We start from the raw sequence: 56,679 nt of genomic DNA, 5'->3' as shown, positions 1-56,679 counted from the left end.
GCCGAGGGCCGCGACCGGCTCTCGCAGTGGGGGCGGGTCTTCGGCGGCGCCGCGCGGGCGCCCGGCCGGCCCCAGCAGAGCGTGTTCGAGAACAACGCGCCGCTGGCCCCGGTCCGTACCGGGCGGCGCATCGGGGTGCTCGCGCTCGGCATCGCGCTGGTGATCCCGGCGATGCTGCCCGCGCTGGACAGCGGGCTGCTCGGCGGGGCCGGCGGCGGTGGGGGCGGGGACGGAGCCGGAGGGACCATCTCCGCGGTCAACCCGCTGGTGTCGCTGCAGAACAGCCTGAACCAGCCCGAGGACCGCGAGGTGATGCGGTACAACACCAACGCCCAGGACACCAAGGAGATGTACCTGCGGATCGTCGCGCTCGACGAGTTCGACGGAGCCTCCTGGAAGTCCTCGGAGCGCCACATCAAGGACGTACCGGATCCGCTGCCGAGGCCGGACGGGCTGAGCCCGGCGGTCGCGACCACCGAGGTGCAGACCAGCATTTCGGCGGCCGGCTGGTACGCGCAGAGCTGGCTGCCGATGCCGTTCCCCGCGACCCGGGTGAACATCAAGGGCGACTGGCGGTTCGAGCCGGTCGGGCGGACCCTGGTCGGCGACCGCAAGCAGACGACCCGCGGCGCGCAGTACACGGTCTCCAGCCTCCTGGTGCGGCCGACGGCGGCCCAGTTGGCGGATGCCCCGCGCCCGTCCGCGGACCTCCTGAAGGAGTACACCCGGGTCCCCGACTCGCTGCCTTCCGTGGTGAGCGCGACCGCGCGGGAGGTCACCAGCGGCGCCGCGAACTACTACGAGAAGGCCGTCAAGCTCCAGGACTGGTTCTCCACCAGCGGCGGCTTCACGTACAACACCCATGTCCAGTCGGGCAGCGGCACCGAGGCGATCGCCAACTTCCTCAAGGAAAAAGAGGGCTTCTGCGTCCACTTCTCCTTCTCGATGGCCGCGATGGCCCGCACGCTGGGCATCCCGGCCCGGGTCGCGGTGGGCTTCACGCCCGGCGCGGCGCGCCCGGACGGCACCATGTCGGTGGGCCTGCGCGACGCGCACGCCTGGCCCGAGCTGTACTTCGAGGGCGTGGGCTGGACCCGCTTCGAACCGACGCCGACGCGGGGCTCCGTCCCCGACTACACCCGGCAGCAGGCCCCGGCGGGCGGCCCGAGCAGCCCGGCCGCGCCGTCCACGAGAGCCTCGGCCCAGCCCTCGGCGGCGCCGTCCGCCCCGGACTCCTGCCCGCCCAGCGCACGGCGCCTGGGCGACTGCGGCCCCTCGGCCGCGGCGGGCGTCGCGGGCCCGACGGACAGCGGCCCCTCGGCCTCGGCCCTGGTCGGTACGGCCCTGGGAGTGGCCGCGCTGCTGGTGCTTCCGCTGCTGCCCCTGCTGTGGCGCAGGCGGGTCCGGGCCCGGCGGCTCGGCTCCGGCGGGCGCACCCCGGCCGACGCGGTGGCCCGTACGCTCGCGGCCTGGCAGGAGATCACCGACACGGCCTGGGACTACGGCATCCCGCCCGACGACTCGCAGACGCCCCGCAAGGCGGCGGCCCGGGTGGTCCGCCTCGGCCGCTTGGACGGCCCGGCGGCCGAGTCCGTCCACCGCGCGGCGGGCGCGGTGGAACAGGTCCTGTACGCACCCGAGCCCCGGCCCACGCCGGGTCTCGCGGACGATGTGACCCGGGTGGCAGCCGGCCTACGAGCGGCGGCGGGCCGCTGGCTGTCCCTGCGAGCGATTCTCGCCCCGCGCTCAGCCGTCAGGGTGATCTGGTCACTTTCGCAGCGCTGGGAACGGACGAGGGCGGGGGTGGCGGTACGCACGCGAGCCCTGGCCGAACGCCTGCGACCCGGCCGCCGCAAGGAGGCCCCGCCGGAACCCGCGCCCGGCACCTGAGCACCCCCTGGGGCTCCGCCTGAAACGCCGGACGGGCTGGGGATGCACCCTGTCAGGGTGCATCCCGCTAGGGGCGCGGGGAACTGCGCGACCGGCCACGCACGGTCCGCAGACGAAAGCGGGTTCGCGGCGCGACCGGGGTCTGGGGCGGAACCCCAGAAAGCGGGAGCACGCCAAAGGGGCGGCCACCTCAAGAAGGTGACCGCCCCTCGGTACAGGTCAGAACAGGGCGGGGCTAGCGCCCCTCATCGCGGCGCCGCTGCCAGCGCTGCTCGATCCGGTCCATCATCGAGCGCCGCTGCCGGGCCTGCCGCGGCGCGGCGGAACCGCCCGCACGTGCCTGTTCACCGGGACGCGGCGCCTTGCGCCAGCCGGTGACCGCGAGCACCGCACATCCGAGCATGACGAGGAATCCCACCACACTGATCCAGATCTGCTGCGCGACCATTCCTGCCATGAGGAGCGCGATACCCACCAGGAAGCCGGCGACCGCCTGGTAGACCCGTCGCCGGGTGTACGTACGCAGCCCGCTTCCCTCAAGCGCTGTCGCGAACTTGGGATCTTCGGCGTACAGCGCTCGCTCCATCTGCTCGAGCATGCGCTGCTCGTGCTCCGAGAGCGGCACGGAGTCCTCCTACTCGTCGGTCGCGGGGGGCGACCGGATGCGGCCCCTTCAGGATAGGCAGGGAATCGCCCCCGTGAAACCCGCCCTCTACGCCAAATCGCCAGCCGGGCCGCCACGGCGGCTCGGCTGTGGAGATTCAATTCCCCAAGAGCCGATCCGTCATGCCGGACGGTGTCCCCCGATCATACGGGGCGAAGCCGCCGATCGGGGGGCCTGTGGCGTACTCCATGCGGCACAGCGTCGCTGATCAGCCCGCCCGGGACGGCCGGAGCGGAGTCAGCCGTGCTTCTCGCCCAGTACGTGCAGCTGGGTGGCGACGGCGTGGAAGGCGGGCAGTTCGGCAGCCGCGGCCTCCAGCTTGAGGAGCGCGTCCAGGGCGCCCGGCTCGGTGTCCACCAGGACGCCGGGGACGAGGTCGGCGAAGACCCGCACGCCGTGCACCGACCCGGCCGTGGCCCCGGCGCCGCCGACGAGCTCGACGAGCTGCTCGGCGGTGAACCGGTGCGGGACCGGGTCGCCCGCGCCCCAGCGGCCCGCCGGGTCGGAGAGCGCGTGGCGAGCCTCGGTGAAGTGCCCGGCGAGCGCGCGGGAGAGCACGGCGCCGCCGACGCCCGCGGCGAGCAGGCTCAGCGCGCCTTCGGGACGCAGCGCGCCCACCGCGTTGCGCACGCCTTCCGCCGGGTCCTCGACGTACTCCAGGACCCCGTGGCACAGCACCGCGTCGTAGCCGCCGCGCTCGACCACGTCGAAGAGGCCGAGCACGTCGCCCTGGACGCCCTGGACCCGCTCGGCCACCCCGGCCTCGGCGGCCCTGCGCTCCAGTGCGAAGAGCGCGTTGGGGCTGGGGTCGACCACGGTGACCCGGTGCCCGAGGGCGGCCAGCGGCACCGCGAAGTTGCCGGAGCCGCCACCGGTGTCGAGCACGTCCAGGGCCTCGCGACCGGTCGCCTTGACCCGGCGGTCGAGCGCTTCCTTGAGGACCTCCCAGACCACGGCGGTACGGAGGGAGGCGCGGGGGCGCATGGGGTCCGACACGGCAGTTGACTCCTCGGCGCGGTGCCGCCGCGGACGCGGCGTGGGAAGGGGTTGCGACGCGTCCACCCTAATGGGAGGTGAAGCGGCGGCCCGTCATCCCTCGTTGCGTCCCCGGGCCGCTCCGGGCCGGCCGCGGGCCGACCGTGGCGGGGGCGGGCCGGGCGCCGTCAGCCGGCCCCCCGTTCCGGCTCCGCCTCCGGCTCGCGGGTCCTGGGCTGGGGCAGCACGGGCTGGAGGACGAGGAGCCGCTCGACCAGGCGCAGGAACATCGCCGCGTCGCGGAGCAGGTCGTCGGCGTCCCGGGTGGTGGCGGCGCCCTGGATACCGGCCTCGGCGCGAGCCCGCCGGTCCGCCCCCGAGGCGAACAGGGCGCTCCACTCGGTCAGTTCGGGCGCTATTTCCGGCAGCACTTCCCAGGCACTGCGGATCCGCTGCCTGCGGCGCGGGTTGGTCTCGGGCCGGCCGCGCGCGGCGAGGACGGCGGCCGCGGTGCGCAGGGCGGCCAGATGGGCCGTCGCGTACCGCTCGTTGGGGGCGTCGAGGACGGCCGCCTCGTCCAGGCCGCCGCGGGCCTGGGCGAGCAGGTCGAGCGCGGCGGGTGGCGCGCCGGCCCGGCGCAGTACGGGGTGGACGTCGTTCGGGGCGCCGTTCAGTGAGGGGGCAGGGCTGCTGGCGCGGCGCCGGGGTGCGGCTGCTGCGGGCGAGCTGGCCATGACGAACCTCCTGTCGTCGTGTGACGGCACAGTGGCCGTATGTGTCCATCGTGAGGCCCACCACTGACAATCGACCCGAATCACCCCCCGACCTGCCACTTTGCCTCGCATACAGGTTCGGGCTATCTTTTGTACTGACCAGTCAGTTCAAAGAATGCGGCCGGAGTTCCGGCCCGGGGGACGCGCAGAGCAGGGGGGAATGTGGACAGCCCGCACTCGGAAGTGACCGGCGCGGCGATCCGCGCCGAGGGCTTCGGGCTCAAGGGACCGCGCGGCTGGGCCTTCAGAGGGGTCGCCATCGACGCGGCCCCCGGCTCGCTCGTCGCGGTCGCGGGGCCCTCCGGTTCCGGCCGGACCTGCCTGCTGCTCGCCCTCACCGGCCGGATGAAGCCGGCCGAGGGCTGGGCGCGGGTGGCCGGCCATCAGCTGCCGCGCAAGATGGCCGCCGTGCGGCGGATCAGCGCGCTCGGCCATGTGCCCGGGGTCAGCGAGCTCGACCCGGCGTTCACCGTCGCCGAGCACCTGCGCGAGCGCGTGATGCTGCAGCGCCGCTACGACGGTTCGGTGCGGGCGCTGCTGCGCTCCCCCGCCCAGCGCAGGGCCGAGTCCCGCGCCCGGATCGACGAGGCGCTGGCTGCCGCGGGCCTCGACCTCGCCTCGCTGCCCAAGCGCGACCACACCTCCGTACGCGATCTCGAACGCCTTGAGGCGCTGCGGCTCACGGTCGCGCTCGCGCTGATCCAGCGGCCCCGGCTGCTCGCGGTCGACGACACCGACCTGAAGCTGTCGGACGCCGAACGGGCCGCCGCCTGGGCGCTGCTGCGCTCGGTCGCGGACGCCGGCACCACCGTGCTCGCGGTCTGCAGCGAGGCGCCCGCCGGGGCCGACATCACCGTAGTGACGACCGAAGCCGGCGCCGAGGACGGGGCCACGAGCGAGGAGGGGGCGGCGGATGCGTTCGCCACGACTGGCAGCGCTTGAGCTGAAGCGGTTCGGCAGGGGGAAGCTGCCGCGGGCCGCGCTGGTCGCGCTGCTCCTGCTGCCGCTGCTCTACGGCGCGCTCTACCTGTGCTCGTTCTGGGACCCCTACAGCCGCCTCGACCGGATTCCGGTGGCGCTCGTCAACGACGACGAGGGAGCCGACGCCGCCGGGCAGAAGCTCCACGTGGGTGACGACCTCAGCAAGAAGCTGCTCGACAGCAAGACCTTCGAGTGGCACGAGGTCAGCGGCGCGGAGGCGCGCAAGGGCCTGGAGAAGGGCACCTACTACCTGTCGCTGACGATGCCGGCCGACTTCAGCAAGAGGATCGCGTCCAGCTCCGGGGACACCCCCGAGACGGGCGCGCTCCAGGTGCGGACCAACGACGCGAACAACTACATCGTGGGGTCGATCTCCAAGACGGTGTTCTCCGAGGTCCGCGCCGCCGCCTCCAGCAAGGCCTCGCGGTCCTTCCTCGACAAGATCTTCATCTCGTTCGGCGATCTCCACGACGCCACCGAGAAGGCCGCCAAGGGCGCGGGCGACCTCAAGGACGGGCTCGGCAAGGCCAAGGACGGCTCCAAGAATCTGGCCGACGGGCTCGACGACGCCAAGGACGGCAGCGGCAAGCTGGCCGGCGGCATCACCAAGCTCGACACGGCCGCGGGCACCCTGGCGAGCGGCGCCCAGCAGGTCGCCGACGGCACCCAGCGGATCGCGGACGAGGCCAACGGAGCGGCCGGCAAGGCGCGGCCGTACCTCAAGGACAACGGCAAGACCGTCGGGGACTCCGCCAAGCTCCTCGCCGACTCGATCCCGCCGGTGCGCGACAACCTCAAGAAGATCATCGACCTCGCCCCCGAGGCGGCGACCGGCACCCGCAAGGCCTCCCAGGACGTCAACGCGGTCTACCAGCAGCTCTGCGTGGACAAGTCCACCGAGGGACAGGTGTGCCCGACGCTGGACAGGGCCAAGAAGGCGACGGCCACCGCCGCGACCCTTACCGCGGACGTCAACAACCTCGTCAAGGACCAGGGCGGCGACTTCAAGAAGCTCGACAAGAGCCTCGAAGACCTCCAGACCAAGGCCAAGGACCTGGCCGCGAAGGCGCCGCAGCTCTCCACCGACCTGGAGACGAAGGTCGCCGACATCAACAAGCTCAACAAGGGCGCGCACGACGTCGCCAAGGGCGCGGCCGGCATCCACGCCGGTCTGGGCAGCGCCAAGACGGGTTCCACCGACCTCGACACGGGCGTCGGCAAGCTGAAGAAGGGCGCGAGCGCCCTGGACGGCGGGATCGTCAAGCTCTCCGACGGCTCCGTGCAGTTGGCGACCGGCCTGCACGACGGCGTCGGCAAGATCCCCGACTACGACAAGCAGCAGCGCGACCAGCGCACCGACGTGATGGCCGACCCGGTCAAGCTGGCCTCGCAGGCGATGCACAAGGCGCCCAACTACGGCACCGGGTTCGCCCCGTACTTCATCCCGCTCTCCCTGTGGGTGGGCGCGATGGTCGCGTACATGCTGATCCAGCCGCTCAACCGGCGCGCCCTGGCCGCCGGGGCCTCGGCCTGGCGGATCGCGTTCGCGGGCTGGCTGCCGGTGGCGGCCGTCGGGGTGCTCCAGATCGCCGCGCTGATGTCGGTGCTGCACTTCGGGCTCGGGCTCGAAATGCAGCGGACGGCCGGCACGCTGGGCTATCTGGCTCTGACCTCCTGCTGCTTCGCCGCGATCGTGCAGTGGCTCAACGCCAAGTTCGGGGCGGCCGGGCGCATCCTGGTGCTCGCCGTCCTGATGCTCCAGCTGACCTCGGCGGGCGGCACCTACCCCGTCCAGACGAGCCCGGCGTTCTTCAACGCCGTCCACCCCTACCTGCCCATGAGTTACGTCGTGGACGGGCTGCGCAGGCTGATCACCGGCGGCGACCTGGGCGTGGTGTGGCAGGGCTGTGCGGTCCTGGCGGCCTTCACCGTGGGCGCCCTCGCGCTGACGGCACTGTCCGCCCGGCAGAAGCAGGTGTGGTCGCTCGACCGGCTGCACCCCGAGCTGAGCCTGTGAGAATCGACGCCATGGACAGCAGCAGCACCAGACGGCAGGCGACCCGGCAGAAGCTCTACGAGGCCGCCGTGACGCTCATCGCCGAACAGGGGTTCTCGGCCACCACGGTCGACGAGATCGCCGAGCGGGCCGGCGTCGCCAAGGGCACGGTCTACTACAACTTCAAGAGCAAGACCGAGCTGTTCGAGGAGCTGCTGCGGCACGGCGTGGGCCTGCTGACCGCGTCTTTGCAGGCGGCCGCGGACGAAACCGCCGGGCGGGGTGGAACCAAGGTCGAGGCGCTTGACGCGATGATCCGGGCCGGCCTGGACTTCATCCACCGCTACCCGGCCTTCACCCAGCTGTACGTCGCCGAGCTGTGGCGCACCAACCGTGCCTGGCAGTCGACGCTCCTGGTGGTGCGCCGGGAGGCGGTGGCCGTCGTCGAGACGGTGCTTCGGGACGCGGTGGCGGCGGGCGAGCTGAGCGAGGAGATCGACATCCCGCTCACGGCGGCGGCCCTGGTCGGCATGGTGCTCGTGGCCGCGCTGGACTGGCAGGCCTTCCAGAGCGAGCGCTCCCTGGACGACGTCCACGCGGCGCTGTCAAGGCTGTTGCACGGCAGAGTCAGCGGCCGTTAGCCCCTGACCCCGGACACGGAAATACGCCGGGCCGGTGCGGTTCAATCCCCCATGAACCGCACCGGCCCGGCGTTTCCCCCGAACGTCCCCCCGGGTCTCCCCCGTACCCCGTTGCGTCCAGGGAGCCGCGCCGGTTCCGCCGCCCCGTGTCGGCGGTGCCGGCGCCGCGCCCCTTCCGTGGTCTCCACCTTCCCGTCCGCGCAGGTGGGAGCCCATCCGTGCAGGTACTCATCTCACCTCCTAGGTACGGATACTCAGACGTCCGTGCTCAACCCCAGTCGTGAACGGCCGGATCTGGTTAACATCGCGACCGTGTCCGTACTCCCCCTCGTGTTCACCAGCGGCTGGGCGAGCGGGGTCAACGCGTACGCGGTGGTCCTGCTGCTCGGCATCTTCGGCGCCACCGGCCTCACCGACGACGTGCCCGACGCGCTCCAGCGTCCCGACGTCCTGATCGCCGCCGGCGTCCTGTTCCTCTGCGAGGCGGTCGCGGACAAGATCCCGTACGTCGACTCGGTCTGGGACTCCGTGCACACGGTGATCCGGCCGATCGCGGGCGCGGTCGTCGGGGCGCTCCTTGCCGGGCAGAACGGTTCGCTGCCGGATCTCGCGGCGGGCGCGGTGGGCGGTTCGACGGCGCTGATGAGCCATCTGGTCAAGGCCGGAACGCGGATGGCGGTGAACACCTCGCCCGAGCCGTTCAGCAACATCGCGCTGAGCACGGCGGAGGACCTGGGCGTCGCCGGGATCATAAGTTTCGCGATCTTCCATCCGCTCGCGGCGGCCGTGATCGCGGGCACGCTGCTGGTGCTCGGCATCGTGATACTGGTCGTGCTGTGGCGCAAGATCCGCCGTTTCCGGCGGCGCAGGGCGCAGCGCCGGGAGGAGAAGCGGCTGGCCGCGGCGGGGGTCCACGAGCCGCCGGACTGAGTTGTCAGTGGCGGCGGATACAGTCGCAGACATGGCACGGATTGCGGTGATCGGCGCTGGTGTGGGCGCCATGGCGGCTGCTGCCCGGCTGGCCGTGGCAGGCCACCGGGTGACGGTGTACGAGCGCTCGTCGACGTACGGCGGCGCACTGGGGCGGTTCGAGCGGGACGGGTTCGTCTTCGACACCGGCCCCGGTCTGCTGCGGCTGCCCGCCGTCTACCGCGACCTGTTCGTGAAGACCGGCAAGGAGCCCCTGGAGAGCCGCGTGGAGCTCGCCCCGGTCGACCCCGCCTCGCGCCATCTCTTCGCCGACGGTACGCAGGTGTCGCTGCCCAACGCCTCGCGCGCGGGCGTGATGTCGGCCCTCGACGCGGCTCTGGGGGCGGGCGCGGGCGAGCGCTGGGGCGCGTTTCTGATCCGGGCCAGGGAGGCCTGGGACCGCACGCGCCGACCGCTGTTGGAGGAGCCCTTGTGGCCCAACTGGCAGGTCCTCGCCCGCGAGCCGTACCCCGCGCCGAAGCAGCGCCGGCTGCTCCGCGCACCCCGGCAGGCGGCCACCCTGGGCGAGGTCGCCGCGTGGGAGCTGGGCGGCGGGCACCTGGGCGCGCTCCTGGAGAACTACGCCCTGGAGTACGGCCTGGACCCGAGCACGGCCCCCGCCTCGGCGGCGGTGCTGCCGTACATGGAGCAGACCTTCGGCAGTTGGTACGTCCGCGGTGGCATGCGGGAGCTGGCGCGCGCGGTGTACGAGCGCTGTCTGGCGAGGAAGGTCGAGTTCGTCTTCGACGCCGAGGTGACGCGGGTCAACGAGAAGGACGGCAGGGCGGCCGGCGTCGAGCTGGCCGACGGCACGGCCGTGGAGGCGGACCACGTGGTGTGCGGCGCGGACCCGCGCGGTCTCGAACGGATGCTGCCCGGCCGGGAGTTGTGGGCGCCCGGCACGGTCCGGCCCGCCGCCACGGCCCGGCCGAGCCGCTTCACGGTGCTGCTCGCACTGCGCGGCGCCCGCCCCTCGGACGCCGCGCACCGCACGGTGGTGCACTCCCCCAGTGCCACGGCCGAGGCGCGCACGGCCTTCGCGGGAACGCACAACGCACCGCCTACGGTCACGGTGCTGCGGCCCGACGATCCGGCGGTGCGGCCCGACGACGGCCACGAGGCGGTGACGCTGACGGCGACGGTCGCGCCCGACGGCCCGGTCGACTGGACGGACGAGGCGCTGGTCCAGCGGTACGCCGACGAGCTGATCACGGCCGCCGCGCGGGCCGTGCCCGAGCTGCGGGAGCGGCTGCTGTGGCACGAGTCCCGCACCCCGGTCCACATAGCGGAGGCAACCGGCGCCGGGGGCGGTTCGGTGCCCGCGCCCTCACTGGCCGCGGCCGAGGCCGCGCTCCTGCACCCGTCCAACACCACCGCTCTGCCGGGCCTCTATCTGGCGGGCGGTTGGGCGCACCCCGGCGGCGGGCTCGCGCACGCCGGGATGTCGGGCGCGCTGGTGACCGGGCTGATCGTGGAGGGGGACGACTTCCGGGGCTCGCAGTGAGCCCCGGCCGGGGACCCGGCCCGGGGATCGGTCAGTAGCGGTAGGGCTGCTGCTCGGGGTGGTGCGGCTGGTCCGGGTGGTTCGGGTCGTACGGCTGCTGCGGCTGCTGGACCTGCTGCTGCTCGTACGGGATGTACTCGCCGTCGCGCTGTTGCGGCACCCAGACACCGCCGGGCGGGGTGTCCGTCGCGTACTGGGCGGTGAGCGGGTCGGGGTAGGACTGCTGGCCGCCGAAGCTGTCGTAGCCGCTGTACGTGCCGTATGCCTGGCCGCCGTTGCCGATGTACGGGTCCGAGTAGGCGGCGTACTGCTGCTGCCCGGCGCCCGCGTCGTCGTACTGCGGGGCGTAGGGGTCGGCGTAGGGCTGCTGCGGGTCGTACGCGCCGTACTGGGGCTGTGCCTCGGGCTGCTGGGCGGGGGTGTAGATGCCGTACTGGCCGGTCTCGTCGGGCATCGGCTGCGGCTCGTAGACCGAGTCGGCGTGGGCCGAATCGGCGTGCGGCGGCTCGCCGTTCGCGTCCGGGGAGCCGACGGCGGCCGCGTCCTCGTACTGGAGGTCGGAGACTTCGAGTACGGGTTCCGCGGCGGGGGCGCTCTTGCCGCGGCTCGCCCTGCGGCGGCGGCTCGCGCCCGGCCTGCCGCCGAGCGCCCAGCCGGTGGAGAAGCCGCGCCGGAAGGAGAGCGTGACGTACACCTGGCCAACGGCGAAGGCGATCGCGCCCAGGATGATCACGAAGACGGACGGGATGAGGACGCCGAGGACCACGCCCACGAATCCGGTGAAGGCGAGCAACCGCCAGCGCAGCCGCGCCTTGTACTGCAGCAGCACCTCGCCGAGCAGCCACAGTGCGACGATTCCGAACGCGATGTAGAGGACCGTCCAGCCCATGTACGCCCCTCATTCTCCTGTCCCGGGTGCAGCTGTCCCCTGACCCGGGCCGGTTTTCGGCTACGCCTGCTGGTGCAGGCCGAGATTCTCGTAGATTTCGAGCGTCGCCGTGGAGTTGTTGAGGGTAATGAAGTGCAACCCGGGTACGCCATCGGCGAGCAGCCGTGAGCAGAACTCCGTGGCGAACTCGATGCCAATGGAGCGTACAGCGGCCGGATCGTCCTTGACGGCAAGCATCCGGTCCCGCAGGTCCTCCGGGAAGGCCGCGGTGCTGAGTTGGGGCAGTCGTTCCAGCTGCTTCACGCTGGTCACGGGCATGACCTCGGGGATGATCGGGGTCTCGCAGCCAGCCGCCGAGACCCGGTCGCGCAGCCGCGAATAGTTCTCGGGCTCGAAGAACATCTGGGTGATGGCATAGTCGGCGCCCGCGCGGCACTTGTCCACGAAGTGCCGGATGTCGGAATCCCAGTCCACGGAGCGGGGGTGCATCTCCGGGAAGGCCGCGACGCCGACGCAGAAGTCGCCCGACTCCCGGATGAGCGCGACGAGTTCGGCCGCGTAGGTCACACCCTGGGGGTGCTTGACCCACTCGCCCATGGGGTCGCCCTTCGGGTCGCCGCGCACCGCGAGGATGTTGCGGATCCCGGCGTCGGCGTACTGGCCCACCGTGTGGCGCAGCTCGGCGACCGAGTGGCCGACGGCGGTGAGGTGGGCGACCGGGGTGAGGGTGGTGTCCTCGGTGATCTGCTGGGTGGCCTCGACGGTTCCGGTACGGGTGGTGCCGCCGGCCCCGTACGTCACGGAGACGAAGTCGGGGGCGACCGCTTCGACCCGGCGCAGCGCGTTCCAGAGGTTCCGCTCGCCCTTCTCGGTTTTGGGCGCGTAGAACTCGAAGGAGTACGTGGTCTCGCCGGTCGCGAGCATGTCGCGCACGGTTCGCGCGCGATCAGTCCTGGTGGAAGCTGTGCCAAGGGCCATACTCGCAGGTTAGCCACGGGTGCCTTGACCCCCAACCAAACGGGGGTTAATTGTCTCGATTGCCGGACTTCTGTCCACCCCTCGGACAGCGGACTCCTCGCCCGGGGTTTTTGATCACGGTTGACACCCCCGGTGACCAGCGCCGTTGACCGGCCCCGAGCTACGCGAGCCGCTCCCGGACCCGCTTGGCGAGGTCGGCGGTGGCCGCGGCCGGGTCGGCGGCCTCGGTGATCGCCCGTACGACGACGACGCGGTCCGCGCCCGCGTCCAGGACCTCGTCCAGGTTGCCCGCGTCGATCCCGCCGATCGCGAACCACGGCCGGTCGGTGCCGAGCGAGGCGGTGTACCGCACCAGGTCGAGACCCGGCGCGTACCGGCCCGGCTTGGTGGGGGTGGGCCAGCAGGGGCCCGTGCAGAAGTAGTCCACGCCCGGCTCGGCGGCGGCCGCGGCGGCCTCCTCGTTCGCGTGCGTGGAGCGGCCGATCAGCACCGTCCGGCCCAGGATCGCCCGGGCGGCGGGCACCGGCAGGTCGCCCTGGCCCAGGTGCAGCACGTCGGCGCCGACGGCGTGCGCCACGTCGGCCCGGTCGTTGACCGCGAGCAGCTTGCCGTGCCGGCGGCAGGCGTCCGCGAAGACGGCCAGGTGCTCCAGCTCTTCGGCGGCCTCCATGCCCTTGTCCCGCAGCTGCACGATGTCCACGCCCGAAGCAAGGACGGCGTCCAGGAACTCGGGCAGATCACCCTGGCGCTTACGGGCGTCGGTGCACAGGTAGAGGCGGGCGTCGGCGAGCTGCTCACGGGCCGTGGGCATGGAAGGTCCCCCGTTGTGTTCGTCTTCGGCCGGGCCGCGCGGTGTACGGGCCGGGTGGACCGGACCGTACACCGCGGGCTTGTCGGCGCTGTCGGGTGGGCTCTCGGCTCAGAGGGCGAGCGCCTGGGCGCGGCGCTTCACCTCCGTGCCGCGATTCTCACTGAGGGCCTGCGCGGGGGTGCCGGGCAGGCTCGGGTCGGGAGTGAAGAGCCACTCCAGCATCTCCTCGTCGGAGAAGCCGTCGTCCCTCAGCAGCGTCAGCGTCCCGACCAGGCCCTTCACCACCTTGTCGGTGTCGATGAAGGCGGCGGGCACCTGCAGCGCCCTGTTCTCACCGCGGCGTACGGCGATGAGCTGGCCCTCCTTGACCAGCTGCCGTACGCGCGTCACCTCCACGTCCAGCATCTCCGCGATGTCGGGGAGGTAGAGCCAGGCGGGGACGAGAGCATCAATCTTTGCGTCAATCTCGGTCACGGTCACAAGCGTGCCACCTCGCACTGACACTCGGTACCGGGGTGGTCCCTCGGGGGCTGTGCCCCGGCCCCCTCCGGGGCGTGTCATGGGGGCTCCGCGCCCCCTCCGACCCCCTTCTCCTCAAACGCCGGAGGGGCTGGATTTGAATTCGGCTGCGGGTCGTTCGTGGCTGGTCGCGCAGTTCCCCGCGCCCCTGAAAGGCTTGGCTGATCAGGGCCGTATCGCGTCCCTCAGGGGCACCCAGCTGAGCCGGATCGCTAGCGCACCGCCGATTTCAGCGGCACCGACGGGTCCGCCGTCTTCGTCGGGTCGAGGGGCAGCGCCGATTCGATGAGTTTGCGGCCCTGGGCCAGGTCCCTTGGGCGGCCCACTGCCAGTACCGCCACCAACGCCCCGTCCCTGAGCCAGCAGACCGACCACGGGGCCGAGGACGGGTCGCCGCGCCAGACCACGTCGTCCGCGTCCGTGTGGTGGCCCGCGTACTGGACGAAGCGGCCGAACTGCTCGGACCAGAAGTACGGGACCGGGTCGTAGTCGACGGCGGCCTCGCCCACGATGTCGGCGGCCACCGTGCGCGGGCCCTGGAGCGCGTTGTCCCAGTGGTGGACCAGCAGGCGTTCGCCGAAGCGGGCCGAGGGGAACGAGGCGCAGTCGCCGACCGCGTACACGTCGGGGAGCGAGGTGCGCAGGCGGGCGTCCGCGGTGATCGCGCCCTCGGGGCCGAGCGCGATGTCCGAGCCGGTCAGCCAGCCGGTCGCGGGGCGGGCGCCGATGCCGATGACCACGGCGTCGGCGGGCAGCCGGCGGCCGTCGGCGAGCAGCACCTCGCCCGGCACGACCGCCTGGACCCGGGCGCCGGTGAGGAGTTCGGCGCCGGATTCGGCGTACCAGCCGGCCATCGGGGCGGCGACCTCGGCGGGGAGCACCCCGGCCAGCGGGCGGTCGGCGGCCTCCACGACGGTGACCTCGCAGCCCGCGTCGCGCGCGGCGGTGGCGAACTCCGCGCCGATCCACCCGGCGCCCACCACCACGATCCGGTGCCGCTGGTCGAGGACCGGGCGAAGGCGCCGCGCGTCGTCGAGGGTGCGCAGCAGGTGGACGCCGGGCACTCCCCCGCTGCCGGGCAGGGTGAGCGGTTCGGCGCCGGTGGCGATGACCAGGGTGTCGTAGCCGACCTCGCCCGCCTCGGTGACCACCACGTGCTCGGCGGGCCGCACCCCGGTGACTTCGAGGCCCAGGCGCAGGTCGACGCCGAGTGCTTCGAAGTCCACCTCGAAGGCCGAGCCCTCGGCCTTGCCGAGCAGGACCGCCTTGGACAGCGGGGGCCGGTCGTAGGGCTGGTGGGGTTCGGCGCCGATGAGGGTGATGGCTCCGGCGAAGCCCTGTTCGCGCAGGGCCACCGCGGTCTGCACGCCGGCCATGCCCGCGCCGACGACGACCACGTGCCGCGCTTCGGAATGCGTCTGCTGTTCGCTCACCCGATCACCATAAACAGCTGACTATTCGTCAGGTAAGGGGTCCGGTCAACGCGGACGCCCCTGGGTCGCCCGGACGCTCCCTTACTCGGGGCCGGAGGCTCGGGCTATGGTGGCAGGCGTAAAGCACTCGCGGGAGCCCGGACGCACCGGGCTGAGAGGGAGGCTGGCGGCCTCCGACCGTACGAACCTGATCCGGGTCATGCCGGCGAAGGGAGGGGCTGGACGCCCATGCGTTCTTCACACAACGGGTCCGGGAACGGGTCCGACGTCCTCGTGGTCGGGGGCGGCATCATCGGGCTCGTCACCGCCTGGCGGGCCGCCCAGCGCGGCCTCGGTGTCGTGCTCGCCGACCCCGAGCCGGGCGGCGGCGCCGCCCAGGTCGCGGCCGGGATGCTCGCCGCCGTCACCGAACTCCACTACGGCGAGCAGACCCTGCTCGCCCTCAACGTCGAGTCCGCCCGCCGCTACCCGGCCTTCGCGGCCGAGCTGACGGAGGTCACCGGCCTCGACACCGGCTACCGCGCCTGCGGCACCCTGGCCGTGGCGCTCGACTCCGACGACCGCGCCCACCTGCGTGACCTGCACGCGCTCCAGGTCCGCTGCGGCCTGGAGTCCGAGTGGCTGTCCGGGCGCGACTGCCGCCGCCTTGAGCCCATGCTGGCGCCCGGCGTGCGCGGCGGCCTCCGGGTCGACGGCGACCACCAGATCGACCCGAGAAGGCTGGCGAAGGCGCTGGTCAGCGCGTGCACACAGGCCGGGGTGCGGTTCGCGCACGGCTGGGTCGAGCGGCTTTCCGTCGTACGGGAGCGGGCCGCCGGAGTCGTCCTGGCGGACGGCACCGAGCTCGCCGCCGACCAGGTCGTACTCGCCGCGGGCAGCCTCAGCGGCCGCCTCGCGGGCGTTCCGGAAGAGCTCCTGCCTCCCGTACGTCCCGTGAAGGGCCAGGTCCTGCGGCTGACCGTGCCGCCCGCCTACGCGCCCTTCCTGTCCCGGACCGTGCGGGCGGTGGTGCGGGGCAGCGAGGTCTATCTCGTACCGCGCGAGAACGGCGAGCTCGTCGTCGGCGCCACCAGCGAGGAGCTCGGCTGGGACACGACGGTCACCGCGGGCGGGGTCTACGAACTGCTGCGGGACGCCCACGAGTTGGTGCCCGGGATCACCGAGCTGCCACTCACCGAGACCCGGGCCGGGCTGCGCCCCGCCTCCCCCGACAACGCGCCCCTGCTCGGCCCGACCGCGCTGCCAGGGCTGCTGCTCGCGACCGGCCACTACCGCAACGGCGTGCTGCTCACCGCGGTCACCGGCGATGTCATGGCGCACGTCCTGACCACCGGTGAACTGCCCGACGAGGCACGCCCGTTCACCCCCCGACGCTTCACCTCCGCACCTTGGGAGCTGACGACCGCATGACCATCTCCGTCAACGGCGAGCCCCGCGCGCTCGCCTCCGGGACCACCCTCGACGCCCTCGTCGCCACCCTCACCCCGTCCCGCTCCGGGGTCGCCGCCGCCGTCAACGAGGCGGTCGTGCCGCGCAGCGCCTGGCCCACCACCACGCTCGGCGACGGCGACCGCGTCGAGGTCCTCACCGCCGTGCAGGGGGGCTGACCCATGGCCGACGACCTGCTGACCATCGCCGACACCACCTTCGGCTCCCGCCTGATCATGGGCACCGGCGGGGCGCCCAGCCTCGACACGCTGGAGCGGGCGCTCGCCGTCTCCGGCACCGAGCTCACCACCGTCGCGATGCGCCGCCTCGACCCGACCGTGCAGGGCTCGGTCCTGTCCGTCCTTGACCGGCTCGGCATCCGGGTGCTGCCCAACACCGCGGGCTGCTTCACCGCGGGCGAGGCCGTCCTTACCGCGCGGCTCGCCCGCGAGGCGCTCGGCACGCACTGGGTGAAGCTGGAGGTGGTCGCCGACGAGCGCACCCTGCTGCCCGACCCGATCGAACTGCTCGACGCCGCCGAGGTGTTGGTCGACGACGGGTTCACCGTGCTGCCCTACACCAACGACGACCCGGTCCTCGCGCACAAGCTGGAGGACGTCGGGTGCGCGGCGATCATGCCGCTCGGCTCCCCCATCGGCTCCGGCCTCGGCATCCGCAACCCGCACAACTTCGAGCTGATCGTGGACCGGGCGAGCGTCCCGGTGATCCTCGACGCGGGCGCGGGCACCGCCTCCGACGCGGCGCTCGCGATGGAGCTCGGCTGCTCGGCGGTGCTGCTGGCCTCGGCGGTGACGCGGGCCCAGGAGCCGGTCCTGATGGCGGAGGCGATGCGGCACGCGGTGGAGGCGGGCCGCCTGGCCCACCGCGCGGGCCGCATCCCGCGCCGCCACTTCGCCGAGGCGTCCTCGACGATGGCGGGCCGGGCCGCGCTCGACCCCGAGCGCCCCGCGTTCTAGCCCCACCTGGCCTTTCCCGGCCCTTTCCGGTCGGGTCCGCGTCACAGCTCGGCTTCAGTCCGGCCCCCGCAACGCCCGCGGCGTGAAGGGGGCCGGACGGCGCTCGTAAACTCTCCCCCGTGGATACGACCCTTCATGACCCCCTCGTCGGGCAGGTGCTCGACGGCCGCTACCGCGTCGACGCGCGCATCGCCGTCGGCGGTATGGCCACGGTCTACCGGGCCGTCGACACCCGCCTCGACCGCGTGCTCGCCCTCAAGGTGATGCACCCGAGCCTCGCCGCGGACGCCTCCTTCGTGGAGCGCTTCATCCGCGAGGCCAAGTCGGTGGCCCGGCTCGCGCACCCCAATGTGGTCGGCGTCTTCGACCAGGGCGCGCAGGACCAGTACGTCTACCTCGCGATGGAGTACGTCGCGGGCTGCACCCTGCGCGACGTGCTGCGCGAGCGCGGCGCGCTCCAGCCGCGCGCGGCCCTCGACATCCTGGAGCCCGTGCTCGCGGCCCTCGGCGCCGCCCACCGGGCCGGTTTCGTCCACCGGGACATGAAGCCCGAGAACGTCCTGATCGGGGACGACGGCCGGGTCAAGGTCGCCGACTTCGGCCTGGTCAGGGCCGTGGACTCGGTGACCAGCACCACCGGCTCGATCCTCGGCACCGTCTCCTACCTGGCCCCCGAGCAGATCGAGCACGGCACCGCGGACACCCGCGCCGACGTGTACGCGTGCGGTGTCGTCCTGTACGAGATGCTCACCGGCGCCAAGCCGCACCACGGGGACACCCCCGCCCAGATCCTGTACGCCCACCTCCACGAGGGCGTGCCCGCACCGTCCGCGGCCGTGCCCGGCCTCGCCCTGGAGCTGGACGAGCTGGTCGCCTCGGCGACCGCCCGCAACCCCGACGTCCGCCCGCACGACGCGGTGGCCCTGCTCGCGCAGACCCGTACCGCCCGCGCGGCCCTCGGCGAAGAGCAGCTGGACGCGGTCCCGCCGGGCGCGCGCTCCGCGGCCGGGCAGAGCGGCGCCGACGACCGTACGAGCGTGATCCCGCGGGCCCTGACGACGCCGGTCACCCCGGCGGCCGGGCCGATGCCCGCGGAGTCCGTCCGCGACGAGCCCGTCAACCGCACCAGCCGGCTGATCATGCCGCAGCGCATCGAGGACGAGCCGGAGCCTGCGCCCCGCAGGCAGCGCAGCCGGGTCAACAACCGGCGCGGCCTGATCGCCGTCGTGGCCGCGCTGCTGCTGATCCTCGGGGTCGGCGCGGGCGTCTGGTACATCAACTCCGGCCAGTTCACCCGGGTCCCGGCCCTCATCGGGCAGAGCGAGGACGCGGCGAAGAAGAAGCTGTCGGGTGCCGGACTCGGCGTCAAGAAGGTGGACCGGCAGTTCAGCGACACCGTCGAGCGGGGCCAGGTCGTCTCGACCGACCCGGCCACCGGCGCCCGCATCCGCGGCAACGGCTCGGTGACCCTGGTCGTCTCGCGCGGCCCCGAGACGGCGCAGGTGCCCAAGCTGGACGGGATGCCGCTCGACCAGGCGAAGAGCGAGCTGCAGAAGGCGGGCTTCGCGCCCGGTGACACCTCCAGCGAGTTCAACGAGAGCGTCCCGCAGGGCTCGGTGATCCGTACCGACCCGGCCGCGGGCGTCAAGCGCCACACGGACACCGGCGTCTCGATGGTCGTCAGCAAGGGCGCACCCGTCGACGTGCCCGGCGTGGTCGGCGACTCGGTGGCCGATGCCACCGCCGCCCTCCAGAACGCCGGGCTCCAGGTCACCGTCGCGCCCGACCAGGTCAACTCGGTGCAGGACGCGGGCAAGATCGCGGCCCAGTCGGCCGCCGAGCACGCCCAGCTCGCCAAGGGCGACAGCGTCACGCTGACCGTGTCCAAGGGCCCCCGGATGATCCCCGTGCCCCAGGTGACCGGCCAGAAGGCCGCCGACGCCCAGAAGAGCCTGGAAGCCGCCGGCTTCAAGGTGAAGGTCGACCGCGGCTTCCCGTTCCTCAGCGACGAGGTGTCGGGCCAGTCCGTCGCCGCCGGGGTCCAGGCGCCGGAGGGCTCCACCATCACCATCACCACCAAGGGACTGTAGGTAGTCACCCCATGCGCAACCCCATCGGCGGCCACGTCCCCGTGGCCGGCGGCCTCGCCACGACCGGGCTCTCCTACGCGCGCGAGATCGGCGCCGAGACCGTGCAGGTCTTCGCCGCCAACCCGCGCGGCTGGGCAACCCCCACCGGGAACCCGGCCCAGGACGAGAAGTTCCGGGCCGAGTGCGCCGAGGCCTCGATCCCGGCGTACGTCCATGCCCCGTACCTGATCAACTTCGGTTCGAGCACCGAGGCGACGGTGGAGAAGTCGGCGGATTCGCTGCGGCACTCGCTGCGCCGGGGCCGTGAGATCGGCGCGCTCGGCGTGGTCGTGCACACCGGCTCGGCGACCGGCGGACGCCCGCGCGAGGAGGCTCTGGCGCAGGTCCGTACGCATCTGCTGCCGCTGCTCGACGAACTGACCCACGACGACGACCCGTTCCTGCTCCTGGAGTCGACGGCCGGGCAGGGCGCCTCACTGTGCTCGCGCACCTGGGACTTCGGCCCCTACTTCGAGGCCCTGGACGCCCACCCCAAGCTGGGCGTCTGCCTCGACACCTGCCACATCTACGCGGCCGGGCACGACCTGGCCGGGCCGGACGGCATGCGGCAGACCCTGGATCTGCTGGTGGAGACCGTCGGCGAGGGGCGGCTCAAGCTGATCCACGCCAATGACTCCAAGGACGTGGCCGGTGCGCACAAGGACCGCCACGAGAACATCGGCTCCGGACACATCGGCGAGGAGCCGTTCCGCGAGTTGCTCGCGCACCCGGCGACCGAGGGCGTACCGCTGGTCATCGAGACCCCGGGCGGCAAGGAGGGGCACGCGGCGGACGTGGCCCTGCTGAAGTCACTGCGGGTCTAGCGCCCCAGCGGGGGGGCTCAGAGCTCGGGGCCGTCCCCGGGCTCCTCCTGGTAGGAGTAGCGCTGCTCGCGCCAGGGGTCGCCGATGTTGTGGTAGCCCCGCTCCTCCCAGAAGCCCCGGCGGTCCGCCGTCATGTACTCGATGCCGCGGACCCACTTGGGGCCCTTCCAGGCGTACAAGTGCGGGACGACCAGGCGCAGCGGGAAGCCGTGTTCGGCGGTGAGCAGCTCGCCGCCGTTGTGGGTGGCGAAGAGCGTACGGTCACCGAGGAAGTCGGCCAGGCGCAGGTTGGAGCTGAAGCCGTACTCGGCCCAGACCATCACATGGGTGACCTCGGGTGCGGGCGGCGCGAGTTCGGCGATCGTGCGGGCGCTCACCCCGCCCCATTCGGCCCCGACCATCGAGAACTTGGTGACGCAGTGCAGGTCGGCGACCACGGTCTCGAACGGCAGCGCCGAGAACTCCTCGTGGTTCCAGCAGCGCTTGTCGCCGTCGGCGGTGGCTCCGAAGACCCGGAACTCCCAGCGCTCCGGCTTGAACTTGGGGACCGGGCCGTAGTGGGTGACCGGCCAGCCGCGCTGGAGCCGCTGCCCCGGCGGAAGCTCCGTCTGCGCTGCTCCCCGCCGCTCCCGGCTCTCCGGCTGACCCATGACTCCATGGTGACAGACCCCGAGGGGTGGTGATGACCAGGGACGTCTTGATTCGGGCAACTCGTACTAAGCATGCACTTACTGGACGGCCTCTGATCACGGTGCAAGGATGCGCGAAACCTGCCCAGTTACCGCTTGGAAGGAGCCTCTGCGATGCAGGGCGACCCCGAGGTCATCGAATTCCTGAATGAGCAGCTGAGTGCCGAGCTGACGGCGATCAACCAGTACTGGCTGCACAGCGCGATGCAGGCCAACTTCGGCTGGACGAAGCTGGCCAAGTACACGCGTCACGAGTCGATCGACGAGATGAAGCACGCGGAGGTGCTGACCGACCGGATCCTGTTCCTGGACGGCCTGCCGAACTTCCAGCGCCTCTTCCACGTGCGCATCGGGCAGACGGTCACCGAGATGTTCCAGGCGGACCGGCAGATCGAGGTCGAGGCGATCGACCGCCTCAAGCGGGGCATCGAGGTCATGCGGGCGAAGGGCGACATCACGTCCGCGAACATCTTCGAGTCGATCCTGGCCGACGAGGAGCACCACATCGACTACCTCGACACCCAGCTGGAGCTGGTCGACAAGCTCGGCGAGGCGCTCTACATCGCGCAGCTCATCGAGCAGCCGGAGAGCTGAGCCGGCCGGAGGGCTACGCGGCTTCGTCGAGGACCGGGTCCAGCTCCGGGGCGACGGCGGTCAGCGCGGGCCGGCCCTGCTCCACCAGCTCCCGTCGGGGGCAGGCGCCGCGTCCGAGCAGCGCCTGGATGCGGCGTACGCAGGAACCGCAGTCGGTGCCGGCCTTGCAGGCGGAAGCTATCTGGCGGGGGGTGCAGGCACCGCCGTCCGCGTGCTTCTTGACCTGCTCCTCGGTGACACCGAAGCAGTTGCATACGTACACGCGGTTCACCTCCCGGAACGATCGAACGAGGTCGATGGGTAAGGCCCGTCCCGATCGACCGGTTCTCGATCCTCGGTGAGGCTAACCTAACCTTACCTGGCACCCCGAGTAGGGAAAAGCCCCCTATACGCCAGTGGGGCGCGGATCACATGGATCCGCGCCCCACTGTGGTGCGTACGGGACTACTGGTCGCGGTACATCTCGGCGACCAGGAACGCCAGGTCCAGGGACTGGCTGCGGTTCAGGCGCGGGTCGCAGGCCGTCTCGTAGCGCTGGTGCAGGTCGTCGACGAAGATCTCGTCGCCGCCGCCCACGCACTCGGTGACGTCGTCACCGGTGAGCTCGACGTGGATGCCGCCCGGGTGCGTGCCGAGGCCCTTGTGGACCTCGAAGAAGCCCTTGACCTCGTCCAGGACGTCGTCGAAGCGGCGCGTCTTGTGGCCGGAGGCCGCCTCGAAGGTGTTGCCGTGCATCGGGTCGGTGACCCAGGCGACGACCGCACCGGACGCGGTGACCTTCTCGACCAGCTCGGGGAGCTTGTCGCGGACCTTGTCGGCGCCCATGCGGACGACGAAGGTCAGCCGGCCCGGCTCGCGGTCCGGGTCGAGGCGGTCCACGTAGGTGAGCGCCTCGTCGACGGTGGTCGTCGGGCCGAGCTTGATGCCGATCGGGTTGCGGATCCGGGACGCGAACTCGATGTGCGCGCCGTCCAGCTGCCGGGTGCGCTCACCGATCCAGACCATGTGGCCGGAGGTGTCGTACAGGTGGCCGGTGCGCGAGTCGGTGCGGGTCAGCGCCGACTCGTAGTCGAGCAGCAGAGCCTCGTGCGAGGCGTAGAACTCGACGGCCTTGAACTCGGCGGGGTCGGTGCCGCAGGCCTTCATGAAGTTCAGCGCGTTGTCGATCTCGCGGGCGAGCTGCTCGTAGCGCTGGCCGGAGGGGGACGACTTCACGAAGTCCTGGTTCCAGGCGTGCACCTGGCGCAGGTCGGCGTAGCCGCCGGTGGTGAAGGCGCGGACCAGGTTGAGCGTGGAGGCGGACGCGTTGTACATCCGCTTCAGGCGCTCGGGGTCCGGCACGCGGTCCTTCTCCGTGAAGGCGAAGCCGTTCACGGAGTCGCCCCGGTAGGTCGGCAGGGTCACGCCGTCGCGGGTCTCGGTGCCCTTGGAGCGGGGCTTGGAGTACTGGCCGGCGATGCGGCCGACCTTCACCACGGGCACGGAGGCCGCGTAGGTGAGGACGGCGCTCATCTGCAGGAGGGTCTTCAGCTTGGCCCGGATGTGATCGGCCGAGACGGCGTCGAAGGCCTCGGCGCAGTCGCCGCCCTGGAGCAGGAACGCCTCGCCCTGGGCGACGGCTCCCAGACGGGCGCGCAGCTGGTCGCACTCGCCCGCGAAGACGAGCGGCGGATACGATTCGAGGTCCGCGATCACATCGCGCAGAGCCTCGGCATCGGGGTACTCGGGCTGCTGCGCCGCGGGAAGGTCACGCCAGGTGTTTTCGTTCACGGTCACCGCACCCACATTACGGGGTCCGCCAAGCCGTCCACCCCAGCGACCACCAAATGAGACACCGGCCACGACGAGGTGGCTCAAGAGCCGAGGGCTGAAGCCCCTCCCGCCTCTCCCTCCGCACGTCACCCCCTGTTAATCTCACGCCACTTACTGAATACAGGGCAAAGTGACCAGGGGTGGGTGTGAGCCGAAGCGTGAGCAGTAGGCAGCAGAGACATGTGACCAGGAAGTTCCTGGCCTATGGCGTGGCCGGGGCCGTGGCCGTCACCGCATTCGGCTCGGTGGCCGTGGCGGCGCCGCGGACCGTGGGGGTGGCGCAGGGCGGCGGGGGGCAGCCGGGCTCGGCGCTGCAGGCCCAATTCGCCGAAGCGGCCAAGGAGTTCAAGGTTCCGCAGAGCGTGCTCATGGCGGTCTCCTACCGCCAGACGCTCTGGGAGGACCACGACGGCAAGCCCAGCACGTCGGGCGCGTACAACGTCATGGGCCTGACCCGGGTCATGCCCGGTGACGTGGCGCGGCCCAGCGCCCAGGAGCAGCTGGCGCACCTCAACATGAGCGGCGACCCGGCGGTCATGAAGAAGTTCGACGCCAAGAAGGCGCCGACTTCCGAGCCCTCGGTCGACACCAACGACCCGGCGCTGCACACGCTGGACGCGGCCGCGAAGCTCATCGGCGAGCCGGTGGACGCGGTGCGCACCGATGCCGCCCAGAGCATCCGGGCGGGCGCGGCGCTGCTCGCCCAGTACCAGCGCGCGGCCACCGGCTCGCTGCCGGCCGCCCCGGGCGGCTGGTACCCCGCGGTGGCCCGCTACAGCCAGGCCTCCGACGCCAAGGGGGCCGGCGCCTTCGCCGACCGCGTCTTCGACTCGGTGCGCTCCGGCGAGAGCCGTCTCACCACGGACGGCCAGCGCCTCGCGCTGCCCGCCGACCCGGCGGTGAAGCCCGTCAAGCCGTCGAAGATGCCGCTGGCGGCGGCCACGCCGGGCAAGACCGCGGCGGACGCCACGACGCCCGAGTGCCCGTCGGGCCTCAACTGCGACTTCATTCCGGCCGACCCGAACAACTACAACGTGGCGAACCGGCCGGACAACGGCTTCGACATCCGGCAGATCGTGATCCACGACACGGAGTCCCCCTACCAGGCCGCCGTCGACCACTTCAAGGACCCGAAGAGCAGCGCCAGCGCGCACTACATCGTCAAGGACGACGGCAGTCTCGTCACCCAGCTGGTGGCGACGAAGGACGAGTCGTACCACGCGGGCAACAAGACCGTGAACATGCACGCGCTCGGCATCGAGCACGTGGGCTTCGCCATGAAGACGGGCAGCTGGTACGGCGAGCCGCTCTACGACTCGTCGGCGACGCTGGTCAAGTACCTGGCGGACAGGTTCGGCATTCCGCTGGACCGCGAGCACATCATCGGCCACGACGAGGTGCCCGGTCCGCTGGACACGTACGTCGCCGGGCAGCACTGGGACCCGGGTCCGTTCTGGGACTGGAACCACTACATGTCCCTGCTCGGCGCCCCGACCGGCGTCGGTGGCGCGGGCCAGCCGCTCACGGCCGGGCAGGTCGTCAAGGTCGTCCCGCCGTTCAGCGCCCAGACGACGACGTACTACGACCCCGACACCAAGGTCCGCACCACGTTCGACCAGCCGGTCAACTTCGGCTACCTGTACGCGACCCCGTCGACCGGCGGCGACCCGCTGGCCGACCCGTACCTGGGCACGCAGGTCGCGACCGAGGGTCCGAACTGGGCCAACAAGGTCGTCGCGGGCGGTCAGTACGTCGTCGCGGACTGGCAGGGCGACTGGACGGCGATCTGGTACGGCGGCCAGAAGGCCTGGTTCTACAACCCGGGCGGCCAGTACACCGCCGTCGTGTCCCCCTCGGCCCCGGTCGTCCTGAAGGCCAAGGGCACCGACCCGGTCCAGGTCTACGGGCGCTCCTACCCCGAGGACGCGGCGTACGCGGGTACCGGAGTGCCGGTGCAGGGCAGCAACTCCGCGTCGCTGACGAAGTACAGCATCCCGGCGGGCCAGGCCTACGTCGCCGCGGGCGCCCCGGTCGCGGGCGACTACTACTACGGCGGCACCACGCTCGGCACCCTGGTCAAGGGCACCCAGACCTTCTACCCGATCCGGTACAACCACCGGATCGCCTGGGTGAAGACGGCAGACGTCGAGCAGGTCACCCCGGCGGGTCCCGTGCGCGCCGACAACCGTTACGACCTGCTCGCGCGGGACGCGAACGGCGGGTTCTGGCAGTACCAGGGCTCGGGCGACATCGCGCAGCCCTTCCTGACCCGGTTCAAGATCGGCACCGGCTGGGGCATCTACAACGCCATGACGGACCTGTCGGACTTCCGCGCCGACGGCCAGGGCGACCTGATCGCCCGGGACACCTCCGGGGTGGCCTGGTACTACAAGGGCAGCGGCGACCCGGCGGCCCCGTTCGGCGACCGGGTCAAGCTCGGCGCGGGCTGGGGCGCCTTCACCTCCCTGGTGGGCGCGGGCGACCTGACCGGTGACGGCCGGGCCGACCTGATCGCCCGCGACGGCAACGGCAAGCTCTGGCTCTACCCGGGCACCGGCGGCCCCGCCTTCGGCAACCGCACGCAGATCGGCAGCAGCTGGCAGATCTACGACCAGATCCTGAGCACCGGCGACCTCGACGGCGACGGCAAGGGCGACTTCGTGGCGCGCGAGCCGTCCGGGAAGCTGTGGTTCTACCCGGGCACGGGCAGCGCGGTGCAGCCCTTCGGCGACCGCCACCAGGTCGGCACCGGCTGGAACATCTACAACGCGATCGTCAGCTCGGGCGACCTGAACGGGGACGGCAAGCCGGACCTGACCGGTCGCGACGCCGACGGCAAGCTGTGGTTCTACCCGGGCAACGGCGGCTCGGTGCAGCCCTTCGGCGACCGCCGCCAGATCGGCACCGGCTGGAACATCTACAACGCGCTGCTCTGATCGAGCCAGCCGTCCGATGGCACCGCGACCTCGCGGTGCCATCGGGTAGAGTGCCCGGCATGTTCGCGCACTCGACCCAGAACTGGTGGTGGACCGCTCATCCGGCGGCCCGCTGATTTCTGCGCGTACACAGACTCGCGAAGGCCGCCCCGAGGGGCGGCCTTCAGTGTTTCCCGGGCTGTTCCTCCCGCTCACCACCGGAAGGAACCACTCAACTCATGCTCATCCAGAGGCTGTTGAACGAGAACTGCCCGCCGTTCGCGCTGCTGCGCAGGCGCACCCCTGGCCATGATCACGACGTCGTCGAGCTGTTGATCGGCGCCGTCCACGAGGCCGAACACCTCGCCGACCTGCCCGTCGGCGACCGGCCCGCGCTCGCCCTGGTGCCGTTCCGGCAGATCAGGGAGCGCGGCTTCGACGTCCGCGACGACGGGACGCCGCTCTCGGTCCTGGTCGCGGACGAGACGTACGAGCTCCCCCTCGCGGACGTGCTCGCCGAGCTGCCCGCGCACGAGGTGCGGGTCGAGGGCGGCGGCTTCGACGTCGGCGACGAGGAGTACGCGGGAATCGTGCGGCGGGTGATCGACGACGAGATCGGCCGCGGCGAGGGCGCCAACTTCGTGATCCGGCGCACCTTCACCGGCGAGATCCCCGGCTTCGGACGGGCCGACGCGCTGGCGCTGTTCCGCCGCCTCCTCGTGGGTGAGCAGGGCGCGTACTGGACGTATGTGGTGCACACGGGCGACCGGACGCTGGTCGGCGCCAGCCCCGAGGTCCACGTCCGGATGTCCGGCGGCACGGTCGTCATGAACCCGATCAGCGGGACCTACCGCTACCCGGCGGGCGGCCCCGCCCCCGAGGACCTGCTGACCTTCCTCGCCGACCGCAAGGAGACCGACGAGCTGTCGATGGTCGTCGACGAGGAGCTCAAGATGATGTGCACGGTCGGCGACATGGGCGGCGTGGTGATCGGCCCCCGCCTCAAGGAGATGGCCCATCTCGCGCACACCGAATACGAGTTGAGGGGCCGCTCCTCGCTCGACGTCCGCGAGGTCCTGAGGGAGACGATGTTCGCGGCGACGGTCACCGGGTCGCCGGTGCAGAACGCGTGCCGGGTCATCGAGCGGTACGAGGACGGCGGGCGCGGCTACTACGCGGGCGCGCTCGCGCTGCTCGGCCGGGACGCGGGCGGCTCCCAGACCCTCGACTCGCCCATCCTGATCCGCACGGCGGACATCGCGCCGGACGGCCGCCTCAAAGTCCCGGTCGGCGCCACCCTCGTACGCCACTCGGACCCGGCGAGCGAGGTCGCCGAGACGCACGCCAAGGCCGCCGGTGTCCTGGCGGCGCTCGGGGTGCGGCCCGGCCGGCCGGCCACCGAGGCGGTACGCCCCCGGCTCGCCGACGACCCCCGGGTGCGGGCCGCGCTCGACGCCCGGCGGGCCGACCTCGCGCCGTTCTGGCTGCGGATGCAGGACCGGCCGGCCGAGCCGAGCGGGTCGGCGCTCGTGGTGGACGGGGAGGACACGTTCACGGCGATGCTCGCGCATGTGCTGCGCTCGGCGGGCCTCGCGGTCTCGGTGCTCCGCTACGACGTCCCCGGGCTGCACGCGCGGGTGCTCGGCCACGAGGGCCCGGTGATCCTCGGCCCGGGTCCGGGCGACCCCGCGGACGCGGCCGACCCGAAGATGGCGCTGCTCCGCCCGCTGGCCGCGGAGCTCCTGCGCTCCCACCGGCACGGGCTGCTCGGCGTGTGCCTGGGCCACGAGCTGATCGCGGCCGAGCTCGGCCTGGAGATCGTGCGCAAGCGGGAGCCCCACCAGGGCGCGCAGGTGCGGATCGACCTGTTCGGCCGCGAGGAGACCGTGGGCTTCTACAACAGCTTCGCGGCGCGCTGCGAAGGAGAGCTGCCGGGCGTGGAGATCGCGCGCGACCCGGTGACCCACGAGGTCCACGCGCTGCGCGGCCCCGGGTACGCGGGCATCCAGTTCCACCCGGAGTCGGTGCTCACCCTGCGCGGCCCGGAGGTCGTCAGGGACCTGCTCGCGGGGGTGGCCGCGGTGCGCTGAGGCGCTTACGGCGCAGCCGGGACCAGCACGTTCTCAGTGTGGCGGCCTGCCGCGTAGGCCGCCACGTTGTCCACCGTCGCCGCGATGATCTGGCCCACCGCGTCCTGGGTGTAGTACGCCTGGTGCGAGGTGACCACCACGTTCGGGAACGTCACGAGCCGGGCCAGGGTGTCGTCCTGGACGGCCTCCAGGGACTTGTCGAGGAAGAAGAGCCCCGCCTCGGCCTCGTACACGTCGAGGCCGACGCCGGCGAAGCGGCCCTTGCGCAGCTCGCCCACCAGCGCGTCCGTGTCGATGAGCCCGCCCCGGCTGGAGTTGACCAGGATCGCGTCGTCCTTCATCGCCGCGAGTTCCCGGCGCCCGATGAGGTGCTGGGTCGAGGGCAGCAGCGGCACGTGCAGGCTGATCACGTCCGCGTTCGCGAGGAGCTCTTCCTTGTCGACGTACTTCATGCCGAGCTCGACACAGGCCGGGTTCTGGGCCGCGTCCCAGCCGAGCAGGTTCATGCCGAAGCCGTGGGCGATCCGGGTGAACGCCTCGCCGATCTTGCCGGTGCCCAGCACCCCGACGGTGCGGCCCCGCATGTCGCGGCCGAGCAGCCCGTCGAGGCGGAAGTCGAAGTCGCGGGTGCGGTTGGAGGCCCGCACGATGCGGCGGTTCACGGCCATCGCCAGGGTCCAGGCGAATTCGGCGACGGAGTACGGCGAGTAGTAGGAGACCCGGGCGATGGTGAGGCCCAGGCGGGCGGCCACGTCCAGGTCGATGTTGTTGAAGCCGGTGGAGCGCTGGGCGATCATCCGCGTCCCGCCGGCGGCCAGGCTCTGCAGCACCTGGGCGTTGAGGTTGGCGTTGACGCTGGTGGAGACCACTTCGTGCCCGGCGGCGATCGGCGCGGTGTCCTCGGTGAGGAAGACGTCCAGACAGCGGATGTCGTGCAGTCCCGCGAAGGCCTTCTCGATCAGCGGCTTCTCGTCGGTCTGCACGCCGAATGCCAGGATTTCCACGACTTTCCCCTTCGGACGGGGGTTAGACACAGGCCCTCAGGCCAGTCATGAGGGCTATGGGCCGGATATCGCGAATATACGGCCCACAGCCCGGACCCGCCCGGTCTGGTCGGCCGGGGTCAGCAGCGGTCAGCCGAAGAAGACGCCCACCTCGGCGTAGAGCGCGGGGTCCACGGTCTTCAGCTTCGAGGTGGCCTCCGAGATCCCCACCCGCACGATGTCGGTGCCGCGCAGCGCGACCATCTTGCCGAAGTCGCCGTCGCGCACCGCCTCGATGGCGTGCAGGCCGAAGCGGGTCGCGAGCCACCGGTCGAAGGCGCTCGGGGTGCCGCCGCGCTGGACGTGGCCGAGCACGGTGGTGCGGGCCTCCTTGCCGGTGCGCTTCTCGATCTCCTTGGCCAGCCACTCGCCGACGCCGGAGAGCCGCACGTGCCCGAAGGAGTCGAGCGTGCCGTCCTTGAGCACCATTTCGCCGTCCTTCGGCATGGCGCCCTCGGCGATACAGACGATCGGGGCGTACGAGGCCTTGAAGCGGGAGGTGATCCAGCCGCAGACCTGGTCGACGTCGAAGCGCTGCTCGGGGATGAGGATGACGTTGGCGCCGCCGGCCAGGCCCGAGTGCAGCGCGATCCAGCCCGCGTGCCGGCCCATGACCTCGACGACCAGGACCCGCATGTGGGACTCGGCCGTGGTGTGCAGCCGGTCGATGGCCTCGGTCGCGATGCCGACGGCCGTGTTGAAGCCGAAGGTGTAGTCGGTGGCGGACAGGTCGTTGTCGATCGTCTTGGGGACTCCGACGCAGTTGATGCCGTACTCGTCGCTGAGCCGGGCCGCGACACCCAGGGTGTCCTCGCCGCCGATCGCGATCACGGCGTCGATCTCGTACTTGGTGAGGTTCTCCTTGATGCGGCGAACCCCGTTCTCGGCCTTGAGGGGGTTGGTGCGCGAGGAGCCGAGGATGGTGCCGCCGCGCGGCAGGATGCCGCGCACCGCCGGGATGTCCAGCTTGACGGTGTCGCCCTCCAGGGGACCGCGCCAGCCGTCCTTGAACCCGGTGAACTCGTATCCGTACTCCTGCACACCCTTGCGGACGATGCCCCGGATGACGGCGTTGAGTCCGGGGCAGTCACCGCCTCCGGTCAGTACTCCGACCCGCATGGAATGGTCCCTTCACCTGGGAGTGACGTACGCGGTCCACGCTAGTGGTGACGCACGTCACTCCGGGATGGGGCGAAGGGTCAATTCACTTGATCCGTAAGGGAGTTGACGACCCGTCGTTCACCCGTACGGGGGATGGCTCGGTCAGGCGTCGTCGAGGCCGCGCTCGATCGCGTACCGCACGAGCTCCACCCTGTTGTGCAGCTGGAGCTTGCCCAGGGTGTTCTGGACGTGGTTCTGCACCGTGCGGTGCGAGATGACCAGGCGCTCGGCTATCTGCTTGTAGCTCAGGCCCTTGGCGACCAGGCGCAGCACCTCGGTCTCGCGCTCGGTGAGCTGCGGAGCCTTGGGCTCGTCGGAGGTGGCGGGCGCCGGGTCCTTGGCGAGCCTTCGGTACTCGCCGAGGACGAGGCCGGCCAGGCCCGGTGTGAACACCGGGTCGCCGACGGCCGTGCGGCGCACCGCGTCGGTCAGCTCCTCGGTGCTGGCCGACTTGAGGAGGTAGCCGAGCGCGCCGGACTTCACCGCTTCCAGCACGTCCGCGTGCTCGCCCGAGGCGGACAGGACCAGGACCCGCAACGCCGGGTTGGCGGCGACCAGTTCCTTGCAGACCTGGGCGCCGGGCATGCCCGGCAGGTTGAGGTCGAGGACCAGGACGTCGGGCGCCGCGGCCTGGGCCCGGCGCACCGCCTGCGGTCCGTCGCCGGCGGTGGCGACCACGTCGAAGCCGGCGGCGGCCAGGTCGCGGGCGACCGCGTCGCGCCACATCGGGTGGTCGTCGACCACCATCACCTTCACCGTCGCATCCGCCCGCGCCGTCTGCTGCTGCGTCATCCGTGCCGTCCTGCCTTCCCCCGTGGGACCTTCAGTTCAACTTCTGTGCCCTGGCCCGGCACGGAGATCAGCTCCGCCGTGCCGCCCAGGTCGCGCAGCCGGCCCCGGATCGAGAGGGCGACGCCCATGCGTCCCTCCCCCTCGGCCTGGTCGAGCCGGCCCGCCGGGATTCCGGGCCCGTCGTCCCGTACCGTCACGATCACTTCGTCCCCCCAGTCCTCCACCAGGATCCAGGCCCGGGCGGACTCCCCCGCGTGCATACGGACATTGTCCAGTGCGGCACTGACAGCGGCCGCGAGCTCCCTGGCGGCGGGGGGTGCGAGCAGCACCGGAGCGCCCGGCTCCGCGAAGGAGACCTTCGATCCGGCGTGCCGGGCGAGCAGCGAGCGCAGGTCGGTCTCGCCGCTCTCGCCGGGCTCGTCGTCCACCTCGACCGCCCTCACTACGGCGCCGTTCGCGAAGTCCTCGGAGGCCCGGTTCGGCGGCACCAGGCCGCTGGAGACCAGGGTGCGCAGGGCGACCTCCTGCTCGCCGGCCAGCCGGCCGAGCTCGGCGGCCTCGCCGCCCAGCGCGCTGCCGCGGCGCTGCACCATGGCGAGGACCTGGAGCACGCTGTCGTGGATGTCGCGGGCCAGGCGTTCGCGCTCGCGGGTGGCCGCCTCGATCTCCAGGGCGCGGGCGAGCGTTGCCTCACTGGCCCGGGCCACCTCGACGATGTAGCCGATCGCGATGGAGGCGATCCACACCAGGATCACGTTGTGGAAGGTGTCCCGGGTGGGGTGGCCGCGCTCCACGATGTTGGCGACGGCCACCAGCGAGGAGGCGAACCCGGCCCAGCGCCAGCCGCCCTTGATCGCGAAGGCGAGCACCGCCCCGGCCGCCGCTATCGTCGGCAGCGTCGGGCCGTCGACGTACTGGGCGTCCACATCGGCCAGCGGCGTGAGCAGGATGCCGGTGAGCACCACCGTGAGGTCGACGGCGAGGAAGCGCTTGGTGCACGCGGCCGCGTTCGCCACCCTCGGCAGGGTCGCGAAGTTCCACACCGTGAGCACCGAGAGGTACCCGACGCCGACCCAGGGCCGTTCGAACTTGTGGTAGCCGTTGGCGAAGATCGCCAACGCGTAGAGCGTCGTGAGCACCCGGTAGCCGGTCAGAGCCCGCCACAGGGGCAGTTCCACCGACATCCGTACGACTCGCTCGCGTTTCGCCATGTTCCCCACCCCTGGCCCGGCCCCCTGGACGGACGCGGCTAGTCGCCGGGCTGTTCCGCCCGCTTGGCCTGCTCGGCCTCGCGGGCCCGCTCCGCCTTCTCGGCGGCCTTCTGCTCGTCGGCGATCCGCTTGGCCTCGTCCGCGATCTGCCGCTTGGCGGCCGTCGCGTAGATGTCGACGTACTCCTGGCCGGAGAGTTTCATGATCTCGTACATGACCTCGTCGGTCACCGAGCGCAGGATGAAGCGGTCGCCCTCCATGCCCTGGTAGCGGCTGAAGTCGAGCGGCTTGCCGATCCGGATGCCGGGGCGCATCAGCTTGGGGACGACCTTGCCCGGCGGCTGGATCTTCTCGGTGTCGATCATCGCGACCGGGATCACGGGGGCGCCGGTGGCCAGGGCGACCCGGGCCAGACCGCCCGGCTTGCCGCGGTAGAGGCGGCCGTCGGGCGAGCGCGTGCCCTCCGGGTAGATGCCGAAGAGGCCGCCGCTCTTGATGACGTCGATGCCCGCGTTGATCGCGGCCTCACCGGCCCCGCGGGCGCCCGAGCGGTCCACCGGGAGCTGGCCGACGCCCTTGAAGAATGCGGCCGTCAGCTTGCCCTTGACCCCGGGGGAGGTGAAGTACTCGGACTTGGCGATGAAGGTGACCTTGCGGTCCAGGACGGCCGGCAGGAAGAAGGAGTCCGAGAAGGAGAGGTGGTTGCTCGCGAGGATCGCCGGACCCTCGGCGGGAATGTTCTCCAGGCCCTCCACCCACGGCCTGAAGGCGAGCTTCAGCGACCCGCCGATGGAGAACTTCATTGCGCCGTAGATCAACTCGGATGCCTTCCTGTGCTTGTCGAACAGACCTTAACCCGTGCCGGGCCCGGCCTCCCTCGCGACGGCCCTGGTCGGTGTCGGTCCGGTCGCGTACCGTGAAGTACGACTCCCCCGCACAACCCCGCCCCTGCTCATGAACAGGAGACCCCTGGTGCCGGTCCTCCCTGGAGCCGAGCCGTTCCGCCACGAGGGCGGAGAGGTCGGCGTCCTCCTCTGTCACGGTTTCACCGGTTCCCCGCAGTCGCTGCGCCCCTGGGCCGACTACCTCGCCGAGCGCGGCCTCACGGTCTCGCTGCCGCTCCTCCCGGGGCACGGCACCCGCTGGCAGGACATGCAGCTCACGGGCTGGCAGGACTGGTACGCGGAGGTGGACCGCGCCCTGCGCGAGCTCACCGAGCGCTGCACCCGGGTCTTCGTCTTCGGGCTGTCCATGGGCGGCGCCCTGTCGCTGCGCCTCGCCGCGAAGCACGGCGACGCGGTCACCGGCCTGGTGCTCGTCAACCCGGGCAACAAGGTGCACGGCGCGGCCGCCCAGGCGCTGCCGGTGGTCCGCCACTTCGTACGGTCCACGAAGGGCATCGCCAGCGACATCGCCAAGGAGGGCTCCGAGGAGGTCGGCTACGACCGGGTGCCGCTGCACGCGGCCAACTCGCTGCGCAACTTCTTCAAGATCGTGGACGGTGAACTGCCGCAGGTCACCCAGCCGTTGGTGGTCCTGCACAGCCCGCAGGACCATGTGGTGCCGCCGGCCGACTCGGCGCGGATCCTCAGCCGGGTGTCCTCCACGGACGTCGAGGAGATCCTGCTGGAACAGAGCTACCACGTGGCGACGTTGGACCACGATGCGGAGCGGATCTTCGAGGAGAGCTACTCGTTCATCGGCCGCCTCGCTCCTAGCGTCGGGAAGAAGGGGAGCACGACCGGTGGCTGAGCACGACGCGGACCGCGAACCGCAGCCGATCGACGAAGAGGCTGCCTGGGCGGCGATCGTGGCGGGGTACGGCGAGGAGCCGGCCGACCCGCCGGGCAGCAGACCGTATCGATCGGTGGAGGACCTCGCCCTGATCGAGGACGAGCCCGACGAGAGCGATGAGACCGGCAAGGCGCCCGAAGCCGACAAGGGCCCCGACAAGGGCCTGGACAAGAGCGCCGGCAAGGGGGCCGACAAGCCGGCGCTCGGCAGCTCGGTGGTGTTCGCGCCCGGTGTGGGCGGCCCGCGCGACTTCGCGCCCGCCGAGCCGTCCGACGACGACCTGGACGCCTCGGACGAGGGCCACTTCGTGCCGCCGGAGCCGCCCCCGCTCCCGGAGGCCGACGTCACGGCGAAGTTCGCGTGGCTGGGCGTGGTCGGCGGCCCGCTGCTGCTGATCCTCGCGGCGATCTTCGGCTGGGACATGACGTGGTGGCTCACCACGCTCGGCGTGGGCGGCTTCCTGGGCGGCATCGGTACGCTCTTCGCCCGCATGCAGCACGACGAGGACGACGACGACCCGGGCCGCGGCGCCGTCGTCTGAGCTCCCGCGCGGAGCGGGGCTCGGGGGCGCCGGGACGCAGCGCCCCCGAGCCCCTACTCCGCCCGCACCCGCAACGCCGCGAGCACCGGCAGATGGTCCGTAGCCGCCGTCAGATCGGCTGGGGCCACCAGCCCCAACGGCACGCCGCAGCCCAGGACTTCGATGCCCCGGGTCGCGAAGATCGCGTCGATCCGCTGGTTCGGGTCCTTCGGCGTGAAGGTCGACTCCCCGCCCCACGGCGCCGCTTCCCAGCAGTCCTGGAGCGCCCCGGCGAGGCGGCCGAAGCTGCGCCCGCCGGGCCGCTCGTTCAGGTCGCCGCCCGCGATCGCGTGCTCCACGCCCATCGCGGCGAGCCGGTCGAGCAGCGCCCCCGCCTGCTCGTACCGCTCGGCCGACTGGAGGCTGAGGTGGGCGCTCAGGACGCCGATCCTGGCCCCGCCGATCCGTACCACCGCGGTCGCGAAACCGCGCCGGTGGAGGCCGGGGGTGAGCGGAAGGAGCACGTCCTCGGTGCGTTCCACGGTGGCCCGCAGCGAGCAGAGCAGCATCGGGCCCGCGGCCGTGGCGCCGCCGCTCAGGATCACCAGGTCGGTCGCCGCCGCCAGACGCGCCGCCGCCTTGCGCCAGCGGAAGAATCTGGGCGCCTCCTGGACGAGGACGAGATCGGGCTCGCAGGCGCGGATCACCCGGGCAAGCGCCGCGTTGTCGTCGCGCATCGAGCGGATGTTGTAGCTGAGGACGCGGATCACGGCCGAGCCGTTCTCCGTGGCGGACGCGGGCAGTTGGCCGGCAGGGGTCGTCATGGTCCACAACGTATGACAGCGCCCGCCGGTCCGGGGCGGACTCGGCGGGCGCCGTCGGTGGTACGGGACCTACATGATCGGGTCGGGCTGCCGCGCGAGGTCGGCCGCGCCGACCAGGCCGGCCTTGTTGCCGAGCTGGGCCGCGATGACGTCGGCGACCGGGCGCCAGTTCCCGCCGACCAGCCAGCGCTTGTAGGACTTGCGGATCGGGTCGAGCACCAGCTCGCCCTCGTCCGAGAGCCCGCCGCCGACGATGAAGGCCGACGGGTCGAAGAGCGAGGCCAGATCGGCCAGCCCCGCACCCGCCCAGCGGGCCAGTTCGCGGTACGAGTCGACCGCGACAGGGTCGCCCTGCCGGGCGGCCATCGAGATGTGCTTGCCCTCGATGCCCTCGGGGGTGCCGTCACCGAGGCCGAGCAGGAACTCGGCGTTCTCGGGGGTGGCGTTGGCGCGCTGCTTGGCGTAGCGGACCAGGGCGCGGCCGGAGGCGTACTGCTCCCAGCAGCCCTGGCTGCCGCAGCCGCACAGCAGGCCGTCCGGCACCATCCGGATGTGGCCGAACTCGGCAGCCACGCCGAAGTGGCCGCGGCGCAGCTTGTTGCCGATGATGATGCCGCCGCCCAGACCCGTGCCGAGCGTGATGCAGATGACGTTCCGGTGGCCCTTGCCGGCTCCGAAGCGGTACTCGCCCCAAGCGGCCGCGTTGGCGTCGTTCTCGACGACGACCGGGAGGCCGGTGCGCTGCTCGACCTTCTCCTTCAGCGGCTCCTGGCGCCAGTCGATGTTGGGCGCGAAGTAGACGGTGGACCGCTGACGATTGACGTAACCGGCGGCCCCGATCCCCACGCCCACGATCTCGTGTCCGGCGCGTGCGCCGTCGACGGCCGAGGCGATCGCGTCCACGATGGCATCGGGCGTGCCGGGGGTCGGCACCTTGTGGGTCGAGAGGATGTTGCCGTCCTCGTCGACCACGCCCGCCGCGATCTTCGTGCCGCCGATATCGACACCGATGGTGAGTCCCATGAATCCCTCAGTTCGGTCGAGCCCCGCTACGGCCAACCGTACCCGAGCCGGGGCGGCGCTCAGCGTGCCGAGCCCGTGTTGGCGCCGGGTGTGAGGCCGGGTCCGGTGCCTTGCTGACACCTGGTCCCGGTATGGGTCTCAGTCGAGGTCGATGTGCTCGGTGGGGCCCGTGTCCCCGTCCCGCTTCCTGTCGTCGGCCGACGTCCAGCGGCGCTCGTGGCCCTCGACGGCGGAGCGGTAGGCGGCGAGCAGCTCGTTGCCCGCCGCGGCGAGGTGGTCAAAGACCTCGGGATTGCGCTCGATGACGGGCTCGACGGCGGACTTCGCCTGGCTGATCAGCTGCTGCACGGCGCCCTGGGTCGCCAGGCCGGACAGCGAGGAGGGGCCGTCGAAGATGCCGGCGACCTTGTCGGTGACCGCGTCGAGCAGCTTGCGCAGTTCCTCGGCGGCGGATCCCGGCGGGGGGCCGTACTCGGCGCGGCGGCGCGCCTTCTCGGCTGCGAGGTCCTCGGCGCAGGCCTCGGCCCAGGCATCCGCGTCGGGGGCGGGGCGCTCGGTGGCTTCGCTCATGGCGGACTCCAGCGGCTGGTTTTCCTACAGGGCTGTTTCCTTCGACGTTACCCGAACGGGGGTAGCGCGTTCAGCGACCGCGGGGCCACAGCTCGGGATCGGGGGCGAACCGGATCTCCAGTACGCCGTCGTGCAGGCGGGCCCCGGTGACGGTGCAGCGGCGCAGCGCCGACGGCAGCGCCGCGATGCGCCGGAACGGGCCGACGGTGAGCAGGAGTTCGTCGCCGCGCCGCACCAGCGCGAGCCCGTCCTTGACGGCGCCGGGCAGCGGCAGGCGCCACACCAGGACGTCGTCCTCGGCGAGCCGGTCCTCGATGGTCCACTGCGGGACAGGGCTTTCGTCCGGCCCGGATGCGATGCCGAGCCGCTCCAGGTCGTCGTCGCCCCGCGGATCGCGCCCGAGGTGCGCCACCTCGCGCACGACGGGGAACTCCCCGGCCAGTTCGTCGAGGTGCTTGCGCTGCTGGGCGACGAGGCCGGCAAGCCAGGGGTCGGGGGTCTCGACGGGCAGCAGCCTGTTGGCGACCACCGCGTCGAGGGCGAGCCGCTGCACGGCGATGCCAAGGCGTGCGGTGCGCAGGGTCTCGGCCGCGGCCGGTCCGGGTTCCGCGACGAGCCGTACGGTCGTGCCCGGGTCCTCGATCACGGCCTGGACGGCGGCCAGTTCGAGGTCCCAGCGGGCCGCGGTCTCGTACAGCCACTGCGCGGGCATGGGGACCCCGGCGAGCTGGGCGAGGACCGGGCGCAGCGAGCGGGCCGCCTGGCGCTCGGGCGGCAGGAGGCGGCGCAGATAGCGGCGCAGCTGCTCGGGCAGGGCGAGGGCGGCGAGGGCCCGGCCGGCCGGCGGGAGGTCGACGACGAGCAGGCCGGGTTCGTCGGCGGCGGCCTCGCGCAGGGCGCTGAGCAGGGCGAGCTGTTCGGCGCCGGGGAGTTCGGTGAGTTCCTCGGCGTCCAGGCGGGAGGCGCCGAGCAGGTCGAGGACGGCGCCCGCGCGGTCCTGGAAGGCGAGGAGTTCGGCGCGGAAATGGGCGGCCGAATCGATTCGCCGGACGGTGACCCCGGCGAGTTCACCGGGGAGCCGGTCCGAGGTCAGCAGGGTGACCCGGGTGCCGCTGCGGGCGGCGGCGAGTGCGGTCGCCGCCGCGACGGTGGTGCGGCCCGCGCCGCCGGGGCCGGTGACGAGGACCGTACGCACGTCTAGAGCTTCTCGGCCCCGTCGGCGGAACCGGCCTCGGCGTCGCCCGGGCCGCTCTCCACGCGCTTCTTCAGGCCGGCCAGCGCGCGGTCGATGATGACCTTCTCCGCCTTGCGTTTGATCATGCCGAGCATGGGGATCTTGACGTCGACGGTCAGCTGGTAGGTGACCTCGGTCTGCCCGCCCGGGGCGTCGGCCAGGGTGTACGAGCCGTCGAGGGTGCGCAGCATCTGGGACTTGACCAGCGTCCAGCTGACCTGGTTGCCGTTCCAGGTGTAGGCGAGGGTGTGGTCGTCCTTGATGGCGCCCGCGTCGAGGAGCAGCCGCACCTTCTCGGCGTGGCCCGCGGCGTCGGTGGCGAGCACCTCGGCCTCCTTCACCTCGCCGGTCCACTCCGGGTAGCGGGCGAAGTCCGCGATCACGCCCATGACGTCGGCCGGGGCCGCCTCGATGGTGATAGACGAGCTGGTGTGTTCCGCCATCGTCGTGGCTCCTCCAGTGCGCGGTCCGGGTCTGTTCTCTCCCCCGCCCGCACGAGGGCGACGGCGGTGGGGAGGTGTGCGTGCAGGCTATCGCGTACGGGCCGCCCGCCAATCCAGTGGCCGGATCACCACTCCAGGGCGAAGGGCCGGGAGGTGGCCGCGAAGTGGCCGACGTTCACGCACTCGGTGCGGCCGATCCGCATCCGGCGGGCCAGCGGCTGGTGGACGTGGCCGAACAGCGAGTAGCGGGGCCGGGTCTTGTGGATCGCGGCGAGCAGGGCGCGCGAGCCGCGCTCGAAGCGGCGGGCGACGGTGTCGTACACGAGCTCGGGGACCTCGGGCGGGATGTGCGAGCAGAGCACGTCGACCTCGCCGAGCGCCTCGACCTTGGCGGCGTACTCCTCGTCGGAGATTTCATAGGGCGTTCGCATCGCGGTCCGCAGCCCGCCACCGACGAAGCCGAAGACGCGCCCGGCTATCTCGACGCGCTGGCCGTCCAGGACGGTGGTGCCCGGTCCCGCGTACTGCGGCCAGAGGTCCGGCATGTCGACGTTGCCGTACGTGGCGTACGTCGGGGTGGGGAAGGCGGCGAACATCTCGGCGTACTGGCGGCGGACGGCGGCCTCGATCGCGGCCTCCCGGTCGAGTCCGGCCCAGAGCGATCGCCCCAGCTCGCGGGCCTCCTCGAAGCGCCGGGCGGTGCGCAGGGCGACGATCCGGTCGGCGTTCTCGACGCCGAAGAGGTCGGGGAAGATGCCGCGCGAGTGGTCGGCGTAGTCGAGGAAGAGCACCAGGTCACCGAGGCAGACGAGGGCGTCCGCCCCGTGGCCCGCCTTGGCCAGGCCCTCGGTGTTCCCGTGCACGTCACTGACCACATGAACTCGCATGAGGGTCACCTTAGGCCGTCGGACCTGCGGTTACTTCCGGGTGCCCGAAGGTGTGGACTACTGTGCGCGAAGCAGTGTCAAACATGTGTGACGCACCGAACATCTGGCCAGAACCCCCTATCGGGAACCCACTACCCATGGGTAACGTCCGGGCAGTCCAGTCGTGCTCGGAGTTCCGCCCCCCACGGAAGCCTCCGGGCACCTGCCCGATCTTGGACCGCAGCCGGTGCATCACACAGAGCCGTGGCACCGGCGCCCGATGAGGAGCAGCAGTCTTGCGCGAGTTCAGCCTTCCGGCCCTGTACGAGGTCCCTTCGGACGGCAACCTGACGGATCTGATCCGCCGCAATGCCGCTCAGCATCCCGATGTCGCGGTCATGGGCCGCAAGATCGCCGGTGCCTGGGCCGATGTCACCGCCCGCCAGTTCCTCGCCGAAGTGCGCGCCGTCGCCAAAGGCCTGATCGCCTCGGGCGTCGGGGTCGGCGACCGGGTGGCCCTGCTCTCCCGGACCCGGTACGAGTGGGTGCTGCTCGACTTCGCGATCTGGAGCGCGGGCGCCGTCACCGTCCCGGTGTACGAGACCAGCTCGCCCGAGCAGATCCAGTGGATCCTCGGCGACTCCGGCGCGACGCTCGCCATCGTCGAGTCCGCGGCCCACGAGGCTTCCGTGACCTCGGTCCAGGCCGGCCTGCCCGCCCTCAAGGGCATCTGGCAGCTCGACACCGACGCGGTCGGCCGGCTCACCGCGACCGGCGCGGACGTCTCCGACGAACTGCTCGACGCGCGGATGTCCTCGGCGCACGCCGACGACCCGGCGACCATCGTCTACACCTCCGGCACCACCGGCCGCCCCAAGGGCTGCGTGCTGACCCACCGCGCCTTCTTCGCGGAGTGCGGCAACGTGGTCGAGCGGCTCAAGCCCCTCTTCCGTACGGGCGAGTGCTCGGTGCTGCTCTTCCTGCCCGCGGCCCACGTCTTCGGACGACTCGTCGAGGTGGCCTCGGTGATGGCGCCGATCAAGCTCGGCTGCGTACCGGACATCAAGAACCTGACCGATGAACTCGCCTCGTTCCGGCCGACGTTGATCCTCGGCGTGCCGCGCGTCTTCGAGAAGGTCTACAACTCGGCGCGGGCCAAGGCGCAGGCCGACGGCAAGGGCAAGATCTTCGACAAGGCCGCGCACACCGCGATCGCCTACAGCACGGCGCTCAGCACGGACGCCGGGCCCTCGGTCGGCCTGAAGATCAAGCACAAGGTCTTCGACAAGCTCGTCTTCAGCAAGCTGCGGGCGGTGCTCGGCGGGCGCGGCGAGTACGCGATCTCCGGCGGCGCGCCGCTCGGCGAGCGGCTCGGCCACTTCTTCCGCGGCATCGGCTTCACGGTCCTGGAGGGCTACGGCCTGACCGAGTCCTGCGCCGCGACCGCGTTCAACCCCTGGGACCGGCCGAAGATCGGCACGGTCGGGCAGCCGCTGCCGGGTTCGGTCGTACGGATCGCGGACGACGGCGAGGTGCTGCTGCACGGCGAGCACCTCTTCCAGGGCTACTGGAACAACGAGGCCGCCACCGCCGAGGCGCTCGCCGACGGCTGGTTCCACACCGGTGACATCGGCACCCTCGACGAGGACGGCTACCTCGCGATCACCGGCCGCAAGAAGGAGATCATCGTGACGGCGGGCGGCAAGAACGTCGCCCCCGCGGTCATCGAGGACCGCATCCGCGCGCACGCGCTGGTGGCGGAGTGCATGGTGGTCGGCGACGGGCGGCCGTTCGTGGGCGCGCTCGTCACCCTGGACGAGGAGTTCCTGGGCCGCTGGGCCGAGGAGCACGGCAAGTCCGTGGCGACGGTGGCCGCCCTGCGCGACGACGCGGATCTCCTGGCGGAGGTGCAGCGGGCCGTGGACGACGGCAACGCGGCGGTCTCCAAGGCGGAGTCGGTACGGAAGTTCCGTGTGCTCGGGGCGCAGTTCACCGAGGAGGCCGGGCACATCACGCCTTCGCTGAAGCTGAAGCGGAACGTTGTGGCGAAGGACTTCGCGGACGAGATCGAGGCGATCTACACCCGCTGAGCCGCAGCGAGCCAGCCTTTCCGGGGGGCTACGCTCCCGGCCCCCTCCCGCCGGCCCCGTCCGGCGAACTCGGGGCTCCGCCCCGAACCCCGTATCGCGCCTTAAGGGCGCTCGTCCTCAATCGCCGGACGGGCTGGGGGGGTGCATCCTGGCAGGGTGCACCCCCTAGGGGCGCGGGGCTGTGACATAGTGCGGCTCCCCGCGTGGGCGCAAACGGCCCCCGACGGCCCCGGAGTCGAATCCCGCACCCCCGCAAAGCGAAGCCGTACGCGCTACAGCAGACCCCGCAGCTTCTCCGCCAGGAGATCCCAGCGCCACCTCTCCTCGACCCACTCCCGCCCCCGCTCCCCCATCCGGCGCCGCAGCTCCGCGTCCTGGAGCAGGGTCACGATGCGGTCCGCCGAGTCCTCGGGGGAGCCGCCCCGCACCACCCAGCCCGTCTCGCCGTCGAGCACCGCGTCGGGTGCGCCGCCCGAGTCGCCCGCCACCACGGGCAGGCCGGTCGCGGAGGCCTCCAGGTAGACGATGCCGAGGCCCTCGACGTCCAGGCCGCCGCGCCGGGTGCGGCACGGCATCGCGAAGACGTCGCCCGCCCCGTAGTGCGCGGGAAGTTCCGCCCAGGGCACCGCCCCGGTGAAGCGGACGGAGGCCGAAACCCCGGTGTCCAGGGCGAGTTTGCGCAGGTCGGCCTCGTACGGCCCGCCGCCCACGATGAGCAGTACCGCCTCCGGCACCTGCGCGAGGATCGCCGGCATGGCGAGGATCAGCGTGTCCTGGCCCTTGCGCGGCACGAGCCGCGAGACGCAGACCACGACGGGCCGGTCGGCGAGCCCGAGCCGTGCGCGTACGGCGTCGCCGCCGGAGCCGGGGTGGAAGGTCTTCTCGTCGACGCCGGGCGGGAGTTGGACCATGCGGGCCGCGGCCTGCTGGGTGAGCGCGCCGGCGATCCGGGAGCGGGTGTACTCGCCGAGGTAGGTGATCGTGTCCGTGCCCTCGCCGATCCGCCTCAACAGCTGGCGTGCGGCGGGCAGTTGGGCCCACCCGGCCTCGTGCCCGTGCGTGGTCGCCACCAGGCGCTCCGCGCCGGCCCTGCGCAGCGCGGGCCCCATGAGGCCGAGCGGCGCCGCCGCCCCGAACCACACCGAGGAACAGCCGTGTTCGCGCAGCAGGGAGACGGCCCGACGGGTGACCCGGGGCGTCGGAAGCAGCATCGTGGTGCGGTCGCGCACGACGGTGAACGGCTGCTCGGCGTCGAACGCGGCGGTCGCCTCGATGCCCTCCCGGCTCCGCTTCCACGTCGAGGCGTAGACGACGAGCTGCTCGGGATCGAGCCGCAGCGCCATGTTGTGCAGGAACGCCTGGATCCCGCCGGGGCGCGGCGGGAAGTCATTGGTCACGATCAAGGTCTTGTGCATCGCCGCCGACAGTACCGAACCCGGGGCGCGCGGCCGAAGGGAGGCCGCGGGGCGGCGCCACGGAACCGAAAGGGCCCCGCCTGACGGCCGAGGCGCCCGGGTACCCGGCATCATGGCTCCGGCCCCCTAAATCAGGACGAGACGGACACCATGTGCATCTTCCGGCGCCCTTTCGCGGTGGCGGCCACCTGGGCCGCGACGCGTTATCTGCTGCTGTTCGGCGTCTTCAGGGTGCTGGCCCTGCCGGGCCCGGACGTCACCAGCGACGTCCACGTCATCTACCAGGGCTGGTCGCAGGTGCTCGCGACCGGCACGTATCCGCTGGACGACGTGACCTGGCAGTACCCGCCGGCCGCGGCCCTCGCGATCCTCTCCCCCGCGGCGCTGCCCTTCCTCGACTACGCGACGGCGTTCTTCCTGCTCGCCTTCCTGGCGGACACGGCGGTCTTCGGCCTCCTGATGTACGCGGCGGGCCGCCCGGGCAAGTCCCTGAACGGAGCCTGGATGTGGGCCGTCGGCGTCCCGCTGCTCGGCCCCACCGCGTACGCCCGCTACGACGTGATGGTGACCGCGGTCGCGGTCGCGGCGCTGCTCGCGGGCGCCCGCCACCCGCGGATCCTGGGCGCGCTCGCCGCGTTCGGGGCGCTGTTGAAGGTGTGGCCGGTGCTCCTGCTGATCCGTGCCCCGCGCCGGTCCTGGACGACCGCCGTGGTGAGCGCCGCCGCGATCCTGGTGGCGTGCGTCGCGGCGGCGCCGGGCGCGCTCGCCTTCCTCACCTTCCAGCGGGAGCGGGGCACGGAGGTCGAGTCGCTCGGCGGGCTCGTCTTCCATGCGGCCCGGCATTTCGGCTGGCACGGCCGGGTGGAGCTGAACTACGGCTCGGTGGAGTTCCTGGGCCCGTACGTTCCGCTGGTGTCCGCCTTCGCGATGGCCCTGACCGCGCTCGCCTTCGGCTGGCTGCTGCTGTGGCGCCTCAGATCCCGCGGCCCGCTGCACCCGAGCACCCTGGCGGACGCGGCCTTCACCGCCGTACTGCTCTTCACGACCACCAGCCGGGTGATCAGCCCCCAGTACCTCCTGTGGCTGTTGGGCCTGGCCGCGGTGTGCCTGGCCTTCCGCCGCTCCCCGATGACCCGCCCGGCCCAACTGGTCCTGGCCGCGACGGGCGTGACCCTCCTGGAGTTCCCGATCTGGTTCTCCCACGTGGTGGCGAGCGACTGGCTGGGCGTACTGCTCCTGGTCGTACGCAACGGCCTCCTCCTGACCGCCTCACTCCTGGCCTGCCACCGCCTGTGGCACTCGACCTCCCCGACCCGCAACCTCCCGCCGCTGCCCCTGCAGCCCACCCGCAGGACCGAGCCGTCCACCACCTGCTGACGCTTCGACGTACGTCGGCAGAGCCATGCCAGGGCCGCGCACTGGGCGGCCGTGGCCAGCGCCGCCGCCAGGCAGATGCCGGGCAGGCCCAGTCCCAACAGGCCGTGGGCGAGCCCCAGTTGGAGAACCACGCCGCATCCGGTGATCCGCGCCAGGAGCGGGCTGGCGCCGCTGCCCTCGAACACCCCGCCCACGGCGATGAAGCAGGCGAGCAGCACCAGGTAGGGCCCGAGACAGCGCAGATACAGCGCCCCGGCCGCGGCCACCTTCCCGTGCGCGCCGAACGCCGCCATGATCCAGGGTGCGGCGGCGAGCAGCACGAGGAGCGCGGCGATCCCCACCGCCCCCGAGACGCGCAGCGCCGCCCACCCGACGGCCCGCCGCTCGTCCCGCCCCGCCCCGAGCAGGCGCGCGGTCTGGATCGCGGCGGCCTGGCGTACGGAGTAGAAGGCCATGGTCGCCACGTACATCGCCTTGGTCGCGATGCCGTACGCGGCGACCTCGGCGACACCGATCCGGGCGACGACGCCGACAAGGGCGAGTGCTCCGCCCATGCGCACGACGAAGTCCGCGGAGATGGGGAGTCCGGTGCGCACCGTGCGGCGCAGATCGGCGGACAGGGCGCGCGGCGAGGGCCCGGCCGCGCGCAGCACGGTGCTCCGCCGCAGCATCACAAGGCCCCACGCCAGGGCGGCCCCCCGCCCGGCCACGGTGGCGATGGCCGCACCCCGCACGCCGAGGCCGCACCCCAGGATGAGCAGCGGGTCCAGGACCAGGATCAGCCCGTTGGAGAGCAGCGCGAGACGCATCGGGGTGCGGGTGTCGCCCGTGCCCTTGAGGATGCCGTCCACGACGTTGGTGGCGAAGAAGACCGCCGTGCCGGGCAGTGCGACGGAGAAGTAGCCGGAGGCCAGATGCGGGGCTGCGCCCGCGTCCGCGCCCAGCACCAGGCGGGCCAGCGGCTCCCGGCACAGGAATCCGCCCACCGCGACGACCGGGGTGAGCAACGCCCACAGTGCCCAGCCGCCCCGCACGGCCGCCCGCACCCCGCCCGGATCTCCGGCGCCCCTGGCCCGGGCGAGCAGCACGGTCGTGCCCGACCCTGCCATCAGGACGACCCCGAGCAGCACGTTCTCCACGTTGGTGGCCACGGCGACCGCGGCCACGGAGTCCCCGCCGAGCCGGGCCACCCAGACCGTGTTGATGATTCCGGCCGTGACCCCGGCCAGGAGCTCGAAGTAGACCGGATACGCGAGCGACACCAGCGCCCCGCGATGAGCCTTCGGACCCATTGCCCTCTCCCCCGCTAAGCAATACCTCGATTCGAGGTAACTCGATAAGAGGTATCATGAGGCGCGACAACCGGACAAGACGAGGGGCGCCCATGCTGGAGCTGTCGATCCTGGGATTCCTCTACGAGGAACCCCTCCATGGCTACGAGCTCAAGGAGCGCATCAAGGGACTCAGCGGACACATCCGGCCGGTCAGCGACGGGGCGCTGTATCCGGCCATCACCCGCCTGGTGAAGGCGGGCGCCCTTGAGCAGCGCACCGAGCCCGGCAGCGGGGCCGCGCCCCGGCGCATCCTCTCCCTCACGGATGCGGGCCGCGCCGGGCTCCTGGAGCGGCTGCGGCACCCCAAGGACGTCGAAATCACCGACGGGCAGCGGTTCTTCACCCTGCTCGCCTTCCTGCGGCACCTGCCCGACCCCGCCGAGCAGGCGGTCGTCCTCCGGAGGCGGCAGGCCTTCCTCGAAACACCGGCGAGCTTCTTCTACCGGGAGGGCGAGCCCGTCACGGCCGAGCAGGCGCCGGACCTGTTCCGCCAGGGCATGCTGCGGATCGCGCGCGCCACCGGCACGGCGGAAAAGAAGTGGCTGGCCGAGGCGATCAGAGAGCTGGACAAGCCCTGATCAAGCCAGCTGCCCCCGCACATACTCCCGCCACCGCGCCGTGAACTCCCTTGGGGACAGGCCGAGTTCGTCCTTCATCGCCTTTTCCACCGCGCCCTCGCGGTGGGGCTGGTTGCCCACCTTGGTGTAGAAGCGGGCCAGCGTCGCCTCGCCCCAGTGGGTGGCGATCAGGCGGCAGGCCAGCCAGCCGCCTTCGTACGCTTTCGCCAGGCGGTCCGCGCCGCCGTCGAAGCCGAAGTCGGCGTCCGAGGGGAGGTCGGCGGGGAAGTCGCCCGCGCGGACGGCCTTCTGGAGTTCGGGGGCGGCCTGGGGGGCGGTGCGGCCGGTGTCGCGGTAGCCGACCCAGTCCGCGTAGCCCTCCGAGAGCCACATCGGGGTGGCGGGCGAGGTGTGGGCGCGGGTGGCCACGTGGGTGGTCTCGTGGGTGAGGACGACCTTGCGGCCCAGGTCGCCGAGGACCGCGTACGCGTCCGGGTTGACGATCACCCGGTCCGCCGGGGCCGCCGCCGCGCCGCCCGCCTCGCCGGTGGTCACCGCCGCGATGCCCCGGTAGGAGGCGGCGGGCGCGCCGAGCAGCGCGGCCATGCCGTCGAGCGATGAGGGGACGAGGACCACGACTCGGCCCGCCCATGTGCCCGGCCACGCGGCCGACACCGCCGGTACCGCCGCGTCCTCCGCGACCGCGATCCCGTGCAGCTTCGCCGGGTCCTGGCCGACCCCGAGGACCAGGCTGTGGGTGCCGCGTACGGCCGTGACCGGGCCCTGCTGCCACAGCAGCTGCGCGTCGCCCTGGGCGGGCCGGTCGTCGGTGACGTACCAGTTCCCGCCGCGCCGGTCGAGGGTGAGAGTGCGGGCGGCCGTCACGGGGGCGGTGTCGTAGCCCTCGATGCGGTAGTGCAGTTCCACCTTGGCGGTCGCCGTCGCGCCGTGCCGGTCCACGCCGGTGACCCGGTACGTCCAGGAGCTCAGCGGCACCTGCGCGAGGTTGCCGAACTCGGTGCGCTGGGCCACCCGCAGGCCCGTGGCGGCGGGGTCGACGGCGGCCAGATAGCCGGCCTCGTCGTGCTTGAGGACCGCGGCCGCGCGCCGGTCGAGGACCTGCTGCACCTGGCCCGCGGTGGCGTCGGGCGCCGCCCCGGGCGCCGAGCACCCGGACACGAGCAGCAGCGCGGCGAGCGCGCATCCCGCCGCCCGCCCGCGCCACACCCGTCGACCACGTCCATGACCTGCCACGCCGCCGATCGTACGGTCAGACGCGCGTCACCGAGGAAATGGGCATCATCCCCACGGGGTCGTAGCGCACCGGCGCCCCGGGATACGGCGCGTGCACCACCTGGCCGTTCCCCATGTACATGGCGATGTGGCTGGCGTCGTGCCGGTACGTGATCAGGTCGCCCGGCTTCGCCTCGGAGAGCGGCACCTGGTGGCCGGCGTACCGCTGCTCCTGCGAGGTGCGCGGCAGGCCCAGGCCCGCCTGGGCGTACGACCACTGCATCAGGCCCGAACAGTCGAACCCGGCGGGCCCGCTGGACCCCCAGATGTACGGCTTGCCGATCGCCGCGCGGGCCGCCATCACGGCCGCCGCGGCCCGCGCGGAGGCGGGCGCCGCGTCGGGAAGCCCGGGCAGTTCGGTGCGGCCGGAGCGGGAGGCGCGGTCGAAGGCGGCGCGGTCGGCGGTGGGCAGCGCGTTCAGCGTCCGGCGCGCCTCGGCGAGCTTCGACTCCACGGTCCGCTTGTGCCGGGCCACCTCGGTGCGGCTGCGCTCCAGCTCGGCGAGCTTGCGCCTCGCCTCGGCGCGCTGCTGCGACAGGCGCCGCTGCTCGCGCTGGAGGTCCTGGAGCGCGCCCGTCTGACGCTCGCTCAGCCGGTCGAGGGCGGCGGCCCGGTCGAGATAGGTGTCCGGGTTGGAGGACAGGAGCAGCGCGAGCGCGGGGTCGATGCCGCCCGAGCGGTACTGCGCCCCGGCGATCGCGCCGAGCGCGCCCCGCATGCGGTTGATCCTGTCCTGGCCGCGCGCGACGCCGTCCTGCGCCTGCTTGACCTGCTCGCGCAGCTCACGCGCGTGCGCGTCGGCCTTGTCGTACTGCTCGGTGGCCTGCTCGGCCTCCTCGAAGAGGCGGTCGACCTTGGCCTGGCCCGAGGGGGCCGGCTCGCGCGGGTCGGCGCTCGCCGCGGGGGCCGCGAGGGCTGCCGCGGCCGTTGCCGCCGCGGCCGAAAGGACGGTGACGCGGGCGCTCTGGGTCAGGCCCGACTGCGAAGGCCGGCGATGGGACGCCACGTATGCCGCACTCCCTTGCACTGCGTGCGGCCCCTGCCGCCCGGGCGGGCGGCGAGTCACCGGGGGAACCGCACGCCGGACAGTAACCGGGCACACACCGGGCGGCCAACGACCCGGCCGCCTACGCAAAGTGACGCCCCACCGGAGAACACAGGTCACCGGCGGGGCGTGGCGTCAGCGCGAGTTGCCGGAATTCGCCCGTTTGGGCGGTGTCGGCGGCTGACGGAACGAAAGGCGCGTCAGCCGATGCGCACACCGAACTGGAACGGCATGTTGTCCATCGACTCGTAGCGCACGACCGTGCCGGTCCTCGGCGCGTGCAGCACCATGTTGTTGCCGGCGTACAGGCCGATGTGGTGCAGGTCGCCGAAGAAGAGCACCAGGTCGCCGGGCTTGAGCTCGCTGCGGCCGATCCGGGTGCCCGCGTTGGCCTGCTCCTGCGAGGTGCGCGGCAGGTTGACGCCGGCCTGCCGGTAGGCCCAGCCCGTCAGACCCGAGCAGTCGAAGGACGCGGTGCCCGTCGCGGACCACTGGTACGGCCGGCCGATCATCGTCTGGGCCGCGGCGAGGGCGGCGCCGCCGACCCCCGAGGCGGGCACGTTGCCGAGGTCCGGCCGCGCGTCGGAGCGGTTGGCGCGCGCGTCGTCGGCGGCGAGCGCGGCCTTCTCCTGCGCGGTCAGCGAGTTGAGCAGCGTCTGGGCGTCGCTGAGCTTGCCCTGGACTTCCTTCTTCTTGTCGTCGAGCACCTTGCGGGTGTCGGCGAGGTCCTTCAGCTTGTCCTGGGCTTCCTTGCGCTCCTGCGCGAGGGTGCGCTGCTTGCCCTGGATCTTCTGCAGTGCCTCGGCCTGATTGGCGCTCAGCTGGTCGAGGGCGGACGCCTTGTCCAGGAAGTCGTCCGGGTTGGAGGAGAGGAAGAGCGCGAGCGAGGGGTCGATGCCGCCCGAGCGGTACTGCGCCGAGGCCATCGAACCGAGGCCGCTGCGCAGGGTGTTGAGCTCTTCCTGGCCACGGGCGACCTTGTCCTGGATCTGCCCGATCTCCTTCTCCAGGGTGGCCTGCTTCTCCTTGGCGCCGTTGGACGCCTCGGTCGCCTGCTCGGCCTCGTCGTAGAGCTTGTCGACCTTGCTCTTGACCTCGTCCTTGGTGGGCTTCGGGTCGGCCTGGGCGGCCTGCGAGGTGAGGGCGACGACAGCGGCGGCGGTCGCGCTGAGCACGGTCACGCGGGTGCGGCTCGCGGGCTTGGGACGACGGTGGGACCCCACGAAGGCGAGCTCCTTCTTCCTCAGCCGCCGAACAGAGCACACTCGGCGGGACCTTCACGGCCACCCCGGGGCGAGTGATCAACGCGTGAAGGTACGAGGCCCGACCCTAGTGACCTTCCTGTGATCAGTTCAAATCCTGATAGGAAAAACTTCCGCGACCGAGGCGTTTCTTTACTGTCATCCCACGCGCAGTAGTTGACACTTGACGGAGCGCTGGTCAGCGATCACCCGAATTCGGGCATTGAACACAGGAGTTGCCAAACACCCTGAATGCGTCAGACGCGTGAAAGCCGCTTCAGGAGCAGCAGCGAGGCGACCGGGCGGGCGCCCGCCTTCGCGACGCCGTCCGCGACTTCCTTGTCCGTCGAGACGACCACCACGGGCCGCCCGGACGGCTCGGCCCGCACCAGCTGACGGATCAGCTCGTCCGCGGTCACCCCGGGCTTCGAGAACAGCACCCGTACGCCCCTGGGCGGCGCGAGGAGCACCGGAGCCGCCAGTTCCGCACCGTCGAAGACGCAGGTGACCTCGGCGCCCGTCTGGGCGGCGAGCACGGACAGGCCACCGAGCAGCCGCAGGCGCTGCTTCTCCAACGGCATCGTCGGATAGCCGGTCTTGGTGACGTTGTAGCCGTCCACGACCAGGTGCACCTGGGGCAGCCCGAGCAGCTGGTCGAGCAGCGCCGGATCGGTCTCCGACAGGGCCCGGGCCGCGATGTCCTTGGGCGTCATGTTGCCCGGCGCGACCGCGTCCACGGTGTCGGCGGGGCGTACGGAGGCGGGTGGCAGGGCCAGTTCGCGGCGCAGGCCCTGGGCGCCCTCCAGGACGGTGTCGAGCAGCAGCCGCAGCCGCATGTCCTCGACGGAACGCCCCTCGCGGACCGCGCGCCGGCTCGCCTCCAGGCCCGCCTCGGCCTCGCCGAGCCGCGTCTTGAGCCGCCGGGTCTCGCTCTCGGCGGCGGCCACCTGGGCGGCCGCCTCGGACTTGATGCCGTCGATCTCGGAGGTGGTCCGGCGCAGCGCCGCCTCGCCGCGCTTCACATCGCTCTGGGCGCTGCGCAGCTTGCGCTGGAGCGTTTCGGCTTCCTTGCGGGCCGCGAGCAGCTCCGTACGCAGCGCCTCGTTCTCGGACTTGACCAGGGCGCGCGCCTCGGCGAGCTCCTCGCGCAGCCGCTCCAGTTCGCGGCGGCCCTCCTCGTCCGCCCGCTCGGCGAACGCCCGCTGGGCCTCCTCGCCGGCAGCGGCGACCAGTTTCACCCATCCGGTGGGGCGCAGCACATAGGCGGCGGCCGCCACGTCCACGGGATCGGCGGCCGCGGGCGGCGAGCCGGCCTCGACGGCGCCGGCGAGCTCGGGCTGCGACTCCTTGAGCCGCTCGCCGATCCGCTGGCGGAACACGGGGTCGCTCTCCAGCGCGGCGGCCATCGCGTTGCCCGCGAACTTGGCGCGCCGGGTCGGGGTGAAACGGGCGTACTGCCGCAGTTGTCCGGGCAGTTCGGCGACGGTCAGGCCGCCGAACGCCTCCGAGACGAAGGCGACGACCCGGCGCCGCACCCCTTCGGGCAGCGGGCGGTCGAGCACCTCGGCGGGGCCGTCGCCGGCCGAAGCGGCCGGTTCAGCACCGCTTGCATGCTCCACAATCCGTCACCCCAACTGTCATCCGTACCGCTCGGGCGGCCGCCCTCAGGAGGCGGTCGCGGCGTCGGCACCCGGCCGGTCCACTAGCTCGATCTGGTCCACCGCGTTGCACCAGCGGCAGCGGACCGACTCGATGGTCTCACTGACCACCTCGCGTTCCTCCACCTTGGGCTCTCCGGCGAGGTCCAGATGCACGTACTCGATCACTTTCGACGAGCGGGTGACATCGAAACGGGTGAGGTTTCCGCAGAGCGTGCAGCGCCACCGGGTGTCGGCGGTCGGCTGGGGAACGGTGGTCATGTGGTGCCGTCCTCTTTCCACTTCCATGGTCCAGGATCTCGCGGTGCGCCGTCGAACTGCGGGAGTACTGCCCGCAACCCTACGGCCTACCCGTCCGCCACCGGCACGGCGAGGCGGTCTGTACCGAAAGCTCCCTTTGGGCCATTCTCTCCCCATGATCAAGTGGCGGGGAGCGGCGATCCTCAAAGGCGTGGTGCACGGCCCGACCATGACGTACGGCCTGATCACCGCCTGCTGCCTGCTCTTCGTCATCAGCCCGGTCTCCGGCCTCGACCCGGGTTACGGGACCGGCGACGCGATCCTGAGCGCCCAGAGCGACTATTTCGCCCGCTGGGGCGTCATCCCCGAAGAGCTGATGACGGGGCGGCCACCCGCCCTGCTCACCCCGCTCACCGCCCTGTTCGTGCACGGCAGCTGGTTGCACCTGCTCGGCAACACGCTGTTCCTGTACGTCTTCGGCGCGATGGCCGAGGAGCGCATGGGTCGGGCGGAGTTCGTCCTGTTCTACCTGGTGGCGGGCTATCTGGCGCTGCTCGGGTACGCGGCGGCGCACGCGGATTCGGACCAGACCCTGGTGGGGGCGTCCGGGGCCATCTCGGCGGTGCTCGGCGCCTTCCTCTGCCTCTTCCCCAGGGCCAGGGTGACCAGCATTTTCCCGTTCCTGCTGTTCCTGCCGCTGCGGTTCCCCGCCTGGATGGTGCTGGTCTTCTGGTTCGCCCTGCAGTGGCTGGCGATCCGGAGCGCGCCGGCCGGGCCCGGGGTGGCCTACCTCGCCCATCTCATCGGCTTCGGCCTCGGCTTCCTCTACGCGTGGGCCCGTTTCCGCCGGACGGATAGAGTGAAACGCCGAAAGCCCGTGAAGCCCGCGGGTCCGGCCGCCACCGAGGGAGAAAGCCAGCCGTGATCACCGCGATCGTGCTCATCAAGACCAGCGTGGACCGGATTCCCGAGATCGCGGAGTCCATCGCGGCGCTCGACAGCGTCAGCGAGGTGTACTCGGTGACCGGTACCTACGACTTGATCGCGCTGGTCAGGGTGGCCCGCCACGACGATCTGGCGGACATCATCCCGGGCAGCATCAGCAAGATCCCGGGGGTCGAGGGCACGGATACGCATGTGGCGTTCCGGACGTACTCCCAGCACGACCTGGAAGCGGCCTTCGCCATCGGCCTGGACTCGTAACCCCCTTTGCTCGGGGCTGCGCCCCCGTCCGGCGATCGAGGACGAGCGCCCTTGAGGCACGACAGGGGGTGCAGGGGGCGAAGCCCCCGCGTGGGGTCTGGGGCGCAGCCCCAGGGGCGGAACCAACCAACCCCGCGCGACGGGCGGGCAGACTCCCCGGGGTCTGGGGCGGAGCCCCGGGGGTTCCGGGGGCGACAGCCCCCGGTAAGGCGTGGCTCGGCGGGGTTATACCGCCGGGACGCAGCGGCCCGACTCCGTGCGGTACTGCCACTTCGCACCCTGCGTGACCAGCTCCCGCACCGCCCGTACGAAGCGGTCCACGTGCTCGTCCGGCGTCCCCGCCCCGAAGCTGACCCGGATCGCGTTCAGGGAGCGCTCGCCCGGCTCGGCCTCGGGGGCCCCGCACTCGCCCGGGTCCTGCGGGTCGCTGCCGAGCAGGGTGCGCACCAGCGGGTGGGCGCAGAACAGGCCGTCGCGCACGCCGATGCCGTACTCCGCCGAGAGCGCCGCCGCGAAGTGCGAGCTGTTCCAGCCGTCGACGACGAACGAGATGACGCCGACCCGGGGCGCGTCGTCCCCGAAGAGCGACAGGACCCGGACCTCGGGCACTTCCGCCAGGCCGGCCCGCACCTTCGCGATCAGGTGCCGCTCCCGCTCGACCAGCGAGTCGAAGCCCGCCTCGGTCAGCGCCTTGCAGGCGGAGGCGATGGAGTAGACGCCGATGACGTTGGGCGATCCGGCCTCGTGGCGGGCGGCCGTGGTGTGCCACTCCACGTCCACGCCGCCGTCGGCGCGCCGCGCGACCTTCTTGGAGGCGCCGCCGCCGGCCAGGTACGGCTCGGACTCCTGGAGCCAGTCCGCGCGCCCGGCGAGCACGCCCGAGCCGAAGGGCGCGTACAGCTTGTGCCCGGAGAAGGCGATCCAGTCGACGTCCAACTCCCGTACGGATACGGGGTGATGGGGCGCGAGCTGGGCGGCGTCGAGGACGATGCGGGCGCCGTGGGCGTGCGCGGCGGCGGCGAGTTCCCGTACCGGCCACAGCTCGCCGGTGACGTTGGACGCGCCGGTGACGCAGACGAGGGCGGGGCCGTAGGGGTCACGGTCGGCGAGCGCGCGCTCCAGCGTCTCGACGGCCTGCTGCGGGGTGCGCGGCGCGTTCAGGTACGTCACGCGGGCGTCGCGCCACGGCAGCAGTGAGGCGTGGTGCTCGGTCTCGAAGACGAAGACCTCGCAGTCCGCCGGGATCACCTGGGCCAGCAGGTTCAGCGAGTCCGTGGTGGAGCGGGTGAAGACGATCTGGTCGCCGGGGCGGCAGTCGAGGAACTCGGCCACCGTCTCGCGGCTGTTCTCGAACAGGTCGGTGGAGAGCTGCGAGAGGTATCCGGCCCCGCGGTGCACGCTGCCGTAGTAGGGGGCGTACGCGGCGACGTCGTCCCAGACCCGCTGGAGGGCGGGTGCGCTCGCCGCGTAGTCGAGGGCGGCGTAGGTCACCTCGCCGCCGGTGACCAGCGGCACGGTGACATCGCGGCCGAGCACCGGCAGCGGCGCCGCACAGCAGGGGTCGGCGGATTCGACGGCGGTAGCGGTGGTGGAGGCGGCAGGGCGTGCGGACATGGCGGTATCTCCCGGCAGGAAAAGGCGAGTTGACTTCGGGCCCCGGGTACGGCGGCGCGACCCTGCTGCGATCGAGAGGGTTCAACTGCCTTGCCGTGTACGGGTGTTGACCTCGAACACGCGGCCCGGGACGGGTGCGCGGAGGGTGTGAAGAAGGGGCGGTACGCCCTATCGCATTCGCTTGCTCACGAGACTGCTCCCTTGAGGACCAGGACCCCAGGGCTGTGACATCCAACGATGTCCAGGGGTCCGCGCTTGCCGTAGGCCTTGCTGCCTACGACCTGGTCTTCACCCGGGGCACCCCGCCACGGACGGAGGGTTGCCGGACAGCGAGCCGGGGCCTAAATCGCTGTCACTCATGACCTTGAACAGCATCCTGCCACACGTCCCGGCGTGCGCAAGGCACAGTCCGCGATCTGGACTGCGCCTTGCGTCACATCAGGTACGGGCTACGCGTTGCTGGCCGCGACCCAGCGCTCCAGAGCGCGCTGGGCCGCCCCGGAGTCGATGGCCTCGGCGGCCCGGGCCATGGCGGCGCCGAGCTGCCCGGCGAGCGGGCCCTGTCCCGGTTCGAGGGCGACGAGGGCAGCAGCAGAGTTGAGCAGCACCGCGTCCCGCACCGGCCCGCGCTCCCCGGCCAGCAGGCGCCGGGCGACATCGGCGTTGTACGAGGAGTCCGCGCCGCGCAGCGCCTCGATGGGCACGATCTCGATGCCCACATCGCGCGGGTCGAAGCTCTCCTCGCGGACCCGGCCGTCGCGCACCACCCACACCCGGGACGTCCCGGTGGTGGTCAGTTCGTCGAGGCCGTCGTCGCCGCGGAAGACCAGCGCGGAGGAGCCGCGTTCGGCGAGCACGCCCGCCACGATGGGCGCCATCCGCGCGTCCGCGACGCCGGTCGCCTGGGCCCGTACCCGCGCCGGATTGGTCAGCGGGCCGAGGAAGTTGAAGGTGGTGCGGATCCCCATCTCGCGGCGGGCCGCGGCGACGTAGCGCAGCGCCGGGTGGAACTTGACCGCGAAGCAGAAGGTGATGCCGGCCTCCTCCGCGACCTCGACGACCCGCCGCGGGCTGAGGTCGAGGTTGACGCCGAGCTTCTCCAGTACGTCGGACGCTCCGCTGGCCGAGGAGGCGGCCCGGTTGCCGTGCTTGACGACCTTGGCGCCGGTGCCGGCCACCACGATCGCCGACATGGTGGAGATGTTGACGGTCTTGGCGTTGTCGCCGCCGGTGCCGACGATGTCGACGCTGGGGCCCGGTACCTCGATGAGGTTGGCGTGCTCGTACATGGTGCGCACCAGGCCGGTGATCTCGGCGACCGTCTCGCCCTTGGCCCGCAGGGCCACCGCGAAGGCGGCGATCTGGGCGTCGGTGGCCTCCCCGCGCATGATCCTGTCCATCGCCCACGCGGTCACGTCCGCGCTCTGGTCGGTGCCGCTCAGGAGCGCGTCCAGGACGCCCGGCCAGGAGCGGGCCGCCACGGTGTCGCCTCCGGTGGGGGTAACAGCGCTCATGCTCGCTCCTGGTGGTCAAGGGACTGGATGCCGCCCGCCAGCCTATCGACAGCGGCGGGGCACCCCGCGCCCGTGCCCGCACTGCGGACGCCGTGAAGAAACGCGTACGCGAAAGACTCCGGCCCGGCCCCCGCGA

General features: G+C 72.1%; 52 protein-coding genes, 1 pseudogene and 2 riboswitches (1 of these 55 only partly in view). Of the genes and pseudogenes, 22 read left to right on the top strand and 31 right to left on the bottom strand.

What is annotated here, in order from left to right; genetic code table 11:
- A protein-coding gene (locus ADK54_RS24015; protein ID WP_053727765.1) for a transglutaminaseTgpA domain-containing protein crosses the window boundary here: on the top strand, window positions 1-1,890 show its 3' portion. It extends 546 nt beyond the left edge of the window; only the last 1,890 of its 2,436 coding nucleotides appear in the window; its start codon lies off the left edge, out of view; it ends in the stop codon at window positions 1,888-1,890.
- 235 nt (window positions 1,891-2,125) lie between these two features.
- Here the strand turns inward: ADK54_RS24015 and ADK54_RS24010 are convergent, their stop codons facing one another.
- The 3 genes from ADK54_RS24010 to ADK54_RS24000 form a co-directional block, all read right to left on the bottom strand.
- Complete coding sequence (locus ADK54_RS24010; RefSeq protein ID WP_053727764.1) at window positions 2,126-2,515, bottom strand: DUF3040 domain-containing protein; 390 nt, start codon at window positions 2,513-2,515, stop codon at window positions 2,126-2,128.
- A gap of 276 nt (window positions 2,516-2,791) precedes the next feature.
- Window positions 2,792-3,550, bottom strand: coding sequence for a class I SAM-dependent methyltransferase (locus tag ADK54_RS24005; protein WP_053727763.1), 759 nt, complete (start codon window positions 3,548-3,550; stop codon window positions 2,792-2,794).
- Window positions 3,551-3,717: 167 nt separating this feature from the next.
- Window positions 3,718-4,263, bottom strand: a complete 546-nt coding sequence (locus ADK54_RS24000) for an SAV_6107 family HEPN domain-containing protein (RefSeq protein ID WP_053727762.1) — start codon at window positions 4,261-4,263, stop codon at window positions 3,718-3,720.
- A gap of 201 nt (window positions 4,264-4,464) precedes the next feature.
- On the opposite strand from ADK54_RS24000, the gene ADK54_RS23995 reads away from it, so the two are divergent.
- From ADK54_RS23995 to ADK54_RS23975, 5 genes are all read left to right on the top strand, one after another.
- Entirely contained in the window at window positions 4,465-5,244 is a 780-nt protein-coding gene (locus ADK54_RS23995; RefSeq protein ID WP_053727761.1) for an ATP-binding cassette domain-containing protein, read from the top strand.
- Window positions 5,216-7,300 (top strand): YhgE/Pip domain-containing protein, encoded by a 2,085-nt coding sequence (locus tag ADK54_RS23990; RefSeq protein WP_053727760.1) that lies wholly within the window; start codon window positions 5,216-5,218, stop codon window positions 7,298-7,300. The genes ADK54_RS23995 and ADK54_RS23990 overlap by 29 nt, the downstream gene beginning before the upstream one ends.
- A gap of 11 nt (window positions 7,301-7,311) precedes the next feature.
- Window positions 7,312-7,920: a TetR/AcrR family transcriptional regulator gene (locus ADK54_RS23985; protein ID WP_053727813.1), complete on the top strand. Its 609-nt coding sequence runs from the start codon at window positions 7,312-7,314 to the stop codon at window positions 7,918-7,920.
- Between the two features lie 312 nt (window positions 7,921-8,232).
- Window positions 8,233-8,850: a DUF4126 domain-containing protein gene (locus ADK54_RS23980; protein WP_053727759.1), complete on the top strand. Its 618-nt coding sequence runs from the start codon at window positions 8,233-8,235 to the stop codon at window positions 8,848-8,850.
- Between the two features lie 31 nt (window positions 8,851-8,881).
- Window positions 8,882-10,393: a phytoene desaturase family protein gene (locus ADK54_RS23975; protein ID WP_053727758.1), complete on the top strand. Its 1,512-nt coding sequence runs from the start codon at window positions 8,882-8,884 to the stop codon at window positions 10,391-10,393.
- Between the two features lie 31 nt (window positions 10,394-10,424).
- On the opposite strand, the gene ADK54_RS23970 is transcribed toward ADK54_RS23975, so the two are convergent.
- From ADK54_RS23970 to ADK54_RS23950, 5 genes are all read right to left on the bottom strand, one after another.
- Entirely contained in the window at window positions 10,425-11,282 is an 858-nt protein-coding gene (locus ADK54_RS23970) for a hypothetical protein (RefSeq protein WP_053727757.1), read from the bottom strand.
- 60 nt (window positions 11,283-11,342) lie between these two features.
- Window positions 11,343-12,260 (bottom strand): methylenetetrahydrofolate reductase [NAD(P)H], encoded by a 918-nt coding sequence (metF, locus tag ADK54_RS23965; protein ID WP_053727756.1) that lies wholly within the window; start codon window positions 12,258-12,260, stop codon window positions 11,343-11,345.
- A 160-nt stretch (window positions 12,261-12,420) separates the two neighbouring features.
- Window positions 12,421-13,071, bottom strand: a complete 651-nt coding sequence (thiE, locus tag ADK54_RS23960) for a thiamine phosphate synthase (RefSeq protein ID WP_053727755.1) — start codon at window positions 13,069-13,071, stop codon at window positions 12,421-12,423.
- A gap of 108 nt (window positions 13,072-13,179) precedes the next feature.
- Complete coding sequence (locus ADK54_RS23955) at window positions 13,180-13,545, bottom strand: Rv2175c family DNA-binding protein (protein WP_053727812.1); 366 nt, start codon at window positions 13,543-13,545, stop codon at window positions 13,180-13,182.
- A gap of 257 nt (window positions 13,546-13,802) precedes the next feature.
- Window positions 13,803-15,023 (bottom strand): FAD-dependent oxidoreductase, encoded by a 1,221-nt coding sequence (locus ADK54_RS23950; RefSeq protein WP_053727754.1) that lies wholly within the window; start codon window positions 15,021-15,023, stop codon window positions 13,803-13,805.
- A 119-nt stretch (window positions 15,024-15,142) separates the two neighbouring features.
- Window positions 15,143-15,254, top strand: a riboswitch (TPP riboswitch).
- Here ADK54_RS23950 and thiO point away from each other — a divergent pair.
- The 5 genes from thiO (at window position 15,252) to ADK54_RS23925 (ending at window position 20,381) form a co-directional block, all read left to right on the top strand.
- Window positions 15,252-16,433, top strand: a complete 1,182-nt coding sequence (gene thiO, locus ADK54_RS23945; RefSeq protein WP_053727753.1) for a glycine oxidase ThiO — start codon at window positions 15,252-15,254, stop codon at window positions 16,431-16,433. (Overlaps the previous riboswitch by 3 nt.)
- Complete coding sequence (thiS, locus tag ADK54_RS23940; RefSeq protein WP_053727752.1) at window positions 16,430-16,630, top strand: sulfur carrier protein ThiS; 201 nt, start codon at window positions 16,430-16,432, stop codon at window positions 16,628-16,630. The genes thiO and thiS overlap by 4 nt, the downstream gene beginning before the upstream one ends.
- Window positions 16,631-16,633: 3 nt before the next feature.
- Entirely contained in the window at window positions 16,634-17,428 is a 795-nt protein-coding gene (locus ADK54_RS23935) for a thiazole synthase (RefSeq protein ID WP_053727751.1), read from the top strand.
- Window positions 17,429-17,547: 119 nt separating this feature from the next.
- On the top strand, window positions 17,548-19,518 hold the full coding sequence (gene pknB / locus ADK54_RS23930; RefSeq protein ID WP_078966573.1) for a Stk1 family PASTA domain-containing Ser/Thr kinase: 1,971 nt from the start codon (window positions 17,548-17,550) through the stop codon (window positions 19,516-19,518).
- A gap of 11 nt (window positions 19,519-19,529) precedes the next feature.
- A complete protein-coding gene (locus ADK54_RS23925; RefSeq protein WP_053727749.1) occupies window positions 19,530-20,381 on the top strand; it encodes a deoxyribonuclease IV in 852 nt (283 codons plus the stop codon).
- A gap of 17 nt (window positions 20,382-20,398) precedes the next feature.
- On the opposite strand, the gene ADK54_RS23920 is transcribed toward ADK54_RS23925, so the two are convergent.
- On the bottom strand, window positions 20,399-21,031 hold the full coding sequence (locus ADK54_RS23920) for a sulfite oxidase-like oxidoreductase (RefSeq protein WP_053727748.1): 633 nt from the start codon (window positions 21,029-21,031) through the stop codon (window positions 20,399-20,401).
- Between the two features lie 153 nt (window positions 21,032-21,184).
- Between ADK54_RS23920 and bfr the strand changes: the two genes are divergently transcribed.
- Window positions 21,185-21,664, top strand: coding sequence for a bacterioferritin (gene bfr / locus ADK54_RS23915; protein WP_053727747.1), 480 nt, complete (start codon window positions 21,185-21,187; stop codon window positions 21,662-21,664).
- Window positions 21,665-21,677: 13 nt separating this feature from the next.
- Here bfr and ADK54_RS23910 read toward each other — a convergent pair whose 3' ends face one another.
- The gene (locus tag ADK54_RS23910) at window positions 21,678-21,935 is read right to left on the bottom strand and encodes a (2Fe-2S)-binding protein (protein WP_053727746.1); all 258 of its coding nucleotides are present in this window, start codon (window positions 21,933-21,935) and stop codon (window positions 21,678-21,680) included.
- Between the two features lie 173 nt (window positions 21,936-22,108).
- Entirely contained in the window at window positions 22,109-23,449 is a 1,341-nt protein-coding gene (locus tag ADK54_RS23905) for a class II 3-deoxy-7-phosphoheptulonate synthase (protein WP_053727745.1), read from the bottom strand.
- 209 nt (window positions 23,450-23,658) lie between these two features.
- On the opposite strand from ADK54_RS23905, the gene ADK54_RS23900 reads away from it, so the two are divergent.
- From ADK54_RS23900 to ADK54_RS23895, 3 genes are all read left to right on the top strand, one after another.
- A complete protein-coding gene (locus tag ADK54_RS23900) occupies window positions 23,659-26,412 on the top strand; it encodes an N-acetylmuramoyl-L-alanine amidase (protein ID WP_234392177.1) in 2,754 nt (917 codons plus the stop codon).
- Window positions 26,413-26,471: 59 nt separating this feature from the next.
- Complete coding sequence (locus ADK54_RS48845) at window positions 26,472-26,528, top strand: trp operon leader peptide (protein WP_078516689.1); 57 nt, start codon at window positions 26,472-26,474, stop codon at window positions 26,526-26,528.
- Between the two features lie 102 nt (window positions 26,529-26,630).
- On the top strand, window positions 26,631-28,481 hold the full coding sequence (locus ADK54_RS23895; protein WP_053727743.1) for an anthranilate synthase family protein: 1,851 nt from the start codon (window positions 26,631-26,633) through the stop codon (window positions 28,479-28,481).
- 5 nt (window positions 28,482-28,486) lie between these two features.
- Here the strand turns inward: ADK54_RS23895 and ADK54_RS23890 are convergent, their stop codons facing one another.
- The 5 genes from ADK54_RS23890 to ADK54_RS23870 all read right to left on the bottom strand — a co-directional run bounded on the left by ADK54_RS23890 (window position 28,487) and on the right by ADK54_RS23870 (window position 33,506).
- Entirely contained in the window at window positions 28,487-29,485 is a 999-nt protein-coding gene (locus tag ADK54_RS23890) for a 2-hydroxyacid dehydrogenase (protein ID WP_053727742.1), read from the bottom strand.
- A 129-nt stretch (window positions 29,486-29,614) separates the two neighbouring features.
- Window positions 29,615-30,643 (bottom strand): 6-phosphofructokinase, encoded by a 1,029-nt coding sequence (locus ADK54_RS23885; RefSeq protein ID WP_053727741.1) that lies wholly within the window; start codon window positions 30,641-30,643, stop codon window positions 29,615-29,617.
- Between the two features lie 144 nt (window positions 30,644-30,787).
- Window positions 30,788-31,477, bottom strand: coding sequence for a response regulator (locus ADK54_RS23880; protein WP_053727740.1), 690 nt, complete (start codon window positions 31,475-31,477; stop codon window positions 30,788-30,790).
- On the bottom strand, window positions 31,474-32,688 hold the full coding sequence (macS, locus tag ADK54_RS23875; RefSeq protein WP_053727739.1) for a MacS family sensor histidine kinase: 1,215 nt from the start codon (window positions 32,686-32,688) through the stop codon (window positions 31,474-31,476). The genes ADK54_RS23880 and macS overlap by 4 nt, the downstream gene beginning before the upstream one ends.
- Window positions 32,689-32,726: 38 nt before the next feature.
- Window positions 32,727-33,506: a lysophospholipid acyltransferase family protein gene (locus tag ADK54_RS23870; RefSeq protein ID WP_053727738.1), complete on the bottom strand. Its 780-nt coding sequence runs from the start codon at window positions 33,504-33,506 to the stop codon at window positions 32,727-32,729.
- 154 nt (window positions 33,507-33,660) lie between these two features.
- Here ADK54_RS23870 and ADK54_RS23865 point away from each other — a divergent pair, with 154 nt between their 5' ends.
- Both ADK54_RS23865 and ADK54_RS23860 read left to right on the top strand, forming a co-directional pair.
- Window positions 33,661-34,440 carry an alpha/beta hydrolase gene (locus ADK54_RS23865; RefSeq protein WP_053727737.1) on the top strand — a complete coding sequence of 260 codons (780 nt, stop codon included), beginning with the start codon at window positions 33,661-33,663 and terminating at the stop codon, window positions 34,438-34,440.
- Entirely contained in the window at window positions 34,433-35,023 is a 591-nt protein-coding gene (locus ADK54_RS23860; RefSeq protein WP_053727736.1) for a hypothetical protein, read from the top strand. Before ADK54_RS23865 ends, ADK54_RS23860 begins: the two co-directional genes overlap by 8 nt.
- A gap of 53 nt (window positions 35,024-35,076) precedes the next feature.
- Here ADK54_RS23860 and ADK54_RS23855 read toward each other — a convergent pair whose 3' ends face one another.
- The 6 genes from ADK54_RS23855 to ADK54_RS23830 form a co-directional block, all read right to left on the bottom strand.
- A complete protein-coding gene (locus ADK54_RS23855; RefSeq protein WP_053727735.1) occupies window positions 35,077-35,826 on the bottom strand; it encodes an endonuclease/exonuclease/phosphatase family protein in 750 nt (249 codons plus the stop codon).
- A 69-nt stretch (window positions 35,827-35,895) separates the two neighbouring features.
- Entirely contained in the window at window positions 35,896-36,849 is a 954-nt protein-coding gene (locus ADK54_RS23850; protein WP_053727734.1) for an ROK family glucokinase, read from the bottom strand.
- A 138-nt stretch (window positions 36,850-36,987) separates the two neighbouring features.
- Window positions 36,988-37,419 carry a DUF5304 domain-containing protein gene (locus tag ADK54_RS23845; protein ID WP_053727733.1) on the bottom strand — a complete coding sequence of 144 codons (432 nt, stop codon included), beginning with the start codon at window positions 37,417-37,419 and terminating at the stop codon, window positions 36,988-36,990.
- Window positions 37,420-37,489: 70 nt separating this feature from the next.
- Complete coding sequence (locus tag ADK54_RS23840; protein WP_053727732.1) at window positions 37,490-38,614, bottom strand: ArsA family ATPase; 1,125 nt, start codon at window positions 38,612-38,614, stop codon at window positions 37,490-37,492.
- Window positions 38,615-38,616: 2 nt separating this feature from the next.
- Complete coding sequence (locus ADK54_RS23835; RefSeq protein WP_053727731.1) at window positions 38,617-39,096, bottom strand: SRPBCC family protein; 480 nt, start codon at window positions 39,094-39,096, stop codon at window positions 38,617-38,619.
- Between the two features lie 125 nt (window positions 39,097-39,221).
- Window positions 39,222-39,983, bottom strand: a complete 762-nt coding sequence (locus ADK54_RS23830) for a metallophosphoesterase family protein (protein ID WP_078966571.1) — start codon at window positions 39,981-39,983, stop codon at window positions 39,222-39,224.
- Window positions 39,984-40,258: 275 nt separating this feature from the next.
- Between ADK54_RS23830 and ADK54_RS23825 the strand changes: the two genes are divergently transcribed.
- Window positions 40,259-42,052 carry an AMP-dependent synthetase/ligase gene (locus ADK54_RS23825; RefSeq protein WP_053727729.1) on the top strand — a complete coding sequence of 598 codons (1,794 nt, stop codon included), beginning with the start codon at window positions 40,259-40,261 and terminating at the stop codon, window positions 42,050-42,052.
- A gap of 272 nt (window positions 42,053-42,324) precedes the next feature.
- Here the strand turns inward: ADK54_RS23825 and ADK54_RS23820 are convergent, their stop codons facing one another.
- Complete coding sequence (locus ADK54_RS23820; protein WP_053727728.1) at window positions 42,325-43,467, bottom strand: glycosyltransferase family 4 protein; 1,143 nt, start codon at window positions 43,465-43,467, stop codon at window positions 42,325-42,327.
- 150 nt (window positions 43,468-43,617) lie between these two features.
- Between ADK54_RS23820 and ADK54_RS47645 the strand changes: the two genes are divergently transcribed.
- Entirely contained in the window at window positions 43,618-44,844 is a 1,227-nt protein-coding gene (locus tag ADK54_RS47645) for a glycosyltransferase family 87 protein (protein WP_053727727.1), read from the top strand.
- Between the two features lie 5 nt (window positions 44,845-44,849).
- Here ADK54_RS47645 and ADK54_RS43705 read toward each other — a convergent pair.
- Window positions 44,850-46,136, bottom strand: a pseudogene (locus tag ADK54_RS43705) (MATE family efflux transporter); the annotation flags it as partial.
- 92 nt (window positions 46,137-46,228) lie between these two features.
- On the opposite strand from ADK54_RS43705, the gene ADK54_RS23800 reads away from it, so the two are divergent.
- A complete protein-coding gene (locus ADK54_RS23800; RefSeq protein ID WP_053727724.1) occupies window positions 46,229-46,756 on the top strand; it encodes a PadR family transcriptional regulator in 528 nt (175 codons plus the stop codon).
- Here the strand turns inward: ADK54_RS23800 and ADK54_RS23795 are convergent, their stop codons facing one another.
- The 5 genes from ADK54_RS23795 to ADK54_RS23775 all read right to left on the bottom strand — a co-directional run bounded on the left by ADK54_RS23795 (window position 46,757) and on the right by ADK54_RS23775 (window position 52,233).
- Window positions 46,757-47,989 carry a hypothetical protein gene (locus ADK54_RS23795; RefSeq protein WP_234392176.1) on the bottom strand — a complete coding sequence of 411 codons (1,233 nt, stop codon included), beginning with the start codon at window positions 47,987-47,989 and terminating at the stop codon, window positions 46,757-46,759.
- A gap of 16 nt (window positions 47,990-48,005) precedes the next feature.
- The gene (locus ADK54_RS23790; RefSeq protein WP_053727722.1) at window positions 48,006-49,034 is read right to left on the bottom strand and encodes an NlpC/P60 family protein; all 1,029 of its coding nucleotides are present in this window, start codon (window positions 49,032-49,034) and stop codon (window positions 48,006-48,008) included.
- Between the two features lie 239 nt (window positions 49,035-49,273).
- Window positions 49,274-50,296, bottom strand: a complete 1,023-nt coding sequence (locus ADK54_RS23785) for an NlpC/P60 family protein (RefSeq protein ID WP_053727721.1) — start codon at window positions 50,294-50,296, stop codon at window positions 49,274-49,276.
- A gap of 275 nt (window positions 50,297-50,571) precedes the next feature.
- Complete coding sequence (locus tag ADK54_RS23780) at window positions 50,572-51,933, bottom strand: NYN domain-containing protein (RefSeq protein ID WP_053727720.1); 1,362 nt, start codon at window positions 51,931-51,933, stop codon at window positions 50,572-50,574.
- A gap of 45 nt (window positions 51,934-51,978) precedes the next feature.
- Entirely contained in the window at window positions 51,979-52,233 is a 255-nt protein-coding gene (locus tag ADK54_RS23775; protein WP_053727719.1) for a hypothetical protein, read from the bottom strand.
- A gap of 154 nt (window positions 52,234-52,387) precedes the next feature.
- Here ADK54_RS23775 and ADK54_RS23770 point away from each other — a divergent pair, with 154 nt between their 5' ends.
- Together ADK54_RS23770 and ADK54_RS23765 are read left to right on the top strand one after the other, a co-directional pair.
- Window positions 52,388-53,137 carry a rhomboid family intramembrane serine protease gene (locus tag ADK54_RS23770; protein ID WP_063802043.1) on the top strand — a complete coding sequence of 250 codons (750 nt, stop codon included), beginning with the start codon at window positions 52,388-52,390 and terminating at the stop codon, window positions 53,135-53,137.
- Window positions 53,134-53,415 carry an Lrp/AsnC family transcriptional regulator gene (locus ADK54_RS23765; protein WP_053727718.1) on the top strand — a complete coding sequence of 94 codons (282 nt, stop codon included), beginning with the start codon at window positions 53,134-53,136 and terminating at the stop codon, window positions 53,413-53,415. The genes ADK54_RS23770 and ADK54_RS23765 overlap by 4 nt, the downstream gene beginning before the upstream one ends.
- A gap of 225 nt (window positions 53,416-53,640) precedes the next feature.
- Here the strand turns inward: ADK54_RS23765 and ADK54_RS23760 are convergent, their stop codons facing one another.
- On the bottom strand, window positions 53,641-55,029 hold the full coding sequence (locus ADK54_RS23760; protein ID WP_199827023.1) for an aminotransferase class V-fold PLP-dependent enzyme: 1,389 nt from the start codon (window positions 55,027-55,029) through the stop codon (window positions 53,641-53,643).
- A 246-nt stretch (window positions 55,030-55,275) separates the two neighbouring features.
- Window positions 55,276-55,393, bottom strand: a riboswitch (SAM riboswitch).
- 85 nt (window positions 55,394-55,478) lie between these two features.
- Window positions 55,479-56,543 carry an anthranilate phosphoribosyltransferase gene (gene trpD, locus ADK54_RS23755; RefSeq protein WP_053727717.1) on the bottom strand — a complete coding sequence of 355 codons (1,065 nt, stop codon included), beginning with the start codon at window positions 56,541-56,543 and terminating at the stop codon, window positions 55,479-55,481.
- Between the last annotated feature and the right edge of the window lie 136 nt (window positions 56,544-56,679).

This window comes from Streptomyces sp. WM6378, from assembly GCF_001279695.1.
GTDB lineage: Bacteria > Actinomycetota > Actinomycetes > Streptomycetales > Streptomycetaceae > Streptomyces.
The sequence above is the reverse complement of the archived record's forward strand: the minus strand, read 5'-3'. Positions and strand labels throughout refer to the sequence as shown.

Bases quoted from the DNA above. Each gene is read 5' to 3' on its own strand.
- ADK54_RS24000 (WP_053727762.1), bottom strand. From the start codon at position 4,263: ATGGCCAGCTCGCCCGCAGCAGCCGCACCCCGGCGCCGCGCCAGCAGC.
- ADK54_RS23990 (WP_053727760.1), top strand. From the start codon at position 5,216: ATGCGTTCGCCACGACTGGCAGCGCTTGAGCTGAAGCGGTTCGGCAGG.
- ADK54_RS23985 (WP_053727813.1), top strand. From the start codon at position 7,312: ATGGACAGCAGCAGCACCAGACGGCAGGCGACCCGGCAGAAGCTCTAC.
- ADK54_RS23975 (WP_053727758.1), top strand. From the start codon at position 8,882: ATGGCACGGATTGCGGTGATCGGCGCTGGTGTGGGCGCCATGGCGGCT.
- ADK54_RS23970 (WP_053727757.1), bottom strand. From the start codon at position 11,282: ATGGGCTGGACGGTCCTCTACATCGCGTTCGGAATCGTCGCACTGTGG.
- metF (WP_053727756.1), bottom strand. From the start codon at position 12,260: ATGGCCCTTGGCACAGCTTCCACCAGGACTGATCGCGCGCGAACCGTG.
- thiE (WP_053727755.1), bottom strand. From the start codon at position 13,071: ATGCCCACGGCCCGTGAGCAGCTCGCCGACGCCCGCCTCTACCTGTGC.
- thiO (WP_053727753.1), top strand. From the start codon at position 15,252: ATGCGTTCTTCACACAACGGGTCCGGGAACGGGTCCGACGTCCTCGTG.
- thiS (WP_053727752.1), top strand. From the start codon at position 16,430: ATGACCATCTCCGTCAACGGCGAGCCCCGCGCGCTCGCCTCCGGGACC.
- ADK54_RS23935 (WP_053727751.1), top strand. From the start codon at position 16,634: ATGGCCGACGACCTGCTGACCATCGCCGACACCACCTTCGGCTCCCGC.
- ADK54_RS23925 (WP_053727749.1), top strand. From the start codon at position 19,530: ATGCGCAACCCCATCGGCGGCCACGTCCCCGTGGCCGGCGGCCTCGCC.
- ADK54_RS23920 (WP_053727748.1), bottom strand. From the start codon at position 21,031: ATGGGTCAGCCGGAGAGCCGGGAGCGGCGGGGAGCAGCGCAGACGGAG.
- bfr (WP_053727747.1), top strand. From the start codon at position 21,185: ATGCAGGGCGACCCCGAGGTCATCGAATTCCTGAATGAGCAGCTGAGT.
- ADK54_RS23895 (WP_053727743.1), top strand. From the start codon at position 26,631: ATGCTCATCCAGAGGCTGTTGAACGAGAACTGCCCGCCGTTCGCGCTG.
- ADK54_RS23885 (WP_053727741.1), bottom strand. From the start codon at position 30,643: ATGCGGGTCGGAGTACTGACCGGAGGCGGTGACTGCCCCGGACTCAAC.
- ADK54_RS23880 (WP_053727740.1), bottom strand. From the start codon at position 31,477: ATGACGCAGCAGCAGACGGCGCGGGCGGATGCGACGGTGAAGGTGATG.
- macS (WP_053727739.1), bottom strand. From the start codon at position 32,688: ATGGCGAAACGCGAGCGAGTCGTACGGATGTCGGTGGAACTGCCCCTG.
- ADK54_RS23855 (WP_053727735.1), bottom strand. From the start codon at position 35,826: ATGACGACCCCTGCCGGCCAACTGCCCGCGTCCGCCACGGAGAACGGC.
- ADK54_RS23850 (WP_053727734.1), bottom strand. From the start codon at position 36,849: ATGGGACTCACCATCGGTGTCGATATCGGCGGCACGAAGATCGCGGCG.
- ADK54_RS23845 (WP_053727733.1), bottom strand. From the start codon at position 37,419: ATGAGCGAAGCCACCGAGCGCCCCGCCCCCGACGCGGATGCCTGGGCC.
- ADK54_RS23835 (WP_053727731.1), bottom strand. From the start codon at position 39,096: ATGGCGGAACACACCAGCTCGTCTATCACCATCGAGGCGGCCCCGGCC.
- ADK54_RS23830 (WP_078966571.1), bottom strand. From the start codon at position 39,983: ATGCGAGTTCATGTGGTCAGTGACGTGCACGGGAACACCGAGGGCCTG.
- ADK54_RS23820 (WP_053727728.1), bottom strand. From the start codon at position 43,467: ATGCACAAGACCTTGATCGTGACCAATGACTTCCCGCCGCGCCCCGGC.
- ADK54_RS47645 (WP_053727727.1), top strand. From the start codon at position 43,618: ATGTGCATCTTCCGGCGCCCTTTCGCGGTGGCGGCCACCTGGGCCGCG.
- ADK54_RS23800 (WP_053727724.1), top strand. From the start codon at position 46,229: ATGCTGGAGCTGTCGATCCTGGGATTCCTCTACGAGGAACCCCTCCAT.
- ADK54_RS23775 (WP_053727719.1), bottom strand. From the start codon at position 52,233: ATGACCACCGTTCCCCAGCCGACCGCCGACACCCGGTGGCGCTGCACG.
- ADK54_RS23770 (WP_063802043.1), top strand. From the start codon at position 52,388: ATGATCAAGTGGCGGGGAGCGGCGATCCTCAAAGGCGTGGTGCACGGC.
- ADK54_RS23760 (WP_199827023.1), bottom strand. From the start codon at position 55,029: ATGTCCGCACGCCCTGCCGCCTCCACCACCGCTACCGCCGTCGAATCC.
- trpD (WP_053727717.1), bottom strand. From the start codon at position 56,543: ATGAGCGCTGTTACCCCCACCGGAGGCGACACCGTGGCGGCCCGCTCC.